General features: G+C 60.7%; 57 protein-coding genes and 2 pseudogenes (1 of these 59 cut by a window edge). 29 read left to right on the forward strand and 30 right to left on the reverse strand.

Annotation, left to right across the window (positions count from 1 at the left end; genetic code table 11):
- Positions 1-285 precede the first annotated feature (285 nt).
- The 3 genes from RWJ89_RS10910 to RWJ89_RS10920 are packed head-to-tail and all read right to left on the reverse strand — an operon-like array spanning position 286 to position 2,003.
- On the reverse strand, positions 286-987 hold the full coding sequence (locus tag RWJ89_RS10910) for a TIGR02281 family clan AA aspartic protease (protein ID WP_131642368.1): 702 nt from the start codon (positions 985-987) through the stop codon (positions 286-288).
- Positions 984-1,202: a DUF1289 domain-containing protein gene (locus tag RWJ89_RS10915; RefSeq protein WP_131642369.1), complete on the reverse strand. Its 219-nt coding sequence runs from the start codon at positions 1,200-1,202 to the stop codon at positions 984-986. The genes RWJ89_RS10910 and RWJ89_RS10915 overlap by 4 nt, the downstream gene beginning before the upstream one ends.
- A gap of 18 nt (positions 1,203-1,220) precedes the next feature.
- Positions 1,221-2,003, reverse strand: a complete 783-nt coding sequence (locus RWJ89_RS10920) for an adenosylcobinamide-GDP ribazoletransferase (RefSeq protein ID WP_131664950.1) — start codon at positions 2,001-2,003, stop codon at positions 1,221-1,223.
- A gap of 156 nt (positions 2,004-2,159) precedes the next feature.
- On the opposite strand from RWJ89_RS10920, the gene cobT reads away from it, so the two are divergent.
- Positions 2,160-3,176 (forward strand): nicotinate-nucleotide--dimethylbenzimidazole phosphoribosyltransferase, encoded by a 1,017-nt coding sequence (gene cobT, locus RWJ89_RS10925; protein WP_131642371.1) that lies wholly within the window; start codon positions 2,160-2,162, stop codon positions 3,174-3,176.
- Positions 3,177-3,315: 139 nt separating this feature from the next.
- A complete protein-coding gene (locus tag RWJ89_RS10930; protein ID WP_020050291.1) occupies positions 3,316-3,705 on the forward strand; it encodes a diacylglycerol kinase in 390 nt (129 codons plus the stop codon).
- Positions 3,706-3,810: 105 nt separating this feature from the next.
- Here the strand turns inward: RWJ89_RS10930 and RWJ89_RS10935 are convergent, their stop codons facing one another.
- Positions 3,811-5,346: a sensor histidine kinase gene (locus tag RWJ89_RS10935; RefSeq protein WP_222038357.1), complete on the reverse strand. Its 1,536-nt coding sequence runs from the start codon at positions 5,344-5,346 to the stop codon at positions 3,811-3,813.
- A 106-nt stretch (positions 5,347-5,452) separates the two neighbouring features.
- Here RWJ89_RS10935 and RWJ89_RS10940 point away from each other — a divergent pair, with 106 nt between their 5' ends.
- The 5 genes and pseudogenes from RWJ89_RS10940 to RWJ89_RS10960 form a co-directional block, all read left to right on the forward strand.
- Positions 5,453-6,010: a thermonuclease family protein gene (locus tag RWJ89_RS10940; RefSeq protein ID WP_316030909.1), complete on the forward strand. Its 558-nt coding sequence runs from the start codon at positions 5,453-5,455 to the stop codon at positions 6,008-6,010.
- A 4-nt stretch (positions 6,011-6,014) separates the two neighbouring features.
- Positions 6,015-6,647, forward strand: a complete 633-nt coding sequence (locus tag RWJ89_RS10945) for a uracil-DNA glycosylase family protein (protein ID WP_025394873.1) — start codon at positions 6,015-6,017, stop codon at positions 6,645-6,647.
- Between the two features lie 69 nt (positions 6,648-6,716).
- Positions 6,717-7,205, forward strand: coding sequence for an Lrp/AsnC family transcriptional regulator (locus RWJ89_RS10950; protein WP_003540387.1), 489 nt, complete (start codon positions 6,717-6,719; stop codon positions 7,203-7,205).
- Between the two features lie 719 nt (positions 7,206-7,924).
- A complete protein-coding gene (locus RWJ89_RS10955; protein ID WP_221943761.1) occupies positions 7,925-8,986 on the forward strand; it encodes a porin in 1,062 nt (353 codons plus the stop codon).
- Positions 8,987-9,278: 292 nt separating this feature from the next.
- Positions 9,279-9,500, forward strand: a pseudogene (locus RWJ89_RS10960) (LysR substrate-binding domain-containing protein); the annotation flags it as partial.
- Between the two features lie 11 nt (positions 9,501-9,511).
- On the opposite strand, the gene RWJ89_RS10965 reads toward RWJ89_RS10960, so the two are convergent.
- Positions 9,512-10,195, reverse strand: a complete 684-nt coding sequence (locus tag RWJ89_RS10965; RefSeq protein WP_221943759.1) for a DNA alkylation repair protein — start codon at positions 10,193-10,195, stop codon at positions 9,512-9,514.
- Entirely contained in the window at positions 10,192-11,061 is an 870-nt protein-coding gene (locus tag RWJ89_RS10970) for an NAD(P)-dependent oxidoreductase (RefSeq protein ID WP_221943757.1), read from the reverse strand. Before RWJ89_RS10970 ends, RWJ89_RS10965 begins: the two co-directional genes overlap by 4 nt.
- A 163-nt stretch (positions 11,062-11,224) precedes the next feature.
- Here RWJ89_RS10970 and RWJ89_RS10975 point away from each other — a divergent pair, with 163 nt between their 5' ends.
- The 10 genes from RWJ89_RS10975 (at position 11,225) to RWJ89_RS11020 (ending at position 18,336) form a co-directional block, all read left to right on the forward strand.
- Positions 11,225-11,593, forward strand: a complete 369-nt coding sequence (locus RWJ89_RS10975) for a hypothetical protein (RefSeq protein WP_221943755.1) — start codon at positions 11,225-11,227, stop codon at positions 11,591-11,593.
- A gap of 177 nt (positions 11,594-11,770) precedes the next feature.
- Entirely contained in the window at positions 11,771-12,736 is a 966-nt protein-coding gene (locus tag RWJ89_RS10980; protein WP_221943753.1) for an aliphatic sulfonate ABC transporter substrate-binding protein, read from the forward strand.
- A gap of 362 nt (positions 12,737-13,098) precedes the next feature.
- Positions 13,099-14,289: an FMNH2-dependent alkanesulfonate monooxygenase gene (ssuD, locus tag RWJ89_RS10985; protein ID WP_316030910.1), complete on the forward strand. Its 1,191-nt coding sequence runs from the start codon at positions 13,099-13,101 to the stop codon at positions 14,287-14,289.
- Positions 14,290-14,368: 79 nt separating this feature from the next.
- Positions 14,369-15,205 (forward strand): ABC transporter permease subunit, encoded by an 837-nt coding sequence (locus RWJ89_RS10990; RefSeq protein WP_316030911.1) that lies wholly within the window; start codon positions 14,369-14,371, stop codon positions 15,203-15,205.
- A 10-nt stretch (positions 15,206-15,215) separates the two neighbouring features.
- A complete protein-coding gene (locus RWJ89_RS10995) occupies positions 15,216-16,043 on the forward strand; it encodes an ABC transporter ATP-binding protein (RefSeq protein ID WP_316030912.1) in 828 nt (275 codons plus the stop codon).
- A 232-nt stretch (positions 16,044-16,275) separates the two neighbouring features.
- On the forward strand, positions 16,276-16,599 hold the full coding sequence (locus tag RWJ89_RS11000) for an ArsR/SmtB family transcription factor (protein ID WP_003540367.1): 324 nt from the start codon (positions 16,276-16,278) through the stop codon (positions 16,597-16,599).
- Positions 16,596-17,006, forward strand: a complete 411-nt coding sequence (locus RWJ89_RS11005) for an SRPBCC family protein (protein WP_132609123.1) — start codon at positions 16,596-16,598, stop codon at positions 17,004-17,006. The genes RWJ89_RS11000 and RWJ89_RS11005 overlap by 4 nt, the downstream gene beginning before the upstream one ends.
- A 57-nt stretch (positions 17,007-17,063) precedes the next feature.
- Positions 17,064-17,285, forward strand: coding sequence for a hypothetical protein (locus tag RWJ89_RS11010; RefSeq protein ID WP_131664969.1), 222 nt, complete (start codon positions 17,064-17,066; stop codon positions 17,283-17,285).
- Positions 17,286-17,296: 11 nt separating this feature from the next.
- A complete protein-coding gene (locus RWJ89_RS11015; protein WP_168284452.1) occupies positions 17,297-17,767 on the forward strand; it encodes a DUF1801 domain-containing protein in 471 nt (156 codons plus the stop codon).
- Between the two features lie 101 nt (positions 17,768-17,868).
- Positions 17,869-18,336, forward strand: coding sequence for a DUF1801 domain-containing protein (locus RWJ89_RS11020; protein WP_168284440.1), 468 nt, complete (start codon positions 17,869-17,871; stop codon positions 18,334-18,336).
- A gap of 78 nt (positions 18,337-18,414) precedes the next feature.
- Here RWJ89_RS11020 and RWJ89_RS11025 read toward each other — a convergent pair whose 3' ends face one another.
- The 4 genes from RWJ89_RS11025 to RWJ89_RS11040 form a co-directional block, all read right to left on the reverse strand.
- Positions 18,415-18,891, reverse strand: a complete 477-nt coding sequence (locus RWJ89_RS11025; protein WP_316030913.1) for an SRPBCC family protein — start codon at positions 18,889-18,891, stop codon at positions 18,415-18,417.
- Positions 18,888-19,229: an ArsR/SmtB family transcription factor gene (locus RWJ89_RS11030; protein ID WP_131664975.1), complete on the reverse strand. Its 342-nt coding sequence runs from the start codon at positions 19,227-19,229 to the stop codon at positions 18,888-18,890. Before RWJ89_RS11030 ends, RWJ89_RS11025 begins: the two co-directional genes overlap by 4 nt.
- Positions 19,226-19,912 carry a glutathione S-transferase family protein gene (locus RWJ89_RS11035; protein WP_131664977.1) on the reverse strand — a complete coding sequence of 229 codons (687 nt, stop codon included), beginning with the start codon at positions 19,910-19,912 and terminating at the stop codon, positions 19,226-19,228. The genes RWJ89_RS11030 and RWJ89_RS11035 overlap by 4 nt, the downstream gene beginning before the upstream one ends.
- Before the next feature lie 115 nt (positions 19,913-20,027).
- Positions 20,028-20,858, reverse strand: coding sequence for a class I SAM-dependent DNA methyltransferase (locus RWJ89_RS11040; protein WP_131664978.1), 831 nt, complete (start codon positions 20,856-20,858; stop codon positions 20,028-20,030).
- Between the two features lie 132 nt (positions 20,859-20,990).
- Between RWJ89_RS11040 and RWJ89_RS11045 the strand changes: the two genes are divergently transcribed.
- A complete protein-coding gene (locus RWJ89_RS11045; RefSeq protein ID WP_131664979.1) occupies positions 20,991-21,716 on the forward strand; it encodes a DUF2270 domain-containing protein in 726 nt (241 codons plus the stop codon).
- Between the two features lie 60 nt (positions 21,717-21,776).
- Here the strand turns inward: RWJ89_RS11045 and RWJ89_RS11050 are convergent, their stop codons facing one another.
- The 4 genes from RWJ89_RS11050 to RWJ89_RS11065 form a co-directional block, all read right to left on the reverse strand.
- Complete coding sequence (locus RWJ89_RS11050; protein WP_003540344.1) at positions 21,777-22,043, reverse strand: usg protein; 267 nt, start codon at positions 22,041-22,043, stop codon at positions 21,777-21,779.
- A gap of 221 nt (positions 22,044-22,264) precedes the next feature.
- Positions 22,265-23,095 carry an ABC transporter permease gene (locus tag RWJ89_RS11055; RefSeq protein WP_131664980.1) on the reverse strand — a complete coding sequence of 277 codons (831 nt, stop codon included), beginning with the start codon at positions 23,093-23,095 and terminating at the stop codon, positions 22,265-22,267.
- Complete coding sequence (locus tag RWJ89_RS11060; RefSeq protein WP_025394853.1) at positions 23,092-23,898, reverse strand: ABC transporter permease; 807 nt, start codon at positions 23,896-23,898, stop codon at positions 23,092-23,094. The genes RWJ89_RS11055 and RWJ89_RS11060 overlap by 4 nt, the downstream gene beginning before the upstream one ends.
- Before the next feature lie 113 nt (positions 23,899-24,011).
- The gene (locus RWJ89_RS11065) at positions 24,012-24,785 is read right to left on the reverse strand and encodes a transporter substrate-binding domain-containing protein (RefSeq protein ID WP_077978374.1); all 774 of its coding nucleotides are present in this window, start codon (positions 24,783-24,785) and stop codon (positions 24,012-24,014) included.
- Positions 24,786-25,116: 331 nt separating this feature from the next.
- On the opposite strand from RWJ89_RS11065, the gene RWJ89_RS11070 reads away from it, so the two are divergent.
- Entirely contained in the window at positions 25,117-27,279 is a 2,163-nt protein-coding gene (locus RWJ89_RS11070; protein WP_316030914.1) for an OmpA family protein, read from the forward strand.
- 271 nt (positions 27,280-27,550) lie between these two features.
- Here RWJ89_RS11070 and RWJ89_RS11075 read toward each other — a convergent pair whose 3' ends face one another.
- The 11 genes from RWJ89_RS11075 to RWJ89_RS11125 all read right to left on the reverse strand — a co-directional run bounded on the left by RWJ89_RS11075 (position 27,551) and on the right by RWJ89_RS11125 (position 41,097).
- A complete protein-coding gene (locus RWJ89_RS11075) occupies positions 27,551-28,639 on the reverse strand; it encodes an ABC transporter ATP-binding protein (protein WP_077978372.1) in 1,089 nt (362 codons plus the stop codon).
- 219 nt (positions 28,640-28,858) lie between these two features.
- The gene (locus RWJ89_RS11080) at positions 28,859-30,313 is read right to left on the reverse strand and encodes an ABC transporter substrate-binding protein (protein ID WP_132609140.1); all 1,455 of its coding nucleotides are present in this window, start codon (positions 30,311-30,313) and stop codon (positions 28,859-28,861) included.
- Between the two features lie 44 nt (positions 30,314-30,357).
- Positions 30,358-31,386 (reverse strand): carbohydrate ABC transporter permease, encoded by a 1,029-nt coding sequence (locus tag RWJ89_RS11085; RefSeq protein WP_077978370.1) that lies wholly within the window; start codon positions 31,384-31,386, stop codon positions 30,358-30,360.
- Positions 31,383-32,258, reverse strand: a complete 876-nt coding sequence (locus tag RWJ89_RS11090; protein WP_077978369.1) for a carbohydrate ABC transporter permease — start codon at positions 32,256-32,258, stop codon at positions 31,383-31,385. Before RWJ89_RS11090 ends, RWJ89_RS11085 begins: the two co-directional genes overlap by 4 nt.
- Positions 32,255-33,187, reverse strand: coding sequence for a ribokinase (gene rbsK / locus RWJ89_RS11095; protein WP_077978368.1), 933 nt, complete (start codon positions 33,185-33,187; stop codon positions 32,255-32,257). Before rbsK ends, RWJ89_RS11090 begins: the two co-directional genes overlap by 4 nt.
- Positions 33,188-33,199: 12 nt before the next feature.
- The gene (locus RWJ89_RS11100) at positions 33,200-33,655 is read right to left on the reverse strand and encodes an RbsD/FucU family protein (RefSeq protein WP_025394845.1); all 456 of its coding nucleotides are present in this window, start codon (positions 33,653-33,655) and stop codon (positions 33,200-33,202) included.
- A gap of 158 nt (positions 33,656-33,813) precedes the next feature.
- Complete coding sequence (locus tag RWJ89_RS11105; protein WP_316030915.1) at positions 33,814-36,201, reverse strand: aldehyde dehydrogenase family protein; 2,388 nt, start codon at positions 36,199-36,201, stop codon at positions 33,814-33,816.
- Positions 36,202-36,206: 5 nt separating this feature from the next.
- A complete protein-coding gene (gene deoC / locus RWJ89_RS11110; protein WP_165503828.1) occupies positions 36,207-37,235 on the reverse strand; it encodes a deoxyribose-phosphate aldolase in 1,029 nt (342 codons plus the stop codon).
- 174 nt (positions 37,236-37,409) lie between these two features.
- Complete coding sequence (locus tag RWJ89_RS11115) at positions 37,410-38,132, reverse strand: DeoR family transcriptional regulator (RefSeq protein WP_025394842.1); 723 nt, start codon at positions 38,130-38,132, stop codon at positions 37,410-37,412.
- A 376-nt stretch (positions 38,133-38,508) separates the two neighbouring features.
- Positions 38,509-39,267, reverse strand: a complete 759-nt coding sequence (locus tag RWJ89_RS11120) for an alpha/beta hydrolase (RefSeq protein WP_132609142.1) — start codon at positions 39,265-39,267, stop codon at positions 38,509-38,511.
- A 54-nt stretch (positions 39,268-39,321) separates the two neighbouring features.
- On the reverse strand, positions 39,322-41,097 hold the full coding sequence (locus tag RWJ89_RS11125) for a cytochrome c biogenesis protein DipZ (RefSeq protein ID WP_316030916.1): 1,776 nt from the start codon (positions 41,095-41,097) through the stop codon (positions 39,322-39,324).
- Between the two features lie 359 nt (positions 41,098-41,456).
- Here RWJ89_RS11125 and RWJ89_RS11130 point away from each other — a divergent pair, with 359 nt between their 5' ends.
- The 6 genes from RWJ89_RS11130 (at position 41,457) to maiA (ending at position 46,182) form a co-directional block, all read left to right on the forward strand.
- Positions 41,457-42,506: an alpha/beta fold hydrolase gene (locus tag RWJ89_RS11130; protein ID WP_316030917.1), complete on the forward strand. Its 1,050-nt coding sequence runs from the start codon at positions 41,457-41,459 to the stop codon at positions 42,504-42,506.
- A gap of 126 nt (positions 42,507-42,632) precedes the next feature.
- Positions 42,633-43,373, forward strand: a complete 741-nt coding sequence (locus RWJ89_RS11135) for a response regulator (protein WP_168266268.1) — start codon at positions 42,633-42,635, stop codon at positions 43,371-43,373.
- Positions 43,370-44,692, forward strand: coding sequence for a sensor histidine kinase (locus tag RWJ89_RS11140; protein WP_222415890.1), 1,323 nt, complete (start codon positions 43,370-43,372; stop codon positions 44,690-44,692). Before RWJ89_RS11135 ends, RWJ89_RS11140 begins: the two co-directional genes overlap by 4 nt.
- Before the next feature lie 190 nt (positions 44,693-44,882).
- Positions 44,883-45,299 carry an organic hydroperoxide resistance protein gene (locus RWJ89_RS11145; protein ID WP_168266266.1) on the forward strand — a complete coding sequence of 139 codons (417 nt, stop codon included), beginning with the start codon at positions 44,883-44,885 and terminating at the stop codon, positions 45,297-45,299.
- Between the two features lie 65 nt (positions 45,300-45,364).
- Positions 45,365-45,526 carry a hypothetical protein gene (locus RWJ89_RS11150; protein WP_316028606.1) on the forward strand — a complete coding sequence of 54 codons (162 nt, stop codon included), beginning with the start codon at positions 45,365-45,367 and terminating at the stop codon, positions 45,524-45,526.
- 20 nt (positions 45,527-45,546) lie between these two features.
- Positions 45,547-46,182, forward strand: coding sequence for a maleylacetoacetate isomerase (gene maiA, locus RWJ89_RS11155; RefSeq protein ID WP_316028605.1), 636 nt, complete (start codon positions 45,547-45,549; stop codon positions 46,180-46,182).
- A gap of 92 nt (positions 46,183-46,274) precedes the next feature.
- Here maiA and RWJ89_RS11160 read toward each other — a convergent pair.
- Both RWJ89_RS11160 and RWJ89_RS11165 read right to left on the reverse strand, forming a co-directional pair.
- A pseudogene (locus RWJ89_RS11160) lies at positions 46,275-47,248 on the reverse strand (aldo/keto reductase).
- 14 nt (positions 47,249-47,262) lie between these two features.
- A complete protein-coding gene (locus RWJ89_RS11165; protein ID WP_316028604.1) occupies positions 47,263-47,658 on the reverse strand; it encodes a (R)-mandelonitrile lyase in 396 nt (131 codons plus the stop codon).
- 119 nt (positions 47,659-47,777) lie between these two features.
- On the opposite strand from RWJ89_RS11165, the gene RWJ89_RS11170 reads away from it, so the two are divergent.
- The 3 genes from RWJ89_RS11170 to RWJ89_RS11180 all read left to right on the forward strand — a co-directional run bounded on the left by RWJ89_RS11170 (position 47,778) and on the right by RWJ89_RS11180 (position 52,430).
- A complete protein-coding gene (locus tag RWJ89_RS11170) occupies positions 47,778-48,671 on the forward strand; it encodes a LysR family transcriptional regulator (RefSeq protein ID WP_316028603.1) in 894 nt (297 codons plus the stop codon).
- Positions 48,672-48,778: 107 nt separating this feature from the next.
- Positions 48,779-50,290, forward strand: coding sequence for an ATPase domain-containing protein (locus RWJ89_RS11175; protein ID WP_316028602.1), 1,512 nt, complete (start codon positions 48,779-48,781; stop codon positions 50,288-50,290).
- On the forward strand, positions 50,265-52,430 hold the full coding sequence (locus RWJ89_RS11180) for a response regulator (RefSeq protein ID WP_316028668.1): 2,166 nt from the start codon (positions 50,265-50,267) through the stop codon (positions 52,428-52,430). Before RWJ89_RS11175 ends, RWJ89_RS11180 begins: the two co-directional genes overlap by 26 nt.
- On the opposite strand, the gene mobB is transcribed toward RWJ89_RS11180, so the two are convergent.
- From mobB to RWJ89_RS11195, 3 genes are read right to left on the reverse strand one after another with little or no spacing between them, the layout of a single operon-like run.
- Entirely contained in the window at positions 52,374-52,883 is a 510-nt protein-coding gene (gene mobB / locus RWJ89_RS11185; RefSeq protein ID WP_316028601.1) for a molybdopterin-guanine dinucleotide biosynthesis protein B, read from the reverse strand. The two genes, RWJ89_RS11180 and mobB, sit on opposite strands and share 57 nt — an antisense overlap.
- A complete protein-coding gene (gene mobA / locus RWJ89_RS11190; RefSeq protein ID WP_316028600.1) occupies positions 52,880-53,509 on the reverse strand; it encodes a molybdenum cofactor guanylyltransferase MobA in 630 nt (209 codons plus the stop codon). The genes mobB and mobA overlap by 4 nt, the downstream gene beginning before the upstream one ends.
- Before the next feature lie 26 nt (positions 53,510-53,535).
- The gene (locus tag RWJ89_RS11195) at positions 53,536-54,444 is read right to left on the reverse strand and encodes a DMT family transporter (protein WP_316028599.1); all 909 of its coding nucleotides are present in this window, start codon (positions 54,442-54,444) and stop codon (positions 53,536-53,538) included.
- A 328-nt stretch (positions 54,445-54,772) separates the two neighbouring features.
- Here RWJ89_RS11195 and RWJ89_RS11200 point away from each other — a divergent pair, with 328 nt between their 5' ends.
- Positions 54,773-55,304 carry the 5' portion of an SDR family oxidoreductase gene (locus RWJ89_RS11200; protein WP_131664994.1) on the forward strand. It continues 236 nt past the right edge of the window, so 532 of the gene's 768 nt are visible here — the first part of the coding sequence; it begins with the start codon at positions 54,773-54,775; its stop codon lies off the right edge, out of view.

Genomic DNA, 55,304 nt, shown 5'->3' on the forward strand with positions numbered 1-55,304 from the left:
TGCGAAGCTCCTGTCGCACCCATGGGTCAAGGCCTCGCTGCGGGCGAAGGCCGGCCGAACTGTGGTGCCACCAGACTACAGCGCCGCGCGTCTTTTCAGACGCGCAAAGGACGCTGTAGCACTTTGAATTGTTGCATAATTCCTTAAATCGATTCCGATTTAAGGAATTATGCGGCAGGAGTTTCTTTTTGCTCTTTGTGGTCTTGTTGTTGCCCTTGAAAGTGACAGATCCGACCGTTGCCGTAAAGGCGCCTGCAGCGGCAGCGGATCATGAGCGCTGCGAGGCTAATCGCGCATGCGGAGTTCGTCGGTCTGCATCTGCAGCGAGCCCAGCGTTTCCAGGAAGCTCATGCCGAGCAGGCTCTGGTCGAGCCGGCCGTCCTCGGCGACGCTGGCTGCGACATTGTTGCGGACGATCGGGCCGATCGCCACCTGGTCGAGGGTGACGGGTGCTGCACGGCCGCGGCCGTTGGCTGTCATGATAGTCATGGAATAGGTGAGGCGGGAGAGATCGATGCCGATCCGTTCGGCATCTTCGCGCGACAGCGCCACCATGCTGGCGCCGGTATCGACGAGCATCTCGATCGTCTGGCCATTGACCGCGACATCGGCTTCGAAATGGCCGTTCAGCAGCTTGTGCAGAATGATCTCCTGGCCGCCCTCGCTTGTCGTGACGACGACTGCGCGGCCCGGAACGAGGCCGGCGAGCAGCCTGTTGCCGACGCCGAGCGCTTCCTGGCGATAGAGATAGACGGTTACGAGCGCCAGGATGATGACCAGCCAGATCATCATCTGGCGCATCGTTTCGCCGACACTGCGCCGGCTCGCCCAGATGCCGGCAGACAGCATCAGTGCGATCGGCAGCAGATAGACGACGCGGCCGAAGTCATCGCTCTGCAGGCCAAGGATGCGGCTGTTGTCACTGTTGAGGATCAGCACGGCAAGGCCGATGCCGATTACGACGAGGAAGACGGTCAAACGAATCATAGAGGCCGCTCCGGCCCGGCGACGAGGCTTGATTTCATATGGTTCGGCACCGTGGCGGAACCTGCAAGCCTTGCCGGCAGCAGCGCCATGATCCGCCTTCGCTCAATGTCGGAATAGCTCGTCCAGCTGCCGATTTCCTGAAGAGTCCGGCCGCAGCCGGAACAAAATCCGGTGGCTGAAACCAGGGAGCAGACGTGAACGCAGGGTGTTTGCATGGAGGATATATCGGAATTTCAAAGAGCGGTGGCAAGGGCGCAAAGGGTGGCGATCTCGCAAATTTGTTGCGTTGCGCCCAAGGTATCGCCGGTGTGACCGGCAAGCTTGCGGCGGATGAAGGCGGTGAAGGCGAGCCCTGCGATGCCGGTGGCGAGCAGGCTTGCGATGAGCGGCCGCAAGCCGAAGGCGGGCCAGATCAGAAGCGCTGCGACAAGGCAGGCTGAGGCGAGCGAAAACTGCATCGCCGCCTCGTCTGGTTGGCCGGTCGAGGCGGCCACGCCGTCGGCCTTTGCCGGCGCCAACCGCTGCCAGTGCCAGGCAATGGCACCGCGGCTGAGGGCCGCGACAGCGGGAATGGCGAGGGCTGCCGCGAGCGGCGAGGAATGGCGGGCGATGGCGGCAAGCGCGGCTGCGCGGATCGCGAAGGAGAGGATCAGCGCTATCGCGCCATAGGTGCCGATCCGGCTGTCTTTCATGATGAGGAGGCTCTGTTCGCGGCTCTTGCCGCCGCCGATGCCGTCGGCCGTATCGGCCAGGCCGTCCTCGTGCAGCGCGCCGGTGACGAGGGCCTGGATGGAAAGCGCGATCAGGGCCGCCATCAGCGGGTCCGCACGCAGCCCCAAAAGGAGGAGGATGGCGAGTGCGGGGACGAAACCGATGACGATGCCGGCGAAGGGAAAGGCGCGCACCAGCCGGCTGAGCCTGCCGTCATAGCCTTTGAACAGCGATTGCGGCATGGGAATGCGGCTGAGGAAGGCGACGGCGCGGGCGGTATCGACCGCATAGTCCTTGATCTTCATTCTGCTTCGTTCTGCCGGAGGTTTCGGCTTATGGTCGCGGCGGCGCTTTTGGAGTTGTTCGCCTCGTCCGCCCGCTTTAAGAGAGTGGCCACCCGCAAAGAAGCTGATTTGCGGGAAAAAAACAAGAATACCCGGATTCATAGGAAAACCGCACAGATGAGCGTCTCAGGCCTGCCGTTCGACGATTTCCGTACCCTGCTCCGTGACCTGCCGGGGCCGGATGCCCGCGCGCTGGTGGCGGCGCGCGAGCGTGACGCGCAGCTGACCAAGCCGCCGGGCGCGCTCGGACGGCTCGAGGAAATCGCCTTCTGGCTTGCTGCCTGGACGGGCCGCACACCTGCCGTCAACCGGCCGCTGGTGGCGATCTTTGCCGGCAATCACGGCGTCACCAGGCAGGGCATCACGCCCTTTCCGCCAACGGTGACGCAACAGATGGTCGAGAATTTTGCAGCCGGCGGTGCTGCAATCAACCAGATCTGTGTCGCCTATGATCTCGGGCTGAAAGTCTTCGATCTGGCCCTCGATTATCCCACCGGCGACATCACCGAGGAGGCAGCGCTTTCCGAGCGCGATTGCGCCGCGACCATGGCCTTCGGCATGGAGGCGATCGCCGGCGGCACCGACCTGCTTTGCATCGGCGAGATGGGCATCGGCAATACGACGATTGCGGCGGCGATCAACTATGCACTCTACGGCGGTTCGGCGCGCGACTGGGTGGGGCCGGGCACCGGCTCGGAAGGCGAGATGCTGGAGCGCAAGATCGCGGCGGTGGAAAAGGCGGTGGCGCTGCATAGCGACCATCTCGACGATCCGCTCGAGATCATGCGCCGGCTTGGCGGCCGCGAGATCGCGGCGATGGCCGGCGCGATCCTTGCTGCGCGCATAGAGCGCATTCCGGTGCTGATCGACGGTTATGTCGCGACCGCAGCGGCGGCGATCCTCAAAGCGGCCAATCCGTCGGCACTCGATCATTGCCTGATCGGCCATGTCTCCGGCGAGCCCGGACATCTGCGCTCGATCGAGATGCTCGGCAAGACGCCGCTTCTGGCGCTCGGCATGCGGCTCGGCGAAGGCACCGGTGCGGCGCTAGCCGCCGGCATCGTCAAGGCGGCCGCCGCCTGCCATTCCGGCATGGCGACCTTCGCCCAGGCAGGCGTGTCGAATAAGCATTAAGGCCGCGGTAGGCGCCGTCCATCCGCACGCGTTCGCTTGCGCGGCCTAAGCGGATTCGGTATTTGCGTATTCGCCCATCAAAAAGGAGACGGCAAAGCCTCTCCCGGTCTGTGATGCAACGGAAAGAGGAGAGGGCATCTTGACGAAGCCTGCGGTGACGAAAGAGACCGGACTTCGGCATTTCATCGCCGCCGCCAGCTATTCCTGGGCGGGCTTCCTGAGGGTGCTGAAAGAGGCAGCCTTCCGTCAGGAACTCGGCTTCTTCGTCGTTTCGATCGCGGCGCTGGCGCTGGTGGGAGCTACTGCTGGCGAGATCGTCGTCGCGGTGCTTCTGTTTCTCGGGCTCTTTTCGATGGAGGCGATGAATACCGCCGTTGAAGAGGTGATCGACCGGATTTCGCCGGAGATTTCAATCGTCGGCAAACACGCCAAGGATCTCGGCTCCTTCGCGGTGACCTGCATGATCGCCGCCTGCTGCCTCTATCTCGGCTTCGTTCTCGGCAAGCATCTGTTCTTTGGATCCGGATGATTTCACGCTGGATCGGCCGAATGTCATCCGGATCCAAGTCTAAGAATTGAAGCATGATGTTGCCCGAAAACCGCTCACACTTTTCGGCATCATGCTTTCGCTGAATCAGGCAAAACTTTTGCGCTTGCGCGCGACGGCCTGGGCCTCCTCGACGGCCGGCAGGCTCTGGAGCACGCGCTTGGCGGGCAGGATGGCGATAACTTCGGTGCCCTCGCGCAGCTTCGATTTCAGCAGGAACTGTCCGTCATGCTTGGCAAGGATCGCCTGGACGATCGGCAGGCCGAGGCCGGTGCCCTGTTCGGCGCTCTTGATGGCGATCGAGCCTTGGCCGAAGGCCGACAGGACGACGGGAATCTCTTCTTCCGGAATGCCAGGGCCGTTGTCCTTGATCGAGATGTACTGTCCGCCGCCGGCCGTCCAGCCGACCTTGACGTGGATCTCGCCGCCCTGCGGCGTGAACTTGACGGCATTGGAGAGAAGATTGAGCACCACCTGGCGCATCGACTTCTCGTCGGCCCAAATGGCCGGCAGTTGCCGCTCGAACTGGTCCGAAATGGCAATGTTCTTGGCGCGGGCGCGCAACTGGACCATGCCGATGCAATCTTCGGTGATATCAAGAAGCGAAATCGCCTCCTCGCTCAACTCGTATTTGCCGGCCTCGATGCGCGACAGGTCGAGGATCTCATTAATGAGATCGAGCAGATGCTGGCCTGAACGGTGAATGTCGCCCGCATATTCCTTGTAGGTCGGATTGGCGAGCGGCCCCATGACTTCGGCAGACATCACTTCGGAAAAGCCGAGGATGGCGTTGAGCGGGGTTCTGAGCTCGTGCGACATGGAGGCAAGGAAGCGCGACTTGGCGAGGTTTGCCTCTTCGGCGCGGCGGCGAGCCTCATCCGACATCGACTTCGCCACTTCCAACTCGGCGATCAGGTCGTCCTTCTCCGATTGGTAGGAAAGGATCCTGAGGTTCGACTTGAAGAGCCGGTCGCTGATATAGTTGAAGAAGACGAGGGTGGTGGTGAAGAGCCCCGTCAGGCTGATTTCGAGGAGATCGCGCGACAGGCCGCTCTTGGCGGCAAGCGCCAGGACCGCCGGCGAGAAGGCGGCGAGCACGGCGGGCGTCAGCATGAAGTTCGACATCGCCGTGATGGAGAGCGCGATCAGCAGCGTGGCGCCCTTATAAAGAATGAAGCTCGATGGCTCGCAGGTGTCGCAGCCCTGCAGCGCGAAGACGGCCCAGCAGCAGCCGAGCAGGAACTGGCCGGTGAGCAGCAGGCGGCGCCATTTGCGGGCGCTCTCGGCGGTGATCTCCTGCCGGCGCGCCCGCCTTGCAAGCAGGATATTGCCGGCGTGACAGGTGACTGTCAGCAGCGACCAGAAGAGCAATTGCGTATCTTCAGTGAAATAGACGCCAAGCGCGGTGATGATGACGACGAAGAGCGGCATGATCGTCGCGCCCTGCAGCACCGACGCCACATACATGTCGAGCACGTCACGATCGAAGGAGGAATTGGACGCATGACCGGACTGAAGACGTTCGCGCGTCTGCCGCACGGCCTTGGAAACGGCCTTGTTGCGGTGGCTGCGCGACCTGTCGACGATGATCTTGTCGGTCGATGTGCTTACGCCGGTACTCATGTGCACGTTGAAACTTCATCCCAGGGTGGATAAGAGCTTAACCGGCAATTCTTAAGAAGATGTTTGCCATCTTTGCCAAGGATTTGTTTTTTAAGGAGGCAAAAGCGTGACACGGGGCCTGCGCCTGATTCGCGACGGCGTCACCGCTTTTGCCCTGCTGGCGCTCGTGGCGCTGATCGCTGCCAAGCTCAACGATGCAGCAAAAATCGAGCATGCGGGCGCCTTCCATGCTGCCGACGGCGACAGCCTGGTATTGGGAGACGAACGTTTGCGCCTCGAAGGCATCGATGCGCCGGAACTCAACCAGAGCTGCGAGCGGGCGGGGAAAGCCTGGGCCTGCGGGCGCGCGGCGCGCGAGGCGCTGCAGGACATGGTGCTGGCATCGGGAACGCTTTGTCAGGGCAGCCGGCGCGACCGCTACGAAAGGCTGCTCGTCGTCTGCCGGAGCGGGGCGGGCGGCGACATCAATGCCGCCATGGTGCGCCGGGGCATGGCCATCTCCTATGGCGATTATGGCAAGGAGGAGGCCGAGGCGAAGGCTGAGAAGGCCGGTCTCTGGGCCGGGACTTTCGAGCGGCCGCGCGATGTGCGCGATCATGCGCGCCAGAGTTCCGGCTTCGATGGCGCCCTGCGCTTCATCGGGCAGATCGTCGGGTGGGAGTAAAGCCATGAGCGACGAAGCCATGCTGGAGACGCTGCGACGGGAGATCGCCTGCTGTCGCATCTGTCGCGACGCACCGGCGAAAGGCCTCGAATACCGGCTGCCGCACGAGCCGCGGCCAGTGGCGGTGATCTCATCGAGCGCGCGCATCCTGATCGCAGGGCAGGCGCCCGGGCTTCGGGTGCATGAGAGCGGCCTGCCATTCGACGATGCATCGGGCGACCGGCTGCGATCATGGCTCGGCGTTGACAGGGCAAGCTTCTATGACCGCGGCCGATTCGCCATCGTGCCGATGGGCTTCTGCTTTCCCGGCTATGATGACAAGGGCGCGGATCTGCCGCCGCGGCGCGAATGCGCGCCGTTCTGGCGGCAAAGAGTGATCTCGGCCATGCCGCAGATCGAACTGGTGCTGGTCATCGGCCAATATGCGCAGGCCTGGCATATGGCCGGTGAAAGACAGGACAATATGACCGAGACGGTGCGAGCGTGGCGCGACAGTCTTCGGTCCGACCGATCGCCGGCGGTGCTGCCGCTTCCGCATCCGAGCTGGCGCAATAGCGGCTGGCTGAAGCGCAATCCCTGGTTCGAGAAAGAATTGCTCCCGATCCTGCAGGAACGGACGAAAATGCTGCTTTCCTGAAACAAAATTCTTTTCGTTGCGCGGAATCGAGTTATACAAAGAAAATAATTCGAAAGGACTGTTGTGCGCATGGATCGCCTCGACCGAAAAATACTGCGTCTTCTGCAAGAAGATTCGACGCTTGCCGTTGCCGATCTCGCCAAGAAAGTGGGTCTCTCGACGACGCCATGCTGGCGGCGCATCCAGAAGATGGAAGAAGACGGTGTCATCAAGCGCCGAGTCGCCATCCTCGATCCGGAGAAGGTCAACACCAAGGTCACCGTCTTCGTGTCGATTCGCACTGCCACCCATTCGATCGAATGGCTGCGCCGCTTTTCCGAAGTGGTCGCCGAATTCCCCGAAGTGGTCGAATTCTACCGGATGAGTGGCGATGTCGACTATCTCCTGCGAGTCGTCGTGCCCGATATCGCCGCCTATGACGCCTTTTATAAGCGGATGATCGCCAAGATCGAGATTCGCGACGTTTCCTCCGCCTTTGCGATGGAGCAGATCAAGTATTCGACGCAACTGCCGCTCGACTACATGATTCTCGACAATGCCAAGTCCAACGAGGATTGAGATCAAGCGTGCGGCCGTGACCGCACGCGACACTGCAAGGGTTCAGCGGGCCTCATATCAGGCGTGAGTCTGCGACCTCGGATATGCCCGTTGGAGGCGACTTGTGACATCCTGGCCGCACCTGGGAATGCCAGTTAGCAAGGCCGAGTTTGGTGATGTGTGGTCCCCCGATTGAAAAAAAGCCTCAAAAATAGCGAAAAAACGCTCAAATCGCCCCTAATTCCTGAAAAAATGAATAGCCTGGTAAGGATTCCGGGGTTATGGTCGATGTAACCAATGGGCGATGTGTCATAATTTTGTCTCATTGGTATCGAATTCAGGACACTATGTTCTAAGCCGCCACCTTGTTTGTGCTTGTTAGCCGGCGGTAGAGTTTATGCGCTTCACCAGCATGTTCGACGGGGGTCGGACGGTGGAGAATTTGACAAATGGGGTGTAGCGTTTGCGGCTTGCGATGGAGGATTTCCGTCGCGAAGCCGTTTGGCGTGTTTTTTCTATAAATATTTGAAATTGTTGTATAAAAATCACGTTGTCGAGGAAAGTAGCCCGTGAGAACCCATCTGGCGTGTATCGAGAATTGCTTGATAGGGCCTTGTATGTGATGACGGTTTGGCGGTTCGATCGATCCGCACGCCGAGATGGCTGTTCAAACTGGGCCGGCTTCAAATCGACTACCCGATCTGAAGCCAGCCCCGATCGACAAAGGAATGGATTGGTAAATGAACATCAGAATGGTTTTGCTTGCATCAGCAGCAGCATTTGCTGCATCGACGCCGGTTCTTGCAGCTGACGCTATCGTTGCTGCCGAGCCGGAACCGGTTGAATATGTTCGCGTCTGCGACGCCTACGGCACCGGCTACTTCTACATCCCGGGCACCGAAACCTGCCTCAAGATCGAAGGCTACATCCGTTTCCAGGTCAACGTTGGCGACCAGCCAGGTGGTGACAACGATTCTGATTGGGATGCAGTAACTCGCGGTCAGGTTCAGTTCACGGCCAAGAGCGACACCGAGTATGGTCCGCTGACCGGCGTCATCGTCATGCAGTTCAATGCTGACAATGCCACCGATCAGGATGCCATCCTCGACTCCGCTTACCTCGACGTCGCGGGCTTCCGCGCCGGTCTGTTCTACAGCTGGTGGGACGATGGTCTCTCCGGTGAAACCGACGACATCGGCTCCGTCGTAACCCTGCACAACTCCCTCCGCTATCAGTACGAAAGCGGCACCTTCTACGCTGGCCTCAGCGTCGATGAACTGGAAGACGGCGTTTACCAGGGTACCGTGGACCCCGTCACCGGCGACTTTACTGCGGACGATGGTCCGAACAATGTCGGCGTTGCCTTCGGCGTTGGCGGCACTGCCGGCGCATTCAGCTACCAGGTCACTGGCGGCTGGGACTTCGACAACGAAGACGGCGCCATCCGTGCGATGGGTACGGTTGAAATCGGTCCCGGCACGCTCGGCCTCGCCGGCGTATACTCTTCCGGCCCGAACTCGTACTACTCTTCGGCTGAATGGGCTGTTGCTGCCGAATACGCTATCAAGGCAACCGACAAGCTCAAGATCACCCCGGCCGTTCAGTACTACGGCAACTACTTCGGCGGTGGCACGGAAGTTCCGGAAGACTTCGACGGTCTCGGCGATGCATGGAAGGTCGGTCTGACGGTTGATTACCAGATCGTCGACAACTTCTACGCCAAGGCTTCGGTTCAGTACCTCGATCCGGATGATGGTGAGGACTCTACTTCGGGCTACTTCCGCCTGCAGCGTTCGTTCTAATCCACTTGGTGGATGCTCCCGGTCTTCGGATCGGGAGCACTACAATCAGTTTCTGATCCGAGTGACCTCCGATCAGCTACGGGGACGGGTCCGGTCTTCCCTGCCGGACCGTCCTTGCAGCGTTTTTAGTGTTGCAGTCTTCAAGGCAGTCGATCACGATGGCCCTTCAGGTGAGCCGAACCGGCGTTGCGTATCGTATGTCGGCATCCCTGCCAGCCTCGTTTCTTGAGGCACCCGGATTTCAATTTTTTCAACGAGTTGGATCGACCGTGCGGACGGCTATCGATCCGTTCTGACCGCCATCCTCGACGCGGCTCGTGCTGGCCTTGGCTTTGGACTTTTACTCGAAAGTGCCTGTGAGGCCGATCTCCAGGCTGGCAAGCTGGTGCGGGTGCTGCCGGACTGGCAGTCGGAGGAGAGCCAGTTCTATATCGTCTTCACGACGGCCAAGGGCATGGCGCCGGCGGTGCGGGTGCTGATCGATTTTCTGGTCGAAAAATCCAGGCAGCATTGACGGCCTCGGGCTTATCTCAGCCGTGCCCGCAGCTTTTCGCCGGTTAGCTCCCTAACCGCATCCTTGCCGATCCAGCGGGCGGTTTTGTCAGGGCTTTCCGCTAGGGACTGTGCGAGTGCCAGCGCCGGCGCATGGCAGGCGAGATTGCGTTTGCCGATGTTGCGCAGCGCCCAATTAACCGCTTTGCGCACGAAGTTTCGAGGGTCGCCGGAATGAGTCTCGATCAGCGGCAGCCATGCGAGAATAGTCGCATCAGGTTCCTTCTTCAAGTGAACCGTAGCACCGGCAATCATGGCGAAGGCTGTGCGCCTGATAAATTCACGCTCGTCGGCGGCGAAGTCTGAGATGAGCTCGTCCAGCCCCGCCTCGACGAAGAGATCGGCGGCGCAATCGACGATCTCCCAGGAGTTGAAATCATCGGCCCAATGTCGGGCTTCTTCCGTCGTCAACCGCTTCGGTTCGGCTGTGTAGAGGGCGAGCAGGCGGGCTTCGCGGATATCGCTTCGCCAGAGCTGCATTGCCCTGAGGTGATCCTTCTTCGCCAGTCTGGCGACCGCCCGGATATCGGGATTGGAGATGCCGAGGGCGCCGCCGGTAGCGATGCCGAAGCGCGCCATGCTGGCGACATTCTCCTCCGAACGCAGCGTTTCGAGATGCGCGATCAATTCTGCCGCATCGGAGGAGGGGCCGATCATTTCTCGAGGCGGGCGAGCAGCGAGGATGTGTCCCAGCGATTGCCGCCCATTGACTGCACGTCGCCGTAGAACTGATCGACGATGGCGGTGACCGGCAGTTTGGCGCCGTTGCGGCGGGCTTCAGTGAGCACGATGCCGAGATCCTTGCGCATCCAGTCGACCGCGAAGCCGAAGTCGTATTTGCCAGCGTTCATGGTTTTGTGGCGGTTTTCCATCTGCCAGGAACCGGCCGCACCCTTGGAAATCACCTCGACGACTTTTTCAATATCGAGGCCGGCGCGCTTGCCGAAATGCAGCGCTTCGGCAAGTCCCTGGACGAGACCGGCGATGCAGATCTGGTTGACCATCTTGGTCAGCTGGCCCGAGCCTGCCGGCCCCATCAGGCCAACCATGCGGGCATAGGCGTCGATGACAGGCCTGGCGCGTTCGAAGACGGCCTCGTCGCCGCCGCACATGACGGTCAGGATACCGTTTTCGGCGCCGGCCTGGCCGCCGGAGACGGGAGCGTCGATGAAGTCGACGCCTTTTTCCTTGGCCGCGGCATAAAGTTCGCGGGCGACCTCAGCGCTGGCGGTGGTGTTGTCGATCAGCACCGAACCGGGCTTCATGCCGTGTAAAGCGCCGTTCTCGTCCAATGTCACCGAGCGGAGATCTTCGTCATTGCCGACGCAGACGAAGACGAAATCGGCACCGGCGGCGGCCTCGGCCGGGGTGGGGGCGGCGTGGCCTGAAAATTTCTCGGCCCAGGCGGCGGCTTTTGCCGGCGTGCGGTTATAGACGGTGACATCGTGGCCGCCTTTCGTCTTCAAATGCCCCGCCATAGGGAAACCCATGACGCCGAGACCGATGAACGCGACTTTTGCCATATGTCCTATCCTTTTCCTCAAGTGCAGGCCCGAGGATTAACCGAAACGGCGGGAGCAGAAAAGCCCGTGAAGGCGGACTTCGTTCCGATTGACGCAGATGAGGCTGGCCGCCGTTCGGCCGAGCCCTAGATCGGGAGAAGGCAAAATGTTTCCGGGAGGTGACATGACGGAAATTCCGACGATCGAGCCGCGGCGCAAAGGCCGCAGCGGAATGCAGGCGATGCTCATTCCATCGCAGCAGATGGTCGCAGAGCAGATTCGATCGGCACCGGAAGGTGTCATCACCGAAGTAGGCACTCTCCGTCGCCGTCTCGCCGCTCAATACGGGGCGGACGCCTGTTGTCCGGTGACCGTGCAGCGGCATTTGCGTGCGATCGCCGAGTTGTCATTCGGCGCGCTGGAGAAGGGCGAGCCGGTTTCGACAGTTACGCCCTATTGGCGCATGGTCGATCCCGCAAGCTTGCTTGCGAAGCGTCTTGCCGGCGGGCCTACCTTCATCCGTGAGCGCCTGGCCGGCGAAGGTCGGGAGTGAGGGACGCGCGAAAAAAATCCGCTTGAGGCCGATTTCCCGGCTGCAAAATTTCAGCAAAGGCCATATGTTGCAAATAAATTTGTCGATATAAATTATAGATTTCATCATCATGGAGCTCGTAACTGACAGGTCGTCCAGCCGAAGGCAGGCCCGACACCGTACAAGAAGGGGATAGTCATGATTTCACGTCGACAAACGCTCGGGCTTTTTGGAGCTGCTGCGGCCACGGCAATCCTGCCGGCAGTCAGAGCGGCACGGGCTGCCACCAGCGAGTTCCGTATCGGCTGGCAGAAGAACGGCGTGTTGGCGCTCGCCAAGCGGCGTGGCGCACTTGAGAAGCGGCTTGCCGATCGCGGCATTACCGTCAGCTGGTTGGAATTCACCTCCGGTCCGCCGCTTCTCGAAGCGCTGGGTGCCGGGGCTCTGGATTTCGGTGCGACCGGCGATGTGCCGCCGCTCTTTGCCCAGGCGGCCGGCGGGCAGCTCTATTATGTCGGTCTCTACAAGGGCAGCCCGGCAGCGTCGGCCATCCTCGTGCGCAAGGATTCGCCCATCAAGACGCTTGAAGATCTCAAGGGCAAAAAGGTTGCCTTCAAGCGGGGCTCCAGCGCGCATAACGTAACCGTCAAGATTCTGCGCCAGGCGGGGTTGAAGCCCGAAGATGTCGAGCAGCTCGACCTTTCGCCGCCGGATGCTGCGGCCGCCTTTAAGAATGGCAGCATCGACGCCTGGTCGATCTGGGATCCCTATCTGGCGATTGCAGAAGCCGATCCGGAGACGCGTATCCTGACGACCGCCGAAGGCATCGTCGACTCCTACAGTTTCTTCCTCGCCAATCGCGATTTCACCGATGCCAACGGGCAGGTGGTCGTCGATGTGATCGATGAGCTTGCCAAGGTCGGCACGTCGGCCCAGAGCAATATCGAGGAGACGGTGAAGGAGCTTTCCGAGATCACCGGCGTGCCGATTGACGTGACGCGCGTGACATTGACGCGAAAGGGTGCCGATCTCGGCAGCGTCTCGACCATCACCGATGCCGCCGCCGCCTATCAGCAGGCGCTCGCCGACGAGTTCCACGGGCTCGGCATCCTGCCGAAGAAGCTTACGACCGGCGATATCGTCTGGCGTCCCAAGGCAAGCTGATTTTCCGGCCGGGCCAAGATTTCCGCGAGGCGGCATGGAGAGGGCCCCATGCCGCCGAACCGGAAAAATATTCCCCAAAACGGATTAGAATAGCAAATTGATATTGTCGATCTAATTAGTGGTCTATGTCACTATCCTCATGATCGAGTAGACACCGAAAGGCATCTACCTGCTGCCATCCGATCGACAGGGATATTTCAGATGCTCGCGCATAGACAGCCAGCCGGCCTTCTTGCAGCCACCGCCGCCACGAGGATCCTCCCAAGCATCTGTGCGGCGGCGGCGCTACGCAAGGCAGACAGAGAGCCATCTCGACCACGCGAGTTGATTTTCGAATTCCGCAGCTAAAGGACCGTCTTCCAATGACCACCATCTCTCATACTGGCCAATCCGAGCCCATCAATTTCCTCTGGTTCATCCCGACATCGGGGGACGGCACCTATCTCGGCTCCTCCGATCTTAACCGCGCGCCCGAGATCGGCTATCTCACGCAGATCGCCCAGGCCGTCGACCGGCTCGGCTATTCCGGCGTGCTGCTGCCGACCGGGGTTGCCTGCGAAGAATCCTTCGTGACAGCGGCAGCCCTTGCCGCCAAGACCGAGAAGCTGCAGTTCCTAGTGGCGATCCGTCCCGGCACGGCATCGCCTGCCTATTACGCGCGTCTGGCTACGACGCTCGACCGCATTTCCAACGGCCGCCTGTTGCTCAACATCGTCGTCGGCGGTAGCCCGGCGGAGCTTGCCGGCGATGGCATCCATCTCGAGCATGACGAGCGCTACGCCCATGCCGAAGAGTTCTTCACCGTGTTCGAGGAACTGCTGGAAAAGGGAACGGCAAGCTTCGACGGCAAATACATCAAGGCAACCAATGCGCGCCTCGGCTTTCCCTCGGTGCAGAACCCGCGTCCGCCGCTCTATTTCGGCGGCTCGTCGGATGCCGGCATCGACTTCTCCGTCGGACGCGTCGACAAGTACCTGACCTGGGGCGAGCCGCCGGCACAGGTTGCCGAGAAGATCACCAAGGTGCGCAAGGCCGCCGGCGAGCGCGGCCGCGAGGTGAGCTTCGGCATCCGTCTGCACTTCATCGTGCGCGAAACCGACGAGGAGGCGTGGGAGGCGGCCGAGCGGCTGATCCGCCATCTCGACGACGAGACGATCCGCGAGGCGCAGGAACGCTTTGTCCACGAGTCCGACTCGGTCGGCCAGAAGCGCATGGCCGCCCTTCACGGTGGCCGGCGCGACAAGCTCGAAGTCTCGCCGAACCTCTGGGCCGGCGTTGGCCTGGTGCGCGCCGGTGCGGGCACGGCGCTGGTCGGCTCGCCGAAGACGGTGGCCGCGCGCCTTCGCGAGTATCAGGAGATCGGCATCGATACGGTGATCGGCTCCGGCTATCCGCATCTCGAAGAGGCCTATCGCGTCGCCGAGCTGCTTTTCCCCGAACTCGGCATTACCCGCGAGCAGCAGCGCCTGGGCTTCAGCAACGAGTTCGGCCGCAAGCAGGTCTTCGCAGGCGGCAGCCATGGCGGCAATCTGAAAGTCGTCTCAGGTTCCTGAGCTCGAACAGAGCGTGACACCGTCGCAAGCCCGCTTTGGGCTTGCGGCATCCTGCTCCCGATAAGCGCGAGGACAATGCATGTCGACTTTCGATACTCCGTTCGTACGATCGGTTGCTTCCGAAAAGGCCGGGAAGGCGGGTTTGCGCCTGCCGCTGCCCGGCCTGGAGAAGCTGACGCCCTATCTGGTGCCGGTGGCGATCGTGGCGTTCTGGCAGCTTGCCTCCTCGGCCGGCTGGATCTCATCGCGGATCATGCCGTCGCCGGCCGATGTCGGCCTTGCCTTTTGGTCGACGATGGTTTCCGGCCAGTTGCCGAATGACGTGCTGGTGAGCGCCGGCCGCGCCTTTGCCGGTCTTCTCGTCGGCGGCTCGATCGGCTTCCTGCTCGGTATTGCCAATGGCGTATCGCGCATCTCCGAACAGCTGACGGATACGACTCTGCAGATGCTGCGCACCATCCCGCATCTGGCGATGATCCCTCTTGTCATCCTGTGGTTCGGGATCGGTGAGGAATCGAAGCTGTTTCTGACCTCGCTCGGCGTGCTCTTCCCGGTTTATCTCAACACCTATCACGGGGTGCGCAATGTCGATCGCGATCTGATCGAGATGGGTAAGGTCTATGGCATGGGCAACTGGACGCTTTTCCGCAAGGTGATCTTTCCAGGTGCGCTGCCGTCGATCTTCGTCGGCCTCAGATATGCGCTCGGCATCATGTGGCTGACGCTGATCGTATCGGAATCGATCGCTACATCGTCTGGCATCGGCCACATGGCCAACAATGCCCGCGAATTCATGATGACCGACGTCGTCGTGCTCGCCCTCGTCATTTATGCCGTGCTCGGCAAACTTGCCGATGTCATCGCCCGGGTGCTGGAGAGGCGGCTGCTCGCCTGGAACCCGGTCTATCAGAAATAGGAGAGACGCCATGACATCGATCGCAGATGAGCGTTTTCACGCCGTCGCCGAAGAGCCAGCTTATGCGCGCGAAAACGCGCCGGCAGTGGGCCATAGTGCGCCCGCGGCGATCAGCCTGACGGGGCTTGAAAAGAGTTTTGGGGCCAACCGCGTGCTGCGCGGCATCAACCTGCATATTCCGGCCGGCCAGTTCGTCGCCGTGATCGGCAAGAGCGGCTGCGGCAAGAGCACGCTGCTTCGCATCCTGATGGGCCTCGACGAGCCGACTGCCGGCGAGCTGCATTTCGAAGATGCCGACGGCGCGCCGGCGAGCCCGAACGCGCGTATCGTCTTTCAGGAGCCGCGGCTGCTGCCCTGGCTCAGTGTCGCAGACAATGTCGTGGTCGGGCTCGGCGACGGCATCGACAGCCGGGCGGCGGTAAAGGCGGCCGATGCCGTGCTTGCCGAAGTCCAGCTTGGCGAAAAGACCGGGGAATGGCCGGCGCGGCTTTCCGGCGGGCAACGGCAGCGCGTGGCGCTGGCGCGGGCGCTGGTCAGCCGGCCAGGCGTGCTGGCGCTCGACGAACCGCTCGGTGCCCTCGATGCGCTAACGCGGATCAGCATGCAGGAGCTCATCAACCGTGTCTGGCGCGAACTCGGCTTCACCGCAGTGCTCGTCACTCATGATGTCAGCGAGGCGGTGCATCTCGCCGATCGGGTCATCGTGCTCGATGAGGGGCGGATCGCACTCGATCTTCCCATTCCGTATCCGCGTCCGCGCCGGCACGGCCATCCTGGCCTCGCCGAGCTGGAAGGCCGGCTGCTTGCCGCGATTCTCGGCACCGACGGCGGCCATTGATCCCAAGTCTATTCGCGACGCTACATGACCTCGGCATAGGCGAGGCGTGTTCGCGCGAGCATGCATGTCTAATGACGAAAATGTATAGCCTCTTGGGTATGTGAATTTCACTCACCTCTGCCACGCGCACTAGATGCCGCAATATTTTCTCGAGTTGTTTTACGTCCAGCTTGACTCACTCATACCTCCACGGCTATACGTTAATCCATAGCTAACGGGGTATGGATTGTAGATGTCGGACACCCAGGATGTGCTCTTCAGAACGCTCGCCGATCCGACCCGGAGGGCTCTTTTCGAACGGCTGTGCCGCGAAGGGGAGAAGACGGTCGGGGCTCTGACGGCTCGGGCCGGGGTCTCGCAACCGGTCGTCTCGAAACATCTCGGAATCCTGAAGCAGGCCGGATTGGTGCGTGATCGTCACGAAGGTCGCCAGACCCACTATAGTGCCCAGCTCGGTGCGCTGGCACCGCTGGTCGACTGGACAAGTGAGATGGCGGGCTTTTGGCAAAATCGGTTCGACCAGCTGGAAGATCTATTGAAAAGGATGGACCAATGACCGAAATTTCAAACGAAACCCGTTCCGTCATCGTCGAACGAGAGATCCCTTTTCCGCCGGAAAAGATCTGGCGCGCGCTCACGCAGCCGCATCTGATCGCTGACTGGCTGATGAAGAACGACTTCGTGCCGGTCGCGAATCACCGTTTCAAGCTGAGCGCGGATTGGGGCTCCGTCGATTGCCAGGTCCTGGAAGTCGAGCCGAACAAGACCCTGTCTTACACCTGGGCTGCCTATGATCTCGAAAGTGTCGTCACCTGGACTCTCACGCCCACGGGCGCGGGCACGCAACTGCGCATGGAGCAGTCGGGCTTCCGGCCGGATCAGCGGCAGGCTTACGGGGGCGCCAAAAGCGGTTGGCAGCAGTTCTTCGCAAAGCTGGAGCAGGTGCTGACGCGGATAGAGTGAGACCGTTGCCAAAACGGATCACGCCATCCGCTTCGCTTGTTTTCGCAGGAGGTTCCCTTGAACTGGAATAACTGGCTTCGGCAGATCCACCGTTGGCTGTCCATTGCCTTTACGCTGGCCGTCATAATTAATATCATTGCGATGCTGCAAGAGAAATCGTCTGTCTGGGTGGGCCTCATGGCGCTGCTGCCGCTGACTTTGCTGCTGCTCACCGGTCTCTACTTGTTCGCGCTGCCATATGCCACCAGGTGGCGCGGCGCAGGACGCAGCGGAGGGTAGGAGTGAAGGCAATGTCCGGGAAGACATCCAAGACCGCGGCAAAGGTCACGAAGAAGACAGTCGCCAAGCCTGATACCGCGGAGCCGGTCCTTCTCTCGGGCGGCAACCCTCAGATCGCCAAGGGTTACGGCGACGCTCCCGTGCAAGCCTACATCGCCGCCATGCCCGGCTGGAAAAGCGACGTCGGGCATCGCCTCGATGCGCTCATCACGCGCACGGTGCCCGGGGTGTATAAGGCCGTGAAATGGAACTCGCCCCTCTACGGCATCGAAGGGCAGGGCTGGTTCCTCGGTGTCCATTGCTTCGCGAAATATATCAAGGTTGCTTTCTTCCGCGGCACGTCGCTCAGCCCCATCCCGCCCGGCGAGTCCAAACAAAAGGAAGTGCGTTACTTCCACATCCATGAGGAAGACCAACTCGACGAGGCTCAGTTCGCCGCCTGGGTCGAGCAGGCTAGCCAATTGCCCGGCGAACGAATGTGAACGGACACGAAGATTGAAAAAGTAGAGCGTCCTTTGTGCGTCCGAAAGGACGCACGGCGCTCTAGGCCATCAGCACCTAAGGGATCGAGGGGGAGATATCGATGAAGAAAGCCACGGCAATCCTGAAGAAGAGCGGCTCCAGCGAAGAGAAGGACGGAGACTCTCCTTCTCGTTTGATCGATGCGAGAATCGAGGAGTTGAGCGATTGGCGCGGCGAGATGCTCGCCCGCGTCCGAACTCTCATCAGACAGGCCGAGCCCGACGTGGTCGAGGAATGGAAGTGGAGAGGCGTTCCGGTGTGGGAGCACGCCGGGATCATCTGCACCGGCGAGACCTACAAAAGCGTGGTGAAACTGACCTTCGCCAAAGGCGCCTCGCTGGAGGACCCTTCAGGCCTCTTCAACTCCAGCCTTGACGGCAATACCAGGCGCGCCATCGATTTTCATGAGGGCGACGAGATTGACGAGGAGGCGTTGAAGGCGCTCATTCGCGGTGCTGTCGCACTCAACACCTCAAAGCGGGCGGCCGGTCGTCCTGCCGGCTCGGGCAAGAAATCAAGCAGTGCTTGAGGCTTGGCTTATTTCGCCTGAAACGCGTCGCGTCAAACTTGATTCATGCGAGGCGATTTGGTTTTGCGTGACATGCGATCAGTGGATCGCGCTTTCCTCGCGCTCGAGGAAGAGTTCCAGATTGTCGAGACCGATCTCGGTGCCCTGGAGGCGGGCGCCGTTATCGGCGTAACCGTCGAGGAAGACCACCTGTTCGGTGAAGACCATCCTGGTGCCGCCGGGTTCGGCTTCGAAGGCAACGGTTGTGAGCGATGCGGAGATGCGGCTTTCCCCAAGCTTCATCTCATAGGCATAGACGATGCGGACATCGGGTACGATATCGATGTAATGGGCGTCATAGGCATGCAGGAGGCCGTCAGTATCGGCGACGTAGTTCCTTTCCGCGCCGCCGGGGCGGAAATCGAGCCCGTAGTCCAGCGGTACCCACTCGCCATGGCAGGCGAACCACTGCCGTTTGGATTCCGGTGTTGACCAGGCGCGGAAGACGCGGGAAATCGGCGCCTTGAGATGGCGTTCGATGACGAGAGTGGCGTGTTCGGCGGATCGTGTCGTCATTCGGGGAGGGTCTCCGTTTCATTGGCGAGAAAGTGGTCCAGCCTGTCGAAGGTGGCGGCCCAGCGGGTCTTCCTTTGTTCCACCCAACGCTCGACGGCGGCAAGTGCATCCTGCTGCAGGCGGTAAGTTCGCACCCGGCCGGATTTTTCGGAGAGCACGAGGCCGCTTTCCTCCAGCACCTGCAGATGTTTCATCACCGTCGGCAGGGCAACCGCAAGCGGCGCGGCCAGCTCGGTGACGGAGGCCGGGCCGCGACCGAGGCGATCGATCATGCCGCGGCGGCTGCGATCGGAAAGTGCATGGAACATACGGTCGAGATCCGCCTGGCCGTCCATCATTCCGCCGCATCCCGGAAGCGAGCCGGCAGTCTCTCTTTGTAGGGGTAGAACTTGAAGTAGGGGCGGGCATCTTCCAGTGCCCTTGCAAAGGACGGGCGCGCCAGCAGTCGATCGTAGTAGCCGCGAAGGTTCGGCTGTTCCGATGAAAACGGAACCAGAGTCTCAGCATAGAAAAGGGCGGGGGCGGCGGCGCAATCGGCCATGGTGAAGCCGTCGCCTGATATCCATTGCTTGTCGGCGAGCTGCTTTTCGATCATCGCATAGGCGGTCGCGAGTGTTGCTTTGGCGGCTGCCACCTCCATTTCATCTGCCGTGCCCTCGGGGCGCCGACGATTGCTGACGATGGTCTGCATCGGTGCCTGGACATAGTGGTCGAAAAAGCGGTCCCAGAGGCGAACCTGCAGCGCCCGGTCGATCTCCGGCGGCAGCAGGCGAACGGGGCCGGGATAGTATTGCTCGAGATATTCGATGATGATCGATGTCTCGGGAATGGTGCTGTCGCGCGCCTCGTCCCGCAGCAGCGGCATCTTGCCGATCGGCCAGAAGCGAAAGAAATCGGCGCGCGAGCTCTCGTCGGAAAGATCGACGATGCGATTCTCGAAGGGAGTGTCGTTTTCGTAAAGCGCGATCAGCACTTTGTGGCAGAAAGAGGCGAGCGGATGCCCATAGAGCACGAGCGACATGCGGCGACCTTTCCTATCGTTGCGGTAAACTTTACCGATCGACTAACTATCAGGTCGTGACGCATTTTGCAACAGATACTTCGCCAACCGGGCAAGTATTCCGTCAGCCGATATATCAAGTGTTGGCGTCAGCATTATACCGGGCGATCACCAAATGGCCTGGTGTCGGCTGGCCGTCTTCCATGCGCACGTTGATATCCGATATCTCGACGAGTTCGAAACCGGTGGCCGTCAGGCGTTCTCTGACATAGGCGTCGGCATGGGCGAAGCGCTGGTGTGGGCCGACCATATAGGAGCGGCCGGCGAGTATTTCCTCGGGTAGGGTTTCCGAGGAGAAGATGAACAGGCCTCCCGGCGTCAGGTTCTCGGCGGCGCCGAAGAACAGCGGTTCGAGCGCGCCGAGATAGGGCAGCACGTCGGTGGCGGCGATGATGTCGAAGGCTTCCTCGTCGTTGTCGTCGAGGAAATCCTCGACCTCGGCAACGAAGAGCGTCTCGTAGAGATCCTTCTCATGGGCGATCTCGACCATCTTCTCCGATATATCGATGCCGGTCATATCAGCGCAGAGGTCGCGCAGCGCGCCGCCGGTGAGGCCCGTGCCGCAGCCGAGATCGAGCAGCCGCTTGAACGGTCCGAGCTTCAGCGCCTGCAGGCGCTGGCGCACCAGCATCGGCACGTGATAGCCGAGCTGCTCGACGAGCACATCCTCGAAAACCTCGGCATGCTGGTCGAACAAGGTCTCGACATAGGCGTCGGGCGCCTTGACCGGCGTTTCGCCGCGGCCCATCGCGGCAATGCGCACGGCCGCACCGCCGTGATCATCGGGATCGATCGCCAGGACTTCCTCATAGGCTGCAACGGCGGCGTCGACATCGCCGGCCTTTTCCAGCGCCAGCGCGCGGTTATAGGTCTCGCCAAGAGCTTCTTCGTCGATCTTCTTTGCCATCGCAGTCCATCGTCCTTTTGTTTCAGGCCGTCCTTTTGTTTCAGGCATGCGTCTAAGACGGCTTTCGATGTTTTGCAATGGCGCGATTGCGGGCGCAGAATGGCCGAAAAGAAGACCAAGGGAGGAGAGGCCATGAAAACGGAGCCAGAGAGGACATCATCGGCGAGGGAAGGAGAGGCCGGCCGGGCATTACTGCTACCTGCGACACCAAACGAGGTCACCAACACGCTCAGCCATTATTACCGTGGTGAACTCGGGCGGATGACGAGCTGGCGCGACCGCATCGACCGGACGTCCAACTGGGCGATCACCGTGGTCGCAGCACTCCTCTCGGTGTCGCTGTCGACGCCGAATTCGCATCACGGGGTGCTGCTGTTCGGGATGATGCTGGTGACACTGCTTCTGATGATCGAGGCGCGGCGCTACCGCTTCTTCGATATCTATCGCGCCCGCATTCGCCAGATCGAGCGCTGCTATTTCGCGCAAATCCTGGCGCCTGATGCCAATGCCGGCAGCGAATGGGCGGTTGTGGTCGCCAGCAGCCTGCGCAAGCCGCGCTTCCTGCTCAGCTATCAAGAGGCGATGCACCGCCGGCTCAAACGCAATTACGGCTGGATGTATTTCATCCTGTTGCTCGCCTGGTGCCTGAAGATCTCGACGCCGAAGCTGCAGACGGAGGGCATGCCGGCGCTGCAGGCGCAGTCATGGGACTATGTCATCGACAATGCGGTGCTCGGGCCGATTCCCGGCCTTGCGGTCATTGCCATCGTCGTCGCCTTCTATCTCGGCATGCTCGGTTTCGCGCTTCGCCGGGATCGCGACGAAGGCGAATTCGGCCATGGCGAGGCGCATGTCTGACGCGGTCAGAACATATCGCCCGAACCGTTCACACTTTTCGGCATCATGTTGCAGAGCCGATCAGTGCAGGATGAACTCGCCCTTCAGTGCCCGCCACTCGGTTGCCGAGATCAGTTTGCGGTGGATGTAGCGCACCGAATGCAGCGGCCCGTCCAGCTTCTCTTCCCAGAATTTTAGGAAACCGCGCATTTCGGGAAAATCAGGAGCGAGGTCGTAATCCTGCCAGACATAGGTCTGTAAGATCACCGGGTGGTCCGGCAGACGGTAGAGGATCTGGGCGGTCGTCAGACCATAGCCCTTCAGTTGTTTTTCCATGTCCTTGTGCATCGTATTCCGCTTCTTCTTGTTCCCACTCGCGCGCTTATTAGCGCTGCATGATATGGAAACATGCGAGTGGTTAACGGAAGCTTTACAGATACTTCGTAAAAGGACAATTTATTTTTAATATCAATGTCTTGGCAGCATCATCTCAAGAGTGCTGCCAAACTGGCTTTTGTTTGATGAATGCCGTTATCCCAAAGCCGCGACACAGTTTTGGGCGTCATGTATCAGCGCTTGAGGTGCCGGGTCAGGCGGCGCTCGAACCAGGCCCAGAGATGGCGTAAGGCCTCTACGATGGTGAGGTAGAAGATCGCCGCCCAGAGATAGGTCTGGTAGTCGAAAGTGCGGGAGAAGGCGTAGCGGGTTTCGCCCATCAGGTCGAGCACGGTGATGATGGCGACGACCGCCGAGCCCTTGATCAAAAGGATGATCTCGTTGCCGTAAGGGCGAAGTGCGACGATGAAGGCCTGCGGCAGGATGATCTTGCGGAAGGCGATGCTGTTATGGATGCCAAGTGCCGCGGCGGCCTCGCGCTGGCCGTGCGGCACGCTTTCGATCGCGCCGCGCAGGATTTCCGCCTGGTAGGCCGCGGTATTGATGGTCATGGCAAAAAGGCCGCAATACCAGGCTTCGCGGAAGAACCACCAGATGCCGACGGCCTCAAGCTGCGGCCGGAATACGCCGAGGCCGTAATAGACCAGGAACAGCTGGGCAAGCAGTGGCGTGCCGCGGAAGAAATAGATGTAGCCGTAGGCCAGCGCATTCAGCACGCGATTGTTTGACATTCGCGCCACGGCAAGCGGCAGCGACAGGATGGCGCCGCAGATAACGGAAATGAAAACGAGGCTCAGCGTTATCCAGAGACCATGGAGGTAACGCGGCCCGTAGCGAATGAATTTTTCCGGATCCCAGCCATTGATGACGGAAATGACAAGAAGGGCCGCGAGCACAGCCCAGATGGCGACGAGAATATAGCCGGCCATGCGCGCCGGCGTCATCGGCTTTATCATCTCGCGGGGTGCTGGCTGCGGCGGGATCAGCGTTTCGGCGTAGCTCATCGACGGACCTCCGAACGCTTGGCCCAACGCTCGACATAGACGAGCAGAAAGGAGGAGAGGATGGCGAGCACCAGATAAAGACAGCAGGCCACACCGTAAAAGAAGAAGGGTTCCTTGGTCACGCGGACGGCAACACTTGTCTGGCGCAGAATATCGGCAAGGCTGATGATCGAGACGTAGGAGGTGTCCTTCAGGAGCACCATCCAGAGGTTCGTCAGGCCCGGCAGCGCGATGCGCACGAGTTGCGGCAGGATGATGAGGCGCAGCGTGCGGCCGCGATGCAGCCCAAGCGCGTCGCCCGCTTCATATTGACCCCTGGGAATGGCGTGGAAGGCCGAGAGCAGCACTTCCGAACAGTAGGCGGAGAAGACGACCGAAAGCGCGATGACGCCGGCGAGAAAGGCGTTGATCTCGATCGGCGGCCCGTCATAACCGACGAAGGCAAGCAGAGACTGGATCAGCATCTGCATGCCGTAGTAAATGATGAAGAGCGTCAAAAGCTCCGGCAGGCCGCGGAAGATCGTCGTGTAGATGCCGGCCGCCAGCCGCAGCGACTTTTCCTCCGACTGCTGGCCGAGCGCCACCAGGAAGCCGATGGCGAGGCCGATCGGCAGGGTGACGATCGCCACCGAAACGGTGACCTGCAGGCCAAGCGCAATCTCGTCGCCCCAGCCGGTATCGCCACAGGCAAGGATCGTCGACTGACCGAACCAAGTGAAGATGCCAACGGGCCCGCACAGCGGATCGAAAATGTGCACAATCCAGCTCCAGAAGGAGCCCAGCGCGGAAAATAATCCGCCCATGCGAGAATTCCCCTCACGGCTTTTGCCGTTTTAATCTTGCTATCTTTGTCAAACAAAAATGGCGGAAGAGCAAGCCTTCCGCCATTACCTTCATCGGCGAGATAACGAATTTCTTATTCGCCGTAAACGTCGAAGTCGAAGTACTTGTCCTGGATCTTCTTGTATTCACCGCTGGCGCGGATCGCAGCGATCGCCGTGTTCAGCTTTTCCTTCAACGGGTCGCCCTTGCGGATGGCAATGCCCGCGCCGTTGCCGTTGATTTCCTTGTCGACCGGCAGGGTCGTCAGAATCTTGCAGCAGGCGCCGGCGTCGGACTTGACCCATTCGGAGAGAACGACGACGTCGTCGATGACGGCGTCGACGCGGCCGCTGGCAACGTCGAGCTTGTATTCGTCAGCGGTCGGATAGAGCTTCAGCTCGGTGTCGGCGAGATGCTTCTCGGCATAGTTGGCGTGCGTGGTGGAGGTCTGCGCGCCGATCACCTTGCCCTTGAGGCCGGCGACGTCTGATATCGTCGAATCCTTCGGCACGGCAATGGCCGGCGGGGTGTTGTAGTATTTATTCGAGAAGTCGACGAGCTTCAGACGCTCCGGCGTGATCGACATGGAGGAAACGATCATGTCGAATTTCTTGGCATTCAGGGCCGGGATGATGCCGTCCCAGTCGGTGCTGACGAAGGTGCATTCGGCCTTCATTTCAGCGCAGAGCGCCTTGGTGATGTCGATGTCGAAGCCCTGGATCGTGCCGCTGGCATCGACGAATTCGAAGGGCGGATAGGTCGAATCGGTGCCGATCACGTATTTCTCGCCCTCGGCCATGGCCGAGCCGGCAAAGAGAGACATTGCCGCGATCGAGGCTGCCGCGAAGATACGGGTAGGGTTAAGCATGAGGATCCTCTCTGTTGGTAGCCGTCGCTCGTTTTTCTGTTGGGCTGACGGCTGCAGTTCAACGGTGTCGACACCGCCTTGTGGCGATAATCAGACTTTTTTTCATGGAATTGCAACAGAAATTCCCGCGCAATTGTGCTGTGCAAATAACAGGCGAGATGAACGAAAGCAGACTGCAACATTCACGGGAGGTTAATCCGGAGCTTTCTAGAACCGGAACAAATCGGTGGGTTGGCGCTTTGCCATTTCGCCGTTTCGCCTCATTGCGACGCTAGGGGCGGAACCAGGGCCTGGCGGCCTCAAGAAGCTCAAACAGGATCGAGGAAACCCGATGGGCAAGAAATCAAGTTTGTTTGCGAGCGCAGCCTTCCCGCTGCTATCCCTCTCGCTGGCGCTGCAGCCGGCATCGGCAATGGCCGCCGCGCGCGGCGCCGCAACCGAGACTGCAGCCGTGCGGCAGATTGAACAGGGCAACTTCGAAGTGGCGCAGGACGCGCCCTCCGAGGAGGAGCTCTTAAAGAAGAAGCGCAAGCAGAAGGAGGAAGCACCGGCTGAACAGGCGCCGGCCGCCGAGCAGCCGAAGGAGGCGCCCGCCGAGAAGCCGAAGGCCGAGCGGAAGGAGGCGCCTGCGCCCGAACCCAAGGCAGAGCCGGAACCGCCGAAGGCCGAAGCGCCGAGGGAGGAGCCTGCGCCCGAAAGCAAACCGCAGCGGAAAGCCAAGCAGGCAGCTCAGCCGGAAGCCGAGCCGCAGCAGGAAGAGCAACCCGTAACGCAGGAAAAGCCGAGAAAGCCGAAGAAGCAGGAGACGCAGCAAGCCGAGCCTGAGGCGCAGCCGGCGCCCGAGCAGCAGCCTGCCGCCAAGGAAACTCAGCCGGAGACGAAACAGGCCCAACCCGAGGCCAAGCCTGAAGGCGGTAAGCGGGAAAAAGGGCAGGATAAGGCCCAGGGCCGAGACAAGGGCAAGACTAAGACCGAAACTGCCGCTCCCGAGGCAGTGTCGCCAGCTGAGGAACAGGCAAAGCCCGAAGTGAAGCCGGAGGCAAAACCCGCTGCCGAAGCGCCTGCCAAGAAGCCGACAAAGGGCGAGGCTGCAGCACCCACAGAGAAGCCAACCGAAGACAAGGCGGCCGCTCCCGAAGCCGCGCCCGCCGAAACGCCCAAGGATGGCACGGCTGCAAAGCCTGCCGCCAAACAGCCCACCGGCGAGCAGCCCGCCGGCGGACAGCCGGCTGCGCCCGCCACCGACACCGCCCAGCCGCTACCGGATGCCAGCAGTGGTCAGCAGGTGGAGCAGGCCATTCCGGCGCCGGAAAAGGTTTCGCCCGAGGAACTGGAGCGCCGCAAGAAGATCGCCGCAGATCCGGCCAAGAGCAACGAGACCGTCGTGCTGCCGGTCGAAAACGGTGCAGCCGTGCTCGACAGCGACAAGGATGCCGACCGCAGCAAGGGGCGGGAAGGTCGCCGTGACCGTGACAAGCTGCGCGCCGAGAGCCAGGAAGTGAAGGTGCCGACCTCGGACGCCGATGCGCAGGCCGCTGCCACCGCTGCGGCACCGGCGATCAAGCTCGAGGCAGTGACCAGCGAGAAAGGCACGAGGCTCGATACCCGGCCGCAATTCGTCCGACCTGAGGGCGCGCGCATCGACGACCGCACCGACGACAGCCGCGTGATCATTCAGTACAACAATCAAGTGATCGTGCGCAGCGACGACGACAGGCGGTTTCTGCGCGACGGCGAACGGCCAAGCTATGAGCAACTGTCGGGCGATCGTTATCGCGAGACGATCGCGCGGCCGGAGGGCTATCGCATCGTCACGATCCGCAACCGCTACGGCGATATCATCCAGCGGTCGCGCGTCGATGCCCGCGGGCGCGAATACGTACTCTACTACTCGCCCGATCTCTACGAGGACCCTGATCGCGACTACTTCGAAGATCCGGGCGCCGATCTGCCGCCGATGCGGCTGCGCGTGCCGCTCAACGACTATATCATCGACACCAGCAGCGATCCGGACCGGGATTATTACGAGTTCCTCAGAGAGCCGCCCGTCGAGCAGGTAGAGCGTGTCTATTCGCTTGACGAGGTGAAGTATTCCGCCCGTATTCGCGACAAGGTACGCCGCATCGACCTCGACACGATCACCTTCGCGACCGGCAGCGCCGAGATCCCGATGACCCAGGCGCGCACCTTGCGCAAGGTCGCCGACGCGATCGGCCAGGTGCTCGAGAAGGATCCGAGCGAAACCTTCCTGATCGAGGGTCATACGGATGCTGTCGGCTCAGACCAGAGCAACCTGATCCTCTCCGACCAGCGGGCGGAGTCGGTCGCCAACGTGCTCTCCGATGTCTACGGCATCGCGCCGGAAAACCTGGCGACGCAGGGTTATGGCGAGCGCTACCTGAAGGTTAGTACATCAGAGCCAGAACAGGAAAACCGCCGCGTCACCATCCGCCGCGTTACGGCACTGGTCCGCCCGGTCGCTGCCAACAAGTGATGATGTGGGTGCCCCTCTCCATTCTCGGGAGGGGCATTCCGTTCTTGCTTCTTCTTTCCAACTGGCTTGAAGGATGATTGAGAAGTGCGGTTCGCTCGCTCTTCTGGGAGGTGCCGGCAGGAGAGCGGATTGTCGTCGATCACCGGAGGCATTGCGACGCCTTTTAGCCCCACGTGGCGCTGCCGACGCCACGTGTCTTTGAATTCATAGGGCGCAGATTGCGATGTCCGAATGTCCTCTTGGTGGATTGCCGTATAAGTTTACGGTGATTTTAGCCCACCGTGTCTCCGGTACTTTTAAGGAAAAAGTGCATTTTTTGGGTATCAATTGGAACGCTAATCCTGTCATCCGGGCCAACGCGCGATGACGCGTGAATCTGGGCAGTAAAGGCCGCTGCCCCGACCTTGCCGATCGCCAGTGTGTATGGACCGAGGGGCTCGATATCGGCGACATGAAGGCTCACAGTTGAAACGTTGGAATCCCCAACCATAGTATGTTCCGGTCGGATTCCCAGAACCACTGACTGTCCCACCGCCACCGAAAGGCGCTCGGCTCTTTGTGTCGGAACCGAAATGTCGACCCCACCCTCGGCCTGGAAGGCAATTCCACCGGCGTTTTGCACAAGTTGCCCCTCGATGAAGTTCATGCTTGGCGAGCCGATAAAGGCAGCAACAAAGAGATTCTTCGGAGATTCGTAAAGGGTAATCGGATCAGCGGCCTGTTCGATCCGCCCTTGATTCATAACCACCACCCGATCTGCCATCGTCATCGCCTCTACCTGATCATGTGTAACGTACACGATCGTGGTTTTGAGCCTGCGATGTAAGAGCTTGATTTCTGTTCGCATTTCAATGCGCAATTTAGCGTCGAGGTTGGACAACGGTTCGTCGAACAGGAACACATCCGGCTGGCGAACAATCGCCCGGCCAATCGCCACGCGTTGGCGTTGGCCACCTGAGAGCGCGTTCGGCTTGCGTTTCAAATAGGCACCGAGATTGAGAATGCGCGCCGCATTTGCAACGGCGGCATCGATGTCCTGCTTCGGCGTTCCGCGCACCTTCATGCCGTAGCCGATGTTTTCGGCAACTGTCATATGCGGATAGAGCGCGTAATTCTGAAACACCATCGAGCAATTGCGCAGACCCGGGCGCAGCGTGGTAACGTCCCGCTCGCCGATACGGATTTCCCCTGATGTCGTCTGTTCCAGCCCCGCGATCATTCGCAGGGTGGTTGTCTTCCCGCAGCCGGAAGGTCCGACAAGAACCACGAATTCCTTGTCGGCAATTGCCAAATCGAGCGGAGGGATGACCTCAACGCTGCCAAAGGACTTGGTGACCTGATCCAAACGCACCTGGGACATGCTGTAACCTTTTCATGAGAATTCCATCGCCTGGCCCAGCGCATCGGCCCGAAAATCGGAGTCGATTTTCGGAAGGAGCCATGGTGGATTGAAAGAGTTAGAACGTCCATTGTGCGTCCGAAAGGACGCACGGCGCTCTAAGCGGCGATGGTTTGCTTCTTCTTCCAACGATGTCTAATCCCATCCCGACATTGCCGGGATGGGTTGTTGAGGATGGGTTTACTTCGCAGGCAGGCCCATCGACGAACGATAGGCTTCCAGTTGCTTGTCGCGGCCAAACTCGTCCGTCAGCTTGTTCCATCCGGCAGCCACGGTATCCAGCGCCTGCTGCGGCGTCACTTCTCCAGCCAATGCCTTGGAAAGCTCGATCTCAAGAATTTCCGTATAGGAGAAGTAGCCCGGCAGGCGCATGTCGAGCGCCGTGTTCTTGGCGGTCACCGCGTCCTTCTGGCTTCCAAGATATTCCTTGGCCTCACGCTCGGAAAAGATCTTCGACCACAATGCCGTATTTGTCGTGTGCGAAAGACGGTAAGGATTGACGCCTGTGCCGCCGGTGATGGCCGCCTGACCGGAAACCGCCGGGCTCGTCAGGAACTGGATATAGTTCCAAGCGGCCTCTTGGTTCTTGGAGGACGACGGTACGGCTGCCTGCCAACCGCCGAAGGCCATGAAGGAAGTCTGGACGACCTCGGGCTGCTTGTCCCACTTTTTGGTCTTGTAGTTCCAGATCTCGTCGGATCCCGGCAGGGATGCCGAGCCGACGCTACCAGCAACCTTCGACTGCTTCGGGTCGGCGGCGATGACGCCGGTATCGCCCCAGCCGATCGATTCCGCGACCTGGCCACCGGCAAAGGCGGCATTGACTTCGCCAAAGGAGAAGTTGAGCGCGTTCGGCGGCGCCAGTTTCGAAGCGCGGATATATTCCTCCAGGCCGCGCACCCAGCCCGGATTGTTGACCTGCGCATCCATCGTATCCGGATCGAAGAACATGCCGCCGGGATTGTCGGGATGGCTGGTGTATCCCGCCACGTGACTGAACAGGAACCAGAATTGCTGGCCACCACGGCGGAAGGCTTCCGCCGTGCCCCAAAGGCCCTTGTCCGGCTGCTGGAAGAATTCGGCGATGTCAAGATACTGCTTCCATGTCTTCGGCGGGGCCAGATCGTAGCCATACTTCGCCTTGAAGGCGCTCTGGTTTTCCGCGTTTTCAAACAGATCAATGCGGTAGGTATAGGTATGGGCATCACCGTCCATGGTCTGCGACAGGACCTTGCCGTTCCAGACCATCAGTTGCTCGCGGTAAACCGGCGCGATGTCCTCCCAGTCGGCACCTGATTGCATATTCTTCGGCATTTCCGAGAGAAAGTCGGTGAAGTCCGGTGCCCAGGCCGGCGCAAAGGCAACCACGTCGAACGTGTCTTCGCCCGAGGTCAGCGAGGTTACGATTTTGGGATAGAGTTCCGACCACGGAAATTCCACCACATTCACCTTGCCGCAGGTCTTTTCCTCCCAGCCCTTGGCCGCCAGTTGCAGCGCAGATGCGATGTAAGGCCCCGTCTGCGTCGTGGCGGTGAGCGTGACACCGGTGTAGTCCGGTTCGCATGCGAGCGCGGATGGGACGCCCGCCACAGCAAGTAGTCCTCCGGCCGTTGAACTCAGTAGCAATCTTCTCATGTTTTCCTCCCTGGAATTGAACAATGACTAGGCTTCTCGAACGGTCATTTTATTGCTCCTAAAAGCAGGCCAGACCGCATCAGCCTGCTCAAAATGCCCGCCATGACGACCATGGGTATGATCGCAACCAGGGCGGCTGCCGATATCGACCACCACTCGTCACCGCGCTGGCTGTTTTGCCCGGCGACGAGAATGGGAAGGGTCTGCCATTTGGAACTGGTCAGGAAGAGTGCGAACAGGAACTCGTTCCAGACGAAGGCGAGCGTGATCATGAATGTCGCGATCAGGCCCGGCTTGGACATGGGCAGGACGATACCGAAAAAAATTCTCCACGACGGCACATTGTCGACCATCGCCGCCTCTTCGACTTCCACCGGCAGTGCCGCAAAGAAATCGCGCATCAGCCAGATCACGATCGGCAGCGAGAAGGCGACATAAGCGAAGGTGAGGCCTGTATAGGTGTCCACCAGCTTGAACCCCAACTTGCCCATTTCCGTATACATCAGGAACAAGGCAAAGGCGGCGACGATCGGCGGAAACATGCGCTGGCTGACAAACCAGAAGACGATATCATCATTGCCGAGGAGCGGCCCTGGAAGCTTCATTCGGCTGGAGCCGATGGCGAGCGCAAGCGCTGCAACAAAGGCAAAGATCAGCGAAATGGCCTGCCCGTAGCCCAGTACATGACGGCCAAGCAGATATCCGCCGAAGGCAACAACGACGAAAATCACGCCGGACAGCAGCTTGACCTCAAAGGTGAAGCGCACCAGCGCATAGGCTGCCATCGATCCGATGAAGGTGGCCAGCAACGATGCGGAGAGCCCGACGATCGTCGAGGCGATGAAGGTGTTGTAGAACTGGCCGCGGGCGCCCGACAGGAGCTCGCTCCAGGCCGTCAGCGTCGGGTCGAAGTCGACAAATGGAATATAGGTCGGCCCGCCGACGACGCCGAGCGGCGACTTGAACGAGGTGATCGCGACCCAGTAAAGCGGAAAGAAGGTGAAGGCCAGCCAGAGCAGGCAGCCTGCGAGCGCCCACCAGCGGCCGGATCCTTTGAGGTCACGCACGCTCATTTGTGCTTCTCCAGATAGGGCTTCAGGATGGCGAGATAGACGAGCCCGATCACGGTAATGACGATCAGGAAGAGGAAGGAGAGGGCGGAGGTGTAGCCGAGGTTGAACTTCTTGAAGCCCTCCTGATACGCGAACAAGGTCAGCGTTTCGGTCGAAATGCCGGGCCCTCCGCCTGTCATGACGAACACCGTGTCGATGATCTTGTAGCTCTCGATGAGGCGGATGAAGACCACGGCCACCGAAATCGGCAGCATCATCGGGAATGTGATCCCCCAGAACTGTTGCCAGGGGCTGGCATTTTCAAGCGCGGCAGCCTCGTAGACGTCCTCGGGCAGGGTTTGCAACCCGGCAAGAAGCATAAGGATGACGAAGGGTGTCCACTGCCACACTTCGACGGAAATGATGGCGCCGATAGCCCATCTGGTCTGCGTCAGAAACGGCAGGTTGGGAAAACCGAAGACGGTCATCAGCTCATTGAGCGGGCCCATCGTAGGATTGAGGATCTGGCGGGCAATGAGTGCGACGGCAACGGGTGCTACAAGCATTGGCACCAGGAAGCTGACCCGAAACAAACCTTCGCCGGGCACCCGACGGTTAAGCGCCAGCGCCACGGAAAAACCGATGACATACTGCAGCGTCACCGCCACAAAAGCGATGATCGTCGTCGTCCAGGCGACATTCCAGAAGCGCGGATTCTGAAGCAGTTCCGTATAGTTGCCGAAGCCGACGAAACGCGAGGGAATCGGCGGCACGAGCCGCAGGCTCATGAAGCTGGTGGTCAGCGAATAGATCAGCGGGAAGATCGAGATCACCAGCACGATCAGCAACGCTGGCCAGATGAAGAAGTGTTTGATCGGGTCGTTGCGGGTCATGCTGCGCCTCCTTTTTGGAGAAGCGCCTCGATTTCTTCGATCTTCGGCATGGCAGGCGCGGTACCCCGCCGCGTCACCGCAATACCAGCGGTCGCGCAGCCGAAACGCACGGCCTCGACCGGACTAGCGCCCCGCGAGAGCGCTGCCGAGAAGCCACCGACAAATGCGTCGCCGGCGCCGGTGGTATCGATGACGGCTCCCGACGAGATCGCCGGAACATGAACCGATTGCCCGGCCGTATGATAGAGCACACCGCGACCACCCAGGGTGATCAGCGCGGCTTTCACGCCCTTGGCAAGAAAGGCGTCGCCAGCCCGTCTGGCGTCGTCGAGCGTGTCGAGCGGAAAACCGACGATGGCGGCTGCTTCGGTTTCGTTTGGCACGATATAATCACAGAGCGGATAGATCGTGTCTGGAAACGGCTCGGCCGGCGCTGGATTGAAAACAGTGGTAACGCCGGCCGCATGGGCGATTTCGAGGGCGCGCTGCGCCGCTTCGGCCGGTTGTTCCAGCTGGGTCACGAAGACAGCCGATTGCTCGATGGTTTGGCGTGCCGCCTCGACATCGCCAACGCCGATGGTGCCTGCGGCACCTGGATAGACGATAATCGCATTGTCGCCGTTACCATCATTGACGTAGATGAAGGCAGCGCCGGTCGGCATATCGTCCATCTGCACAACCTTCGGCGTCACGCCTGCTTCCGCATAGGTCTTCAGCGCCATGTCGCCAAACGTGTCGCGGCCGATCTTCGAGATGAAGGAGACTGTTCCACCGGCGCGGGCAGCAGCGACAGCCTGGTTGGATCCCTTGCCGCCCGGCCCCACTGCAAAACCGGTCCCGGTGATGGTCTCGCCAACGTTTGGCATGCGCTTGGCCAGATAGGCCGTGTCGGCGACGAAAATCCCGAGGATCGAAACACCCACCTTCATTATCGTTTCCCCTCAAACGGCTTCCGGCGGAATCACGCCTTTGGTGAAAAGGAAGCAGCCGTAGAAGCGGTTTTCTCCCGTGGTGATGACGCAATAGGCCCTTTTGGCTTCCTCATAGAAGGCGAAACGCTCGATGCCATACATCGGCGCCGGCTTGCCCTCGGCGCCGTCGATAACGGCCTGGACTTCCTGCTGCACGGGAGGGATCTCGTCCGGCGCGCCCATGATTTCCATTCGCCCGGCAGACGGCTGCAGCGGCGTATCCAGCGGCATTACCGAAAGAATAGCGTTGATGGCGCGGGCAGCAGACACATTGTCTATCCGCAACAGCTTGCCGAGCATCGTTTGCCGGGCAATGGAATCCGAAGGAAAATTGGTGTCGGAAACGACGACCGTGTCGCCATGCCCCATGGACCGGAGCGCATGCAGCACATCCGCATTCAGAGCCGGATCGATATTCTTCAGCATGAAAATCCTCCCTTAGTTGCACCATTTCGCAGCACCCCGTGCCGCAAAACAGAGCCCATAACCGCAGCTCCTTTACAGCTCTGCGATTCCCTCAAATTCCGTCGTTCTCGCCTGCCGGTGCGGTTCTCCTCCCGCCCGGATGACCAGAGTTGGAGCCCTTATTCTCCGTAGGGGATCCAGATATTCTTCACATCCACAGCGCGGCGAAGGTATAGCGCGCCTTCGGCAGCGGCTCTGTCCATCCAGTCCGTCGCCTTGCCATTGTCCACGAAGGTTCGCTTGAGATTGCCCGACGACAGCTTCTCCACCGTCGTCGAAAGTTCTGCCGAGCCGAAGGCCCACAACGCATCAACGTCATTGTGCGCGGCAAGGATCTTTGCCAGTTCGATCGCCGACCCGGTGACGATATTGACGACACCGGCAGGCACATCCGACGTTTCCAGGACGGAATAGAAATCCGTAGCCGAAAGCGGGAAGGGCTCACTCGGCACCGCGACGACACGATTGCCGGCGGCAATCAACGGCGCAACCAAACTGATAAAGCCGAGCAGCGGCGCTTCCGGCGGGCAAATGACGCCAACGACGCCGATGGCTTCCGGCATGGCCAGGGCAACGCCGCGAAGCGGCGGCTGGTGAATGCCGCCTTCATATTTGTCCGCCCAGGCTGCGTAGGTGAAGAGACGCGAAATCGCGGCGTCGACCTCGGCGTTTGCATTGGCTGCGGAAGCTCCGGTCATCGCTGTTATCCGCGCGGCGAACTCGTCGGCGCGGCCACTGAGGTTTTCGGCGATGTAATAGAGAATCTGGGCGCGGTTATGAGTGGTCGCATTCGACCAGGCGGAGGCGGCCTGTGCGGCAACCACCGCATTGCGGATGTCCTTGCGGTTGCCTTCGCCGACCTCCCCGATCGCCTTGCCCTTGGGCGAGGCGATGACACGGGAATAATTGCCGTCCGGGCGTGCCTGCTTGCCGCCGATGAAGAGCTTTGCCGTCCGGTCGATGGTTGGCAGGGCAAAATCGCCGGCAACCGGCTTTACTTGCAAAAGTGCGGGCATTGCTGCACGGGCCTTGCGACCGACCCAAGCCTTCGGCTTCAGATATTCATAGCAACCTTCGCGGCCGCCTTCGCGGCCGAATCCGGATTCGCGCTTGCCGCCAAAACCGACAGCGGCATCGAAAAGATTGGTGGCATTCACCCAGACCACGCCGGCTGCGAGCTTTGCCGCCACGTTCAGCGCCAAGCCGATCGTCTCGCTCCAGACGCTGGCGGCGAGGCCGTAACGGGTGTGGTTGGCAAGCTGGATGGCCTCTTCCGGTGTGCGGAAAGTCATGGAGACCGCAACCGGCCCGAAGATTTCCTCGGTCGCGACGATCGATGTCGGCTGCACGCCGCTCAGAAGCGTCGGCGGGTAGAAGCTGCCACCCTTCGGCAGGTCGATCTTGGCCTGATGCAGTGTCGCGCCTTCTGAAACTCCCTTTTTCACCAGCGCTTCGATACGCGTCAATTGGACTGGCGCTATGATCGCACCCATATCGATGCACTTGTCCAAAGGCTGACCGACCCGCAATGTCTCCATCCGGCGCTTCAGCCGTTCATGGAAAAGATCGGCAATGCCTTCCTGGACCAGAAGCCGCGAACCGGCGCAGCAGACCTGTCCCTGGTTGAACCAGATCGCGTCGACTACGCCTTCCACGGCGCCGTCGATATCGGCGTCGTCAAAGACGACGAAAGGGGACTTGCCGCCGAGTTCCAGCGTCAGCGATTTACCGCTACCCGCGGTGCGCTCGCGAATAACGCGCCCGACTTCGGTGGATCCGGTAAAGGCAATTTTGTCGATATCCTGGTGCCCGACGAGCAGCGCGCCTGTTTCGCCTTCTCCCGTCACGATATTGAGTACGCCCCCCGGAAGGCCCGCCGCGGATGCCAGTTCGGCAAAGAGCAGTGCCGTCAGCGACGTGAATTCGGCAGGCTTCAGGATCACGGTGTTGCCGAGCGCCAAAGCCGGCGCCACTTTCCAGGCCAGCATCAGGAATGGGAAATTCCACGGGATGATCTGGCCGACGACGCCGACCGGCACATGATCGGCAAATTCCGTGTCCTGGATCTGCGCCCATCCAGCGTGATGATAGAAATGACGGGCCGCCAGGGGCACGTCGAGATCGCGGGTTTCGCGGATCGGCTTGCCGTTGTCGATCGCCTCGACCACAGCAATCAGACGCGCGTGGCGCTGGATCATCCGGGCAAGCGCATAGAGATGGCGCGCCCGCGCATGGCCCGGCAATCGCGCCCATGATGCCTGTGCCTTGCGGGCAGCAGCAACCGCGTTGTCCACATCCGCCGCGCCGCCGTTCGCGAGCTTCGCCAGGACCTTGCCGGTGGCTGGCTCGAACGTGTCGAAGTTCTTACCCGACGCGGAGGGCACGAACGCGCCATTGATGAAGTGACCGAAACCGGAAGCGTGGCGCGCTAGCCAGTCGCGAGCTTCGATATCGGATTCAGGGGCAGGGCCGTAGGACATTTCGTCGAAATACTTTGCAACAGTCATCTGGATCATCCAATCGGGTGTCTGTTGAGGGCCGAATAGGCACCGGTGACGTGATGCTCCAGCTGCCGCTCGATATCCGCAAGCAAGCTTGATGCACCGATGCGGAAGAGATCGGACTCCAGCCACTCGCGTCCCAGTTCGTCCTTCATCAGGAACTGGTAGTTCAACACGTCCTTCGCCGCGGAAATGCCTCCGGCCGGCTTGTAGCCGATCTTGATACCAGTGCGCTCCTGATAGGCGCGGATCGCCCGCAGCATGGTCAATGTCACGGCCAGCGTCGCATTGACGCCTTCCTTGCCGGTCGAGGTCTTGATGAAATCGGCTCCCGCCATCATGCAGACCAGCGAGGCCCTGGTGACATTGCGGAGCGTCTTCAGGTCGCCGGTCGCCAGAATGGCTTTAACATGCGCATCACCGCAGGCGGCGCGATATTCTTTCATTTCCTCGTAGAGTGCTGTCCAGTTGCCGGTCAGCACATGCTCGCGGGTGATGACGATGTCGATTTCCTTTGCGCCATCGGCAACTGACGCCTCTATTTCCTTGAGCTTGAGGTGGTGCGGGCTGAGGCCGGCAGGGAAACCGGTCGAAACCGCGGCGACCGGAATGCCGGAATCTCCGAGCGCCTCGACCGCCGTTGCAACAAAACGATGGTAGACGCAGATGGCGCCGGTGGTGATCGAACGCCCGCTCATGCCAAGGGAATCCAGAATGTCGGCGCGTATCGGATTCATCGCCTTCGCGCACAACCGCTTGACGCGTTCGGGGGTATCGTCGCCGTTCAACGTCGTCAGGTCGATGCAGGTCACCGCCTTCAGGAGCCAAGCCGCCTGTGCGTCCTTTTTGACGGTCCGGCGTCCGGGAAGCGAGGCTACGCGGCGCTCTGTAGCAGACAGGTTGACTCGGGTATCAAGCACCCACGACAGATCGAGTTCCATACCGGCATTGCGCGGCCGGTTATGGGTGCCGTCCGGCAATCGCGAAGGGGCTGCGTGATGCGCCGCGTTTGCCGCATTGTGAACAGCAACGGTTTCCAAATCGAATCCTCCCGACCAGAGCGTGAAAGTCTTGTTGCCATCAGTGCAGACGCACGAAGCGGAAGTTTCACGATTGGATCACATGTGATTTTTTTTTCACTGTTTGTGAGGTTTGCATCACCGCGCTGCTGCGTCAAGTTTAGATTTCAGTAGGCGGGGAAAAATGGGGACTTCTCAGTCGAAATTGTTCATGCCGTTTTCAGTGATGACCACGTCGAACGACTTCATGTCGCTGAAAAAGGCCGGCTTGAGCTTGCCGATTTTGCTGCTGTCGGCGAGAAGAATATTCTTTTGTGCCCGGGACATCGCCTTTTTCTTGATCTCCGCTTCGTGAAAATGCGCGCAGGTCGCACCACGTCGGGAATCGACACCGGCTGCAGAAAGAAATGCCACGTTGATCACAAGCTGATCGAGCATTTCCAGCCCCGACGCCCCGGAAAAGCTCGCCGATGCGGGATGGTAAAGACCACCGAGCATAACAAGGCGAACGTTAGGTTTTCGCGTCAGGCGATCGGCGACATTCATGGCGTAACAGATCGCCGTTATGTGAATCTGGTCTGGGAGGAGATCGACCAGATAAGGTAACGTGGTGCCGCAGTCGAAAAACACCGTATCGTCATGGTGAATGTAATCAACGGCTTGTGTGCAAACTTGCCGTTTTGCAGCTGCATGACTGTCGGCTGCCGCGGAGATTTCGTAGGGATCGGTTTCCGCTTCGATAGCCGGAACGATATGGCCGCCGAGAAATGCGAATCGGTCTGCATTGGCGCTGACATCACGCCGAACCGTCATCTCCGAGACGCCCAGGATCTCGGCAGCATTCTTGATGTGTAGAATGCGATGTTGTGAAAGGGCCTCGGATAAGACTGCTATACGCCGGCCCCTGCGACTATCCATATTGGATGTCTCCCTTATGTTTACACCGGATAGTGTTCTGATCAAAATTTAACAAGGGACTGCCATTCCCATCTCGTTTGCCACTCGATCCCCGATTCAGCATCTGAGCTATGATACAGCTTCTGCACCAGCCGGTTGCGCGAACAAACCACATCATCTCAATTTTATAGCGAAGCCCCGGAATTTGAAATGAGAATCTGTGACTGATATTCCATTTTGTGTAGGAATAGTCACAAAATCGCATCGGCGGGGCAGGACGGTAACAAGGAGATCGACAATCTAGGTCGGCGGAGGCGACTTCGTCAGCCCCTGGTCGGGCGACCTTCCGACCAGAGGCTATCCTTGCGATGGCTTAGAATATTTCTGACTGCGTCTGCTAGTCGCCGGCTTTCCTCGCTGCCGTTTCGATCACATCAGCGACCTTTTCCGGTTGGGATGCGAAGACGGCGTGGCTTGCCTTTATTTCAGTCACGTCGCTTCCCGCACGTTTTGCCATGTCGCGTTCCAGCTCGGGGTTGATGGAGCGATCCTCGGTGGCGACGATCGACCAGCTTTTCTTCGACCGCCATGCAGCCTGAGTGATCTTCGCGGAGAATGCCTGCTTTGCGGCGAAGACCTGTGACTTTGCCATGAAATTGGCTTCGGCTTGCGGAAGGTCGGCTGCGAAATCCGCGGCGAAGGCGCCCGGATCGAGATAGAGATATTTGCCGTCCTTCGTTTCCTTTATATCCATGCTGCCGGCGGGCTTCGAGCTGGCGAGGCTTAGCAGGCTTTCGCCCTTGTCGGGCTGGAATGCCGCGACATAGACCAGGCCCGCGACCGCGGGATCGTTGCCGGCTTCGGTGATGACCATGCCGCCGTAGCTGTGTCCGACGAGCAGGACCGGTCCGTCCTGAAGGTCGAGAACCCGCTTGGTCGCCGCCACGTCGTCGTCGAGCGAGGAAATGGGCTGCTGGACGATGGTGACGTTGAAGCCGCGTTTCTCGAGAATGTCCGTCGCCTTGCGCCATCCCGAGCCGTCGGCCAGCGCGCCGTGGACGATCACGATGTTCTTGACCGCGGCAGCCTCTGCTGCGAACGCGATGGCGGTGGTGGCAAATGCAAGCGCTGCAGTGAAAAGAAGACGTTTGTACATGACTGTCACTCCTTTGGTCATTGTTGATGATCGGGATATCGATGCGTTTCAGGTTCAGCCGAATGTGAAGGCGTAAGCCTGCACGCCGGGATCGAGGAAGCGGATCTCGAAGTTGCGGGCGGCGACCGTGCCGGACTGGCGGACGAGTTGATAAAGCCTCGTCGCGGTCACGGTGCCATTGCCGTCGGCATCGATGTCGGAGCCGTGGTCGGGTCCTGGCGCCTTGCCGTCGATCTTCACCTGGAAGCGGATCGGCTTGTCGCCGGCGCCGGGACCAAGAACGAGATGCAGATCGCGGGCGCTGAAGCGATAAGTGATGCCGCCGCCCGGCTGATCAAGCGTCGCCTGATCCCGGCCGACGGTCCAGGTTCCAGACAGGCCCCAGCCATTGAGGCCGGGTTCGGCGATCGAATAGTTTTTCGCCGTGTCGGCCTGCAGCCCTTCCGGAGAGGCGAAGTTCGCCGCCTGTTGGTAGCCGAGATAGGTTTCGCCGGAGCGGATATTGCCGAGATCAGGACCTGCTTCCACGCCCTTGGCATCCGGCACGACCGGCGCACTTGCCGTCGTTTGGCTGCCGGCTTCGCGCAGCAGGTCCTGAATGGCCTTTTCGGTCCTGTTGTAATTGCCTTCGCCGAAATGGTGGTAGCGGATCTGGCCCTTGGCATCGATCAGATAGGCGGCAGGCCAGTAGCTGTTTTCGAAGGCGCGCCAGATGCCGTAATCATTGTCGATCGCAACGGGATAGCCGATCTGGAAGTCGCCGATCGCCTTCTTGACGTTGTCGATCTTCTTCTCGAAGGCAAATTCCGGGGCGTGGACGCCGATCACCACGAGACCCTGATCCGCATATTTTTCGACCCAGGCCCTGACATAGCGGATGGTACGAATGCAGTTGATGCAGGAATAGGTCCAGAAGTCGACCAGCACGACCTTGCCTCGCAGCTGTTCCGTGGTGAGAGGCTCAGAGTTCAGCCATTCGACCGCGCCGGCGAGCGAAGGGGCGAGGCCTTCGACGGGCAAGTCGCTACGAAAGGGCTTCTTCACGCCGGCTGCGGCGATCATCACCTCGTTGCTCGCCAGCTCGGAAGATGCGCCGCTGAGCGGCTTTGCATGCAGCCTGTCGAGCACGGCCTGTTCCAGCGATGCGGTGCTGGCGTAGGACAGCCGGGCGAGCAGGCTGGTGTCGAGGCCGAGCGCGATGATTGCGACGCCCGCCAGCACGGCAGCGCCGAGCCCCTGACGAATCCTGTCGCCAACGCCGAGCGAACGCTTCATGGCGGTGAATATCCGGCCGCCGACAAGCAGGGCGACGGCAAGCGAACTTGCAGCACCAGCGGCATAAGCGATCAGCAGGAAGGTCGTCTGCAGATTGGCGCCCTGTAGTGCGGCTCCGGTCAGCACAAGGCCGAGAATCGGACCGGCGCAAGGCGCCCAGAGCAGTCCGGTGGCAACGCCGAGAAGAAGCGCGCTCTTGACTGTCGTGGTGCCGCGCCCGCCGCCGGTGGCGTTCACAAGATTGTTGCCAAGGTCGACGACTGGCCGGGCAAGCGTGCTTGCGAAACGCGGCGAAAGCAGACTGGCACCAAAGAGCGCAAGCAGGACAATGGCGGCAAGGCGGCCATATTCGTTGGCGCGAATGGCCCAGCTACCGCCGACTGCGGCCAGTGTGGCGACCAGTGCAAAGGTGGCGGCCATGCCCGCCAGCATGGGCAGCGTGCTTCTGACGAAGGGCTGTCCGGCGCGGGCGAAGACAAAGGGGAGGATGGGCAGGATACACGGGCTGAGGATCGTCAGCGCGCCTCCGAGATAGGCAATGATCAGAAGTGTCATCATCGTTTCCTTTGAAACCGATTGATCGGGCTCTGGACGGCGATGGAGCCTGAACCAGCAACGGCGGGGATATGGCCGGGCGGACGTATCCCCGATGTGTCGGGTTTGGCGGGGAAATGTACCGAACTATTGCGATGAGGCGCTGACGATACAAAGCGATACAAACTACCGTCCCGGCGTGGGCCGCGGCGAAATGTCTGCTGCCGGTGCGATGCTTTGCTCGGTCGCCGCGATTGTATCAGAATGTATCCTCACGGCCGGAAGCTACATCCGTATTCAAAAACCGGAGACTTGCGACATATGGTCGATACAAGCGCCGCGTCATATTCGCACTGTGATCCATTCGACAGGAGAGACCAATGTCAGAGCAAATCAACCATCACCGCCGCCGTTTCTTCGGCATGACGGCAGTCGCCCTTGCGGCCGTCGAGTTCGGCGTGGCCGGCATGGCCGCCGCCCAGTCGCCCACGACGGCCGCATCGGTGCCAGCTATAAAGCCTGGGACCAACACGTCCTTTGAAGCGCTGAAACAGGTCAAGGCAGGCGTGCTCGATATCGGTTATGCCGAGGCGGGAAAGGCGGATGCCCCGGTCGTATTGCTGCTGCATGGCTGGCCCTATGACATCTATAGTTTCGTCGATGTCGCGCCGCTGCTTGCTTCGGCAGGTTACAGGGTGATCGTGCCTTATCTGCGCGGTTACGGGACGACCCGCTTCCTGGACGATCAGACGCCGCGCAATGGCCAGCCGTCAGCGCTCGCCGCTGATATGATCGCGCTGCTCGATGCGCTCGATATCGAGAAGGCCGTCATTGCCGGCTACGACTGGGGCGGGCGGACCGCCAATATCATTGCGGCGCTCTGGCCCGAGCGCTGCAAGGCGATGGTATCGGTGAGCGGCTACCTGATCGGCAGCCAGGAGGCCAACAAGAAACCGCTTCCGCCCAAAGCCGAACTTGCCTGGTGGTACCAGTTCTATTTTGCCACCGAACGCGGCCGTCTGGGATACGAGACCAACACCCATGATTTCGCAAAGCTCATCTGGCAGACGGCTTCGCCGAAGTGGAACTTCGACGATGCGACATTCGACAGATCGGCCGCCGCCTTCGCCAATCCTGACCACGCCGCGATCGTCATTCACAATTACCGCTGGCGCCTGGGGCTTGCCGAAGGCGAGGCCAAGTATGATGCCTACGAGACGACGCTTGCCACAACGCCCATCATTTCGGTGCCGACCATCACTATGGAGGGCGATGCAAACGGTGCGCCGCATCCGCAGCCTTCCGCTTATGCCGGAAAATTCTCCGGCAAATACGAGCATCGGACGATCGGCGGCGGCATTGGCCACAACCTGCCTCAGGAAGCGCCGCAGGCTTTTGCGCAGGCGGTCATAGACGTCGATCGTTTCTAGGTCGACGATGCCGGTTGCAGCGCCTCGTTGCTCCGGCCAGCGGAATATGCGTAGGTCGCGTCTGTCGCTTCGGTCAGGAACGAAGCGACCGGCGCGGCCGCTTCTATCGATAAGGAACAGGGAAATATGGATCATGTCGATCACATCCTGATCGTCGATGACGATCGCGAAATCCGCGAGCTGGTCTCGGGCTATCTGCAGAAGAACGGCCTGCGCACGAGCGTTGCCGCCGACGGACGGCAGATGCGCAGTTTTGTCGAAGCCAATGCGGTCGACCTGATCGTGCTCGACGTGATGATGCCCGGAGACGACGGGCTGGTGCTCTGCCGCGAACTGCGCGCCGGCCGGCACAAGACGATCCCGATCCTGATGCTGACGGCCCGCACCGACGAGATGGACAGGATCCTCGGGCTGGAAATGGGCGCTGATGATTATCTTCCGAAGCCCTTTGCTGCGCGCGAGCTGCTCGCCCGCATCAAGGCGGTGTTGCGGCGGACGCGGATGCTGCCGCCCAACCTGCAGATCAGCGAGGCCGGACAGTTGCTGACTTTCGGCGACTGGCGGCTTGATACGGTCGCCCGGCACCTTCTCGACAGGGAAGGGACCGCGATTGCGCTGAGCGGCGCCGAATACCGTCTGCTCCGCGTGTTCATCGATCACCCGCAGCGTGTGCTCAATCGCGACCAACTTTTGAGCCTGACACAGGGCCGCGACGCCGATCTCTTCGATCGCTCTATCGATCTCCTGGTCAGCCGCCTGCGTCAGCGGCTGGGCGACGATGCGCGCGAACCGACCTACATCAAGACGGTGCGCAGCGAAGGCTATGTGTTTTCGGTTCCGGTCGAAATATCGGAGCCGCGCCGATGAAGTCGCCGATCCCCTCGCGTTCGGGCCTGATGTGGCCGAGCACGTTGCGGTCGCGGATCTTCCTGATCCTGCTGATCGGACTGGCCTTCGCCTACGGTCTGTCCTTCAGTGTGCTCTATATGGAGCGGTACATGTCGGCCAAGGCGGTGATGCTCGGCACGCTGGAAAATGACGTGGCAACATCGATTGCGGTTCTTGATCGGCTTCCGCCAGGCGAACGCGGCGACCTGCTCGACCGGCTGAGCCGCGGCAATTACCGTTTCGTGCTCGGGCCCGGTCTTCCCGGCGTGCCTGACACGTCAAGCAAGGGGGTAGAAATCTCAGGAAAGATCGAGGAGGCTATCGGGCATCGCTTTCCAATCCGTATCGAACGGATTCCTGGCGATGTGAACCGATTGCAGGCGCATCTGACGCTGAGCGACGGAAGCCCCTTGACGATCGACGTCACGCCGAAGGGCGTCATGCCGATCGCCGCGTGGCTGCCTTATGTCTTCGTCGTCCAGATGGTGCTGCTCATCCTCTGTACCTGGTTTGCGGTTCGCCAGGCGATCCGGCCGCTCGGCGAGCTTGCCGCCGCCGCCGATGCTCTCGATCCGAACAAGGACGGTCCGGCTTTGAGCGAGGCGGGGCCGAGCGAGGTCGCGCATGCGGCAAGGGCGTTCAACGCGATGCGGGACAGGATCGCCCATTATCTCGAAGAGCGCGTCCAGATATTGGCGGCAATCTCGCATGACCTGCAGACGCCGATCACCCGCATGCGGCTGCGTGCAGACATGGCGGAGGAGTCGCCGGAGAAAGACAAGCTGGTGCACGATCTCGGTGAGATCCAGCGCCTCGTTCAGGACGGCATTGCCTATGCACGCAGCGCGCACGGCAATGGCGAGAAGAGCGCCCGCATCGATCTCGCCTCGTTCATCGACAGCATAGCCTACGACTACCAGGATACTGGAAAGGCCGTCACCGTCGTCGGCCTGGTTCAGGGTGCTGCCTTCACCAAGCCGCATGCTCTTCGCCGTATCCTATCGAACTTCATCGACAATGCGCTGAAGTTTGCCGGCGCCGCCGAGATCGGCGTCGAGCGAAGCGTAGAAAACGATATCGTCATCACGATTATGGACCGTGGGCCTGGAATCCCCGACGATATGCTCGAGGCCGCCATGCAGCCATTCTTCCGGCTGGAGCAATCCCGAAACCGGGAGACCGGCGGCACCGGTCTCGGTCTTGCGATCGCCCAGCAGCTGACGGCCAAGATCGGCGGGTCGCTCCGGCTCTATAATCGCGCCGGCGGCGGCCTGGCCGCGGAAGTCACCATCCATTGACGTCGGGGGTCGCCGCAAAATCTCGCCAGGTTTTGTATGCGAAGATGTCCTGGATACCGGATGCTACTTTTTGTGACATTTGGGGCGTTTTCGGAAACATGGCCGATATATCCGTCGGTCAAACCACACTCCGTCAACCCGGCCGCGCCGCGGCCAGTCGCATGCAGCGACGCAACACAAGGAGTGTTCCATGACGAAGATCGACAAGGTTCTCTATACCGGCAGGACCCACACGACGGGCGGGCGCGACGGCGCATCGCACAGCGACGACGGGCATCTGGATATCAAGCTTTCGCCTCCGGGCAGCAACCGCGCCGGGACCAATCCCGAACAGCTTTTCGCCGCCGGCTGGTCTGCCTGCTTCGTCGGCGCGATCGGCATTGCTGCCGGCAAGCTGAAGGTCAAGCTTCCTGCAGATGCCGCCGTCAACGCCGAGGTCGATCTTGGGGCGACCGGCGGCGACTATTTCCTGCAGGCTCGCCTCAAGGTCAGCCTGCCGGGCATCGAAGCGGATCTGGCAAGGGCGCTTGTGGATGAAGCGCACCGGACCTGCCCCTATTCGAAAGCAACCCGCGGCAATATCAATGTCGAATTGAGCATTGCCTGACGGATGGGATCGATCGCCAAAAGAAACATGGCGAGGCCGGTCGGGCCTCGTCGATGGAGGATCCAATGAGACTGATGATCATCTGCTTTCTGGGTGCGGCGATTTTTGCAGCGCGCTGCATCTACGATGTAAGCTCACAGGAGCCGTCGCCGCTTGCCGGCCTCGTGACGGCGGCATCCGCAGCTTTATCCTTACGGGAGCAACCGCCGCTCCAGCTGCTCTTTTAGACTCACCAGGGAGAAAGATAGTGAAACTCTATCAGAACGAAATTTCCTCGGCGACATCTCGAGTCCGCATCGCACTCGCCCTGAAAGGACTGACGGCCGAAGCGCTGCCGGTGACCATCCTCGGCGAAAATGCTGAGAGCCGGCAAGCCGGATATCGCAGCGTCAATCCGCAGGGGCTCGTGCCCGCCTTGCTGACGGATAGCGGCGTCCTCCTCACCCAATCGCTGGCGATCGTCGAATATCTCGATGAGATAAAGCCTGAACCGCCGCTATTGCCTGACACCGCGGAAGGCCGGGCGCAGGCGCGGTCGATCGCGCTTGCGATCGCAGCCGAGATCCACGCGCTGCTGCCGCCGCGGATCGGTCTGCATCTTCGCGCCACGTTCCAGGCTGATGCCGATGCCATCACCGCCTGGGATCGTCATTGGGTCGGCGAGGGAATGGCCGCGGTCGAGACGATGATCGCCGGCCGCAGGCGGGGGACCTTCGCCATCGGGGATCAGCCGAGCATTGCCGACATCTTCCTCTTCCCGCAGGCGATCAGCGCGAGGCGCCTCGGCTTCGATCTCGCCCGATGGCCCAATATCGCCGAGATTGTCGCCAGGCTGGAGGCGATACCGGCTTTCCGGGATAATGCGCCGACACCGAGACGATGATGCAATCGATGAAGAAGCGGCCGCAGGTGGTTGTGACCGCTTCGCTTCTCGTGTTCGGATGAGAGATCGCCCTGACGGTCTTTCGGCCGCTTTTAGCGATCGACCCTTGCCTGCAGATGTGGGGGATAACGATCGCCTGCCACCTTGATCGTGGCGAGCGCGCTTTCGATGCTACGGAGATCTTCAGCCGTCAGTTCGACCTCGGCGGACTGGATGTTTTCCTCGAGGCGGTGCAGCTTGGTGGTACCGGGGATCGGCACGATCCAGGGCTTCTGCGCCAGCAGCCATGCGAGAGCCACTTGCGCGGAGGTTGCCTTCTTGCGGGCGGCGATTTCTCCGAGACGATCGACGAGCACCTGGTCGGCCTTTCGCGCCTCCTGAGAAAAGCGCGGCACGACGTTCCGGAAATCCTTGCTGTCGAAGGTGGTCGTTTCGCTGATCGCGCCAGTGAGGAAGCCCTTGCCGAGCGGGCTGAAGGGCACAAATCCGATGCCGAGTTCTTCAAGCGTCGGCAGGATTTCCTGCTCTGGTTCGCGCCACCACAGCGAATATTCGCTCTGCAACGCCGCCACCGGCTGGACGGCATGGGCGCGGCGGATCGTCTGGGCGCCCGCCTCCGAGAGGCCGAAGTGCCTGACTTTGCCTTCCGCGATCAGCGCCTTGACCGTGCCGGCGACATCCTCGATCGGAACATCGGGGTCGACACGATGCTGGTAGAAGAGATCGATGACATCGGTCTTCAAACGCTTCAGCGCCTGGTCGGCCACCGCGCGGATCTGCGGCCGCTCTGGCCGCCATTGGCATCGAAATTGAAGCCGGATTTCGTGGCGATCACCACCTCCTTGCGGAACGGGGCGAGGGCCTCTCCCAGAAGCTCTTCGTTCTTATAGGGGCCGTAGGCCTCGGCCGTGTCGAAGAAGGTCACGCCGCGTTCAAATGCCCGCCGGATCAGTGCGGTCGCTTCCTGAATATCTGTCGCCGGGCCATAACCGTAACTCAGCCCCATGCAGCCGAGACCGATGGCCGAGACTTGAAGTCCGCTCTTTCCAAGTTCACGCTTCTGCATAGACGTTTCCTTTTCTAACCTTGGTATTGCGTGTCGGTGACATGCTCCATCCAGTCGACGACCTTGCCGTCGAGCTGTTCCTGGATGGCGATATGGGTCATCGCCGTCGTCGGCGATGCACCGTGCCAATGGCGTTCAGCCGGTGCGAACGAGACGACGTCGCCGGCGCGGATCTCCTCGACGGGACCGCCTTCGCGCTGCACGCGACCGAAGCCCGATGTGACGATCAGCGTCTGGCCGAGCGGATGAGTGTGCCAGGCGGTGCGGGCGCCGGGCTCGAAGGTGACGCTGGCGCCCGCCGCTCGTGCGGGGCTGGTCACGGCAAACAGCGGGTCGACACGCACGCTGCCGGTAAACCAATCGGCCGGTCCTTTGGCCGAGGGCTGCGAACCGCTTCGTTTGATCTCCATCTTTGCCTTCCTTTCGATGTCGGGGTGGACATGTCCACTCGAGTAGCAAGGTATTAGCGCGTGTGTTTGCTCGCGATTAGATGGTATAAACGACAAGAACCCATGAGGAAATTTCATCAATGCCGCGCCCTGTCGTCAATGACCTCATCGCCTTCCTAGCCGTCGCGCGCGCTCAAAGCTTCACCAAGGCGGCGGGCAAGCTGGGTGTGTCGCAATCGGCGCTCAGCCACACCATCCGCGGGCTCGAGGAGCGGCTTGGACTGCGATTGCTGACACGCACGACCCGCAGCGTCGCGCCGACAGAGGCCGGCGAACGCCTGCTCGTCTCCATCGGACCGCGGCTCGACGAGATCGAGAGCGAGCTGGCTGCCTTGAGCGCGTTGCGGGAGAAGCCGGCAGGCACCATTCGCATCAATGCCGGCGAGCATGCGGCCGATGCCGTCCTTTGGCCCGCCTTGGAAAAGCTTCTGCCCGATTATCCCGATATCAATGTCGAGATCATCGTCGACTACGGTCTGACTGACATCGTCGCCGAGCGTTACGATGCGGGGGTGCGGCTTGGAGAACAGGTGGCGAAGGACATGATCGCAGTGCGCATCGGCCCCGACATGCGCATGGCCGTGGTCGGCGCTCCCGCCTATTTCGACACCAGGCCGAAGCCGCTGACGCCGCAGGACCTTACGGATCACAATTGCATCAATCTGCGCCTGCCGACCTATGGCAGCGTTTATGCATGGGAGTTCGAGAAGGGCGGGCGCGAGCTCAGGGTTCGGGTCGAAGGACAGTTGGTCTTCAACAATATAGCCCTGCGGCTGAACGCAGTGCTGGCTGGTCTTGGGCTGGCCTATATGCCGGAGGACTTGGTCGAGGCACATCTTGCCGACGGGCGGCTGGTGCGAGTCCTCGAAGATTGGTGCCCACCATTTTCCGGCTACCATCTCTACTATCCGAGCCGCCGGCATACGTCGCCGGCATTCGCCCTCGTCGTCGATGCGCTTCGCTATCGGAGTTAGATCGCCGACCCCAGCCTCGGATCAGCACGTCGGGATCATACGCGCTTGACCATTTGACATTCCTTCGACCGCCACTAATTCACAGTATAAACTGAAGGAAACAATGAATGAATACTGCTGTGCCTGCCATGAAAGCGCGGACCGGAGTGTCCGGTTTGGACACAATTCTGGCAGGGGGCCTTTCGCCGGGGCACGTGTTTCTCCTGGAGGGAAATCCGGGGGCGGGCAAAACAACGATTGCGCTGCAGTTCCTGATCGAGGGTGCGCGGCTCGGCGAGCAGGGGCTCTACATCACCCTTTCGGAAACCGAGAGTGAACTCCGTGCCGGTGCCGCATCGCACGGCATGGTGATCGACGGTAATATCGAGGTGTTCGAGGTCGTACCTCCGGAAAGCCTGCTGGATGCCGACCAGCAGCAGAGCCTGCTTTATTCATCAGATCTGGAACTCGGAGAGACGACAAAGGAGATCTTTGCCGCTTTCGAGCGGATTAAGCCAAGTCGCGTGGTACTCGACAGCCTGTCGGAGATAAGGCTTCTAGCTCAAAGCTCGCTGCGCTACCGCCGCCAGATTCTTGCGCTCAAACATTACTTTGCCCGGCAGGGGGCGACAGTCCTCTTGCTCGATGATCTGACGTCCGACGTGCTTGATAAAACGGTGCATAGCGTCGTGCACGGGGTTATCCATCTTGAGGAGATGGCGCCGAGCTACGGCGCTGAGCGCCGGCGGCTCAGGATCACGAAATACCGTGGGCAAGCCTTCCGCGGCGGTTTCCACGATTTCACCATTCAAACCGGCGGTGTCGTTGTTTTTCCACGTCTCGTCGCCGCCGAACATCGGTCGAGTTATGTCCGCGACGAGTTATCCTCAAATATTCCGGAACTGGACCTCCTATTAGGCGGAGGGTTGGAGAGAGGTTCCAGTACGCTTATCCTCGGTCCATCCGGTACCGGTAAGAGTACTTTCTCATTTCAATTCCTGGTCGCGGCGGTTGCGCGTGGCGAGAGAGCGGCGGCCTTCATCTTCGACGAAGAGCTTGGCCTGCTCTTTACGCGGCTCAAGGCGCTCGGAATAGATCTCGAGACGCTAAGGAGCAGTGGTCTAATTCACATCGAACAGCTCGACGCCGCTGAACTGTCACCAGGTGAATTCGCGCATCGCGTGCGCCAGTGCGTGGACAAGTCGAACGCCAAGACCGTCATCATCGATAGCATCAATGGCTATCAAGCATCCATGCCGGATGAAAATTCGCTGATCCTTCACATGCATGAGTTGCTTCAATATTTGAACAGGCAAGGCGCCAATACCTTCCTTACCGTTGCACAACATGGGCTTGTCGGCGACATGAAGGCGCCTGTCGACGTGACCTATCTTGCGGACACAGTCATACTGCTGCGTTACTTCGAGGCTGCGGGGAGGGTGCGGCGAGCGGTCTCCGTGATCAAGAAAAGAACTGGGCTGCATGAGGATACAATCCGAGAGTACCGTATCGACAGTTCGGGGCTGACGTTCGGGGATCCTCTGGTCGGGTTCCAAGGTGTGCTTCGCGGCGTTCCCGAATTTGTCACTAGCGCAGAGCCGCTCCTGTCGACTGATGGCGGGGATCGCGGCAATTCCTAACTCCGTAAAGCCGAAAGCATTGATCTATACTCCCGCCGGACGCGATGCCCAGGTGGCGGTATCGCTAATCGACGAAGCCGGCCTATCATCGATTGCGGCTGCCGACCTGAATGTCTTTGCCTCTTTACTGAACGATGAGATCGCGCTTGGCGTGCTGACCGAAGAGGCCGTTCGCTGGAGCGATTTGAAGCCGATTGCTGCCTGGGTCTCCGCCCAGCCAAGCTGGTCCGATCTACCGTTCATCGTGCTCACCACGCGCGGCGGCGGGCCTGAACGAAATCCGGCCGCTGCCAGGCTTTCCGAGGTTCTGGGCAACGTCACTTTCCTGGAAAGGCCGTTCCATGCGACCTCCTTCATCAGTATTGCGCGGACCGCGTTAAAAGGGCGCCTGCGCCAATATGAGGCTCAAGCTCAGCTCGAGGCTTTGGGCGAGGGCGAGCGACGGTTGCAGACGGCGCTTGCAGCCGGTCGTCTTGGGGCGTGGGAGCTGGAGCTATCCTCGATGGCCCTGTCTGCCTCGGCCACCTGCAAGGCAGTCTTCGGCCGAAAGCCGGACGATGATGTCACACGCGACGATCTGATCGCAAGCATCCATCCCGACGACCGGGATCTTGTGCTGGCACGCCTGCGCGAGACGATCGATACCGGACGCGACTATTCGATCGAGCACAGGACAATCTGGCCGGATGGTTCACTCCATTGGACGGAGGTCCATGCGCAGCTTTATTCCGACAGATATGGTTCCGCCAGGAAACTCGTCGGGGTCTGTTCCGATACCACCGCCCGCAAGACCATCGAGGAAAATCTGAGACGCCTCAATGAAAACCTCGAAGAGCGTGTGCGGGAACGGACGAGGGAGGTCAACGCCGCTCACCAGACGCTGCTCGAAGAAGTCGCCCAGCGTGAAAAAGCCGAGGAGCAGCTACGTCAATCGCAGAAGATGGAGGCAATCGGTCAGTTGACCGGCGGCGTCGCCCACGATTTCAACAACTTGCTGATGGTCGTTCTTGGAAATCTGGAATTGCTCGGCAAGCACGTTGCCGGAGATGCCAAGGCGACGCGTCTGGTTGAGGGGGCAGTTCAGGGTGCGAGGCGCGGAGCGGCTCTGACGCAACGTCTGCTGGCTTTTGCCAGGCAGCAGGATCTGCAGGTCAAGCCCGTCGATCTGGCCGAGCTGGTCTCCGGCATGAACGACCTGCTGCGGCGCTCGGTCGGATCCTCGATCAGCATCGAAACCAATCTGCCGACAAGCCTGCCGCCGGCCCTGGTTGATGCGAACCAGCTCGAATTGGCGCTGCTCAACCTTGCAGTCAATGCCCGCGATGCTATGCCGGACGGAGGGGCGCTGTCCATCTCGCTACGCGAGGAAAATGTTGCCGGCGATAAGGGTGGTCTCGGCGAAGGGCCTTATCTTGTCTTGGCGGTGGCCGACTGCGGCACCGGCATGGACGCGGAGACCCTGAAGAAGGCAGTCGATCCGTTTTTCTCGACCAAGGAACTCGGAAAGGGCACGGGCCTAGGCTTGTCGATGATCCATGGACTTGCCGTTCAGCTCAATGGCGCACTTCGTCTGACAAGCGAGCTTGGGGTGGGGACGACCGCGGAATTGTGGCTTCCGGCGACGGCCTGGCGAACCGAGGTGCCGGCCGAGTCGGAGGTGGTTGTTGAGCAAGCCGCATCCAAACTGAAGATCCTCCTGGTCGATGACGACGCCTTGATCGCCATGAGTTCGGTCGACATGCTTGAAGATCTCGGCCACGAGGTCGTCGAAGCAAACTCCGGCTCGCAGGCGCTGGAACTGATCAGTAGCGGTCAGCATTTCGACCTTGTCATCACCGACTATTCAATGCCCGGTATGACTGGCGCACAGCTTGCCCAGGCCGCGCGGGATATTTATCCGGCATTGCCGATCGTGCTGGCGACAGGTTACGCCGATCTTCCTGCCGGGACCGATATCGATCTTCCGAGATTGGCAAAACCCTATGATCAGGCTCAACTCGCCAAGGAAATCGCCAAAGCAATGGCAAGCGAAACGGCTCCGCTTCTTAGATCCGGCGGCGACGCAGGTGGTTCAAAGCCTCGGCTATTCAAGGCCGACGATGTCAGCGATGAAATCGGCGATGGCGCCTGTGTCGTCTAGATCGAAGACCGGCAGGGCCGTATCCGTGACGGCATGATCGGCGGCGATAGCGCAGATATGGGGATCGCTCGGCGCCAATGGTTCACGATTTGCAGCTTCCAGGCGGCGGGCCTCGATCTTCGGGATCGGCTCGCGCTTGTAACCTTCGATCAGCACGAGGTCGCAGGGGGCGAGGCGGGCGAGGATCTCCTCGAACTCAGGTTCCGGCGCACCGCGCAGCTCGTGCATGATGGCGTAGCGGGTGCCAGAGACGATGGTAACCTCGTGGGCGCCGGCCTGGCGGTGGCGGTAGCTGTCGGCCCCGACCTTGTCGATGTCGAAATCATGATGGGCATGCTTGATCGTCGAGATCCTATAGCCGCGGCGGGTGAACTCCGTCACCAGTCGGACGGCGAGCCCCGTCTTGCCTGAGTTCTTCCAGCCGGCGATGCCGAAGATTTTCGGTGCGGTCATGCGCGGAGGGCCTCCAGCCAGCGTTCCGCCTCGACGAGATCATCAGGCGTGTTGATGTTGAAGAAGGGATCGAGCAGGCTGGCGCGGGTCGGATGCAGCGGGAACGCCACTTCCGTAACGTCATGCCTTGACAGGAAGTCGCGTACGCGGCGCTTCTCGTCGGCGGCGATCCAGGCTTCGAGATCGGCGGCCAGCGTCACTGGCCAGAGCCCGAAGACCGGATGGCTGCGGCCCTCGGAGGTGGCAATGGCGATCTGCGACGAGTGCTCGATCGCCGCCGCCAGCCGGGCGACGAGATCGGCCGGGAAGAACGGGCAATCCACCGAGACCGTGACGACGTGGGTGATTGAGGGAAGGCCGGCGGCATAAACCATAGCCGCATGGATGCCGGCCATTGGTCCGGCCTTGCCGGGAAAACGGTCGGGAACGACAGGCACTTCCTCGGGGGCGGTTTCGGCATTGACGGCAACGAGCAAGGCCTGTTGCGAGAGGCGGGTCAGCACATGGTGGAGCAGGTTCTCGGCCCCGAGCATTACGCCCGCCTTGTCGCGGCCCATGCGCTGCGAACGTCCGCCGGCCAGCACGACGCCCGCTATATGAGATTTATCCAACGAGAATTCAGCCATTATCCTTCCTCAGCCATCATCTTGCTTCAGACGGGCGCGCGCGGCGCAGATTTCTGCGCGATCGGCGACACACGGCGCTTGGCCTCACGATAGAACGTATAGAGGCCGGAGGCGATGACGATCGCAGCCCCGACGAGCGTCCAGCTGTCAGGCACTTCGGCGAAGAAGAGGAAGCCGAGCAGAGAGGAGAAGATCAGGCTGGTATAGCGGAACGGCGCGACGAAAGAAATTTCGCCGGTGCGCATGGCGAGGATGACCGACTGGTAGCCGACGAGCACCAGTACCGAAGCGAGCGCGAGATGCCCAAGCGCTGCGGCGCTGACCGGTTGCCAGCCGCCGAGCACCGGAATAAGCAGCGCGCCGAAGAAGGAGGCTGATATGGCGGTGATGACGGTTATCATCAGCGAGGGAATCTCGGGACTGATGCTCCGGGTGGCGAGATCGCGGCCAGCCGTCGTCAGCACCGCGGCAACGCAGAGGAGGGCGGCGGCGGTGAATCCCTCAGGGCCGGGGCGGATGATGATCATCACGCCGACGAGGCCGACGAGGATCGCCGACCAGCGCCGCCAACCAACCGGCTCGCCAAAGAAGAGCGCCGCACCGAAGGTGACGACCAACGGCAGCGACTGCAGGATCGCCGAGGCATTGGCGATCGGCATCATGCCGAGCGCGGTGATATAGGTGACGGCGGCGAGCGCCTCGCAGATGATCCTGAAGATGATCATCGGCTCCAGCACGATGCGCCAGGAACGCAGCGCGCCCATTCTCCAGGCAATCAGATAGACGAGCAGGCTGGTGAAGAGGCCGCGCAAGAACATGATTTCGCCGGCGTTCATATAGGCGATCACCGATTTGGACAGGGCGTCGCTTGCGGAAAAGCCGGCCATCGCCAAGCTCATATAGATGGCGCCCTCAGTATTGCGTGACCGCGGCATGAAGAGATTCCCGTTACCTGTGCGCTCCTTTTAGTCGCGAAGATGCATCAAGGGAATCGGATGAATGTCACACAAAGCATAAATCGATGATGCGATGCACAGTAACGCTGACATCAACGCAGGCGTGTGAGTGGAGATCGCCGCAAATCACCGTTTTATAACGTGAATCCCAATACTTCCGACGCCGCAATCAAGGCGCCGATGGGGACGCGCCGTCGCGCTGCCGGTTCGTCCATAGGCGTTTTTCTCTTCCTGCGCGGGAAACGGGTGGCTGCACCGCCTGATGTTTGAGCATCTCAGATCTCGCAACAACGAAGGAGAAACCGATATGACACTTCTGAACGACAAGATCGCCATCATCACCGGCGCAAGCTCCGGCATCGGCCGCGCGGCGGCGAAACTCTTTGCGCGGCAAGGCGCCAAGCTCGTGGTCACCGGCCGGCGACAGGACGCGCTCGATGCCGTCATCGCAGAAATCGAGGCGGAGGGCGGACAGGCCGTCGCCATATCAGGCGATGTCAGGGACGAGGCGCTGCAGGCAAGGCTTGTCGAGACGGCGGTCTCGCGCTTCGGCAGGCTCGACATCGCCTTCAACAATGCCGGCATCCTCGGTGAGATGGGGCCGGTTGCCGGGCTGTCGCTGAAGGGCTGGCGCGAGACGATCGAGACCAATCTCACCGCCGCCTTCCTCGGCGCCAAGTACCAGTCGGCGGCGATGGGAAAAGGCGGCGGGTCGCTGATCTTCACCTCGACTTTCGTCGGCCACACCGCCGGCATGCCTGGCATGGCGGCCTATGCGGCGAGCAAGGCGGGGTTGATCGGTTTCGTGCAGGTGCTCGCCGCTGAACTCGGAGCTCAGA

The sequence above is a fragment of the Rhizobium sp. 10PS4 genome, assembly GCF_032464805.1.
In the GTDB taxonomy this organism is placed as follows: Bacteria; Pseudomonadota; Alphaproteobacteria; order Rhizobiales; family Rhizobiaceae; genus Rhizobium; species Rhizobium laguerreae.

Excerpts from the sequence above, each read along its gene's own strand:
- RWJ89_RS10955 (WP_221943761.1), top strand. The coding sequence starts at position 7,925 with ATGAACATCAGAATGGTTTTGCTTGCATCAGCAGCAGCATTTGCTGCA.
- RWJ89_RS11075 (WP_077978372.1), bottom strand. The coding sequence starts at position 28,639 with ATGTCCCAGGTGCGTTTGGATCAGGTCACCAAGTCCTTTGGCAGCGTT.
- RWJ89_RS11030 (WP_131664975.1), bottom strand. The coding sequence starts at position 19,229 with ATGATGGACGGCCAGGCGGATCTCGACCGTATGTTCCATGCACTTTCC.
- RWJ89_RS11100 (WP_025394845.1), bottom strand. The coding sequence starts at position 33,655 with ATGCTGAAGAATATCGATCCGGCTCTGAATGCGGATGTGCTGCATGCG.
- RWJ89_RS10965 (WP_221943759.1), bottom strand. The coding sequence starts at position 10,195 with ATGATCGGCCCCTCCTCCGATGCGGCAGAATTGATCGCGCATCTCGAA.
- RWJ89_RS11130 (WP_316030917.1), top strand. The coding sequence starts at position 41,457 with ATGTCAGAGCAAATCAACCATCACCGCCGCCGTTTCTTCGGCATGACG.
- RWJ89_RS11165 (WP_316028604.1), bottom strand. The coding sequence starts at position 47,658 with ATGGAGATCAAACGAAGCGGTTCGCAGCCCTCGGCCAAAGGACCGGCC.
- RWJ89_RS11065 (WP_077978374.1), bottom strand. The coding sequence starts at position 24,785 with ATGCTTAACCCTACCCGTATCTTCGCGGCAGCCTCGATCGCGGCAATG.
- ssuD (WP_316030910.1), top strand. The coding sequence starts at position 13,099 with ATGACCACCATCTCTCATACTGGCCAATCCGAGCCCATCAATTTCCTC.
- RWJ89_RS11140 (WP_222415890.1), top strand. The coding sequence starts at position 43,370 with ATGAAGTCGCCGATCCCCTCGCGTTCGGGCCTGATGTGGCCGAGCACG.
- RWJ89_RS11115 (WP_025394842.1), bottom strand. The coding sequence starts at position 38,132 with ATGGATAGTCGCAGGGGCCGGCGTATAGCAGTCTTATCCGAGGCCCTT.
- RWJ89_RS11145 (WP_168266266.1), top strand. The coding sequence starts at position 44,883 with ATGACGAAGATCGACAAGGTTCTCTATACCGGCAGGACCCACACGACG.
- RWJ89_RS10995 (WP_316030912.1), top strand. The coding sequence starts at position 15,216 with ATGACATCGATCGCAGATGAGCGTTTTCACGCCGTCGCCGAAGAGCCA.
- RWJ89_RS10910 (WP_131642368.1), bottom strand. The coding sequence starts at position 987 with ATGATTCGTTTGACCGTCTTCCTCGTCGTAATCGGCATCGGCCTTGCC.
- RWJ89_RS11150 (WP_316028606.1), top strand. The coding sequence starts at position 45,365 with ATGAGACTGATGATCATCTGCTTTCTGGGTGCGGCGATTTTTGCAGCG.
- RWJ89_RS11050 (WP_003540344.1), bottom strand. The coding sequence starts at position 22,043 with ATGCACAAGGACATGGAAAAACAACTGAAGGGCTATGGTCTGACGACC.
- RWJ89_RS11040 (WP_131664978.1), bottom strand. The coding sequence starts at position 20,858 with ATGGCAAAGAAGATCGACGAAGAAGCTCTTGGCGAGACCTATAACCGC.
- RWJ89_RS11070 (WP_316030914.1), top strand. The coding sequence starts at position 25,117 with ATGGGCAAGAAATCAAGTTTGTTTGCGAGCGCAGCCTTCCCGCTGCTA.
- RWJ89_RS11060 (WP_025394853.1), bottom strand. The coding sequence starts at position 23,898 with ATGGGCGGATTATTTTCCGCGCTGGGCTCCTTCTGGAGCTGGATTGTG.
- RWJ89_RS10990 (WP_316030911.1), top strand. The coding sequence starts at position 14,369 with ATGTCGACTTTCGATACTCCGTTCGTACGATCGGTTGCTTCCGAAAAG.
- RWJ89_RS11085 (WP_077978370.1), bottom strand. The coding sequence starts at position 31,386 with ATGAGCGTGCGTGACCTCAAAGGATCCGGCCGCTGGTGGGCGCTCGCA.
- mobA (WP_316028600.1), bottom strand. The coding sequence starts at position 53,509 with ATGGCTGAATTCTCGTTGGATAAATCTCATATAGCGGGCGTCGTGCTG.
- RWJ89_RS10970 (WP_221943757.1), bottom strand. The coding sequence starts at position 11,061 with ATGGCAAAAGTCGCGTTCATCGGTCTCGGCGTCATGGGTTTCCCTATG.
- RWJ89_RS10950 (WP_003540387.1), top strand. The coding sequence starts at position 6,717 with ATGGATCGCCTCGACCGAAAAATACTGCGTCTTCTGCAAGAAGATTCG.
- RWJ89_RS10915 (WP_131642369.1), bottom strand. The coding sequence starts at position 1,202 with ATGCAAACACCCTGCGTTCACGTCTGCTCCCTGGTTTCAGCCACCGGA.
- rbsK (WP_077978368.1), bottom strand. The coding sequence starts at position 33,187 with ATGAAGGTGGGTGTTTCGATCCTCGGGATTTTCGTCGCCGACACGGCC.
- mobB (WP_316028601.1), bottom strand. The coding sequence starts at position 52,883 with ATGACCGCACCGAAAATCTTCGGCATCGCCGGCTGGAAGAACTCAGGC.
- RWJ89_RS11055 (WP_131664980.1), bottom strand. The coding sequence starts at position 23,095 with ATGAGCTACGCCGAAACGCTGATCCCGCCGCAGCCAGCACCCCGCGAG.
- RWJ89_RS11090 (WP_077978369.1), bottom strand. The coding sequence starts at position 32,258 with ATGACCCGCAACGACCCGATCAAACACTTCTTCATCTGGCCAGCGTTG.
- RWJ89_RS11170 (WP_316028603.1), top strand. The coding sequence starts at position 47,778 with ATGCCGCGCCCTGTCGTCAATGACCTCATCGCCTTCCTAGCCGTCGCG.
- RWJ89_RS11135 (WP_168266268.1), top strand. The coding sequence starts at position 42,633 with ATGGATCATGTCGATCACATCCTGATCGTCGATGACGATCGCGAAATC.
- RWJ89_RS10935 (WP_222038357.1), bottom strand. The coding sequence starts at position 5,346 with ATGAGTACCGGCGTAAGCACATCGACCGACAAGATCATCGTCGACAGG.
- RWJ89_RS11045 (WP_131664979.1), top strand. The coding sequence starts at position 20,991 with ATGAAAACGGAGCCAGAGAGGACATCATCGGCGAGGGAAGGAGAGGCC.
- RWJ89_RS11035 (WP_131664977.1), bottom strand. The coding sequence starts at position 19,912 with ATGTCGCTCGTGCTCTATGGGCATCCGCTCGCCTCTTTCTGCCACAAA.
- RWJ89_RS11080 (WP_132609140.1), bottom strand. The coding sequence starts at position 30,313 with ATGAGAAGATTGCTACTGAGTTCAACGGCCGGAGGACTACTTGCTGTG.
- RWJ89_RS11005 (WP_132609123.1), top strand. The coding sequence starts at position 16,596 with ATGACCGAAATTTCAAACGAAACCCGTTCCGTCATCGTCGAACGAGAG.
- cobT (WP_131642371.1), top strand. The coding sequence starts at position 2,160 with ATGAGCGTCTCAGGCCTGCCGTTCGACGATTTCCGTACCCTGCTCCGT.
- RWJ89_RS11175 (WP_316028602.1), top strand. The coding sequence starts at position 48,779 with ATGAATACTGCTGTGCCTGCCATGAAAGCGCGGACCGGAGTGTCCGGT.
- RWJ89_RS11105 (WP_316030915.1), bottom strand. The coding sequence starts at position 36,201 with ATGACTGTTGCAAAGTATTTCGACGAAATGTCCTACGGCCCTGCCCCT.
- RWJ89_RS11015 (WP_168284452.1), top strand. The coding sequence starts at position 17,297 with ATGTCCGGGAAGACATCCAAGACCGCGGCAAAGGTCACGAAGAAGACA.
- RWJ89_RS11195 (WP_316028599.1), bottom strand. The coding sequence starts at position 54,444 with ATGCCGCGGTCACGCAATACTGAGGGCGCCATCTATATGAGCTTGGCG.
- RWJ89_RS11125 (WP_316030916.1), bottom strand. The coding sequence starts at position 41,097 with ATGACACTTCTGATCATTGCCTATCTCGGAGGCGCGCTGACGATCCTC.
- RWJ89_RS10980 (WP_221943753.1), top strand. The coding sequence starts at position 11,771 with ATGATTTCACGTCGACAAACGCTCGGGCTTTTTGGAGCTGCTGCGGCC.
- RWJ89_RS11120 (WP_132609142.1), bottom strand. The coding sequence starts at position 39,267 with ATGTACAAACGTCTTCTTTTCACTGCAGCGCTTGCATTTGCCACCACC.
- RWJ89_RS11000 (WP_003540367.1), top strand. The coding sequence starts at position 16,276 with ATGTCGGACACCCAGGATGTGCTCTTCAGAACGCTCGCCGATCCGACC.
- RWJ89_RS11025 (WP_316030913.1), bottom strand. The coding sequence starts at position 18,891 with ATGACGACACGATCCGCCGAACACGCCACTCTCGTCATCGAACGCCAT.
- RWJ89_RS11020 (WP_168284440.1), top strand. The coding sequence starts at position 17,869 with ATGAAGAAAGCCACGGCAATCCTGAAGAAGAGCGGCTCCAGCGAAGAG.
- RWJ89_RS10920 (WP_131664950.1), bottom strand. The coding sequence starts at position 2,003 with ATGAAGATCAAGGACTATGCGGTCGATACCGCCCGCGCCGTCGCCTTC.
- RWJ89_RS10945 (WP_025394873.1), top strand. The coding sequence starts at position 6,015 with ATGAGCGACGAAGCCATGCTGGAGACGCTGCGACGGGAGATCGCCTGC.
- RWJ89_RS10975 (WP_221943755.1), top strand. The coding sequence starts at position 11,225 with ATGACGGAAATTCCGACGATCGAGCCGCGGCGCAAAGGCCGCAGCGGA.
- RWJ89_RS11180 (WP_316028668.1), top strand. The coding sequence starts at position 50,265 with ATGGCGGGGATCGCGGCAATTCCTAACTCCGTAAAGCCGAAAGCATTG.